We start from the raw sequence: 53,250 nt of genomic DNA on the forward strand, positions 1-53,250 counted from the left end.
TTATTGAAGGAATTATTAAATAGAACATACCTTCTCTGATAACACTATTTCTATACAAAGTGAATATAACTTCATCTTTAGCTATATCATTAGTCATATTGCCAACTAAGTTATTCACAGAAATAATATTAATTATTGATATAATAATTAATATTATTATATTTATTATCAATACTTTTTTCTTGATCATATCAAAATAATCTCCTATATTTCATTTTTAGATTTATACTTAATTGCTGTAAATACAAATGGTATAACTACTAATACAAATATCCAAGCTATAAAAACACCATTTCCAACACTATCTCCATCCAAATATGAATTTAAATGAAACTTTTCTAAGCCTTGAGTTATAAAAAATTCATACACTCCAAAATAAATTATAAATATAGATATTATAAATACTTTTGAGTTCTTTATAAAAAACGATGTTGATAAAGCAATAATTGCATATAATGCCCCCACCAAGCTATATATAAGCATGTATACTAAATTATATAAGCATGTATTTTGAACTCTTAGTAAGTCTAGGAATCTCGAATCAGAATAATTAAAATATCCAATATCAAATGCTGGTAAAGCCATTGCATTATCTAATCCCTTCAATGGGAATGTAATAATACACAAAACTTGATTAATAAAAAGGCTTATAAAAATGACTGAAAATGTTAAAGCAAAAACAACTATTATCTTAGATAAAATGTACTTTTTTTTACTACATCTTGTAATTATACTCTTATATATTCCATTATTATATTGAATACTATATATATCACTACATAACATCATTGATAATAATGGAAATATTAATATAAACCATAACTTTACATGTCTAGATACTGTACCATTTAAAAAATTTTCTTCTAAAGATGACCTAACAAACTGGATTGGCAACCCATAACTTATTTTACAATTAACCAAAAAACAAATTATTGGAATGCTTATCATTATTATACTAATTGCTCTGAAATTCATACTATTGATAATATTTTTAAAATCCATATGTAATAGTTTCTTCATATATTTCCTCCTAAGCTTTAAATATATATGAAGATACAACGTCTTCATATATCCTTTACACTACCTCAAATTAATTGAAATTAATCCATCCATCTACATATGCTTCAGTACTACTATTGTTAGAATTCTCCATTCCAACATAACCTGAACTTATAGAACGATTAGAATACATATTTTTTGAATCTCCAACTTGGAAGTAATAATCACCACTTATTTGACTCTTATTTACATCAGTAATCCAAAATGTTGCTCTATTAGTATTAGTTAAAAGGTCAACTTGATTATATACACAATTATTAGCTCCATGAGCTTTATGTCCTTCTCCCCAATAATTATTTCCTTGGTATATTGGTAGAGCATAACCACCATATCCTGCTGCAAATGCAGTGCAACCTAATGCTAGTACTCCAAATACTGTCATTCCAAGTATCATCTTAATGCTTTTTCTTTTCATATATACTCTCTCCCTTTTTAATATTTATTAATGTTCATTAACAAATATTATGTTACCATATTATGTATATTTTTTCAATTTTTCTTTATATTGTGGATAATTTGATTATATTTTTAGTAATTACATTTGTAATTTAGACATTTATTTCTAATTATTACCACTCGTGAATCTATTAATATTATCAAACAATCTAGTGTCACTCTCATAATCAAGATTACAATCAATCCATATAAAATCATTTTCATTAAAAAGTTTCCTTACCATCTTTTCAGCTTCTACCATTTCTACTAACATCCTTGCTTTTAATCAACTATATAAATGCTATACTTTCTACCTTGCCAATAGACTATATACTTTTTCTTTTAAGAATTCTAATAACTTGCAATATCAACCTTAAAGATAAGTGCATTTTCTAATTTAATATTTATAGCTTGATATTATTTATTTTAGTATCCATAAGTACCGTTCTTTTTTCTTTACCTAAAAAGGAATCCCCATTGCTGAGAATTCCTTTTTATCTTTTATTATTAAATTATCCATATCATTTTTTATTATTCTTTTCATAACTATATTTGCTATTAAATGAATCAATTATTAATCCAATCAACATACCTATAATTATGCCGTTACTTATATTATCAAATGTTGATCCAAAACACATCCCAAGTGCTAGACCTATTGGCATATACTTCATTATATATTTAGCATCTTTATCTTTTTTAAACTTTAAAGCACCTCTATCAATAAATAATACATTTAAAACACAATTTATATTATACCATTATATGCCACAACGTAGTATGAAAAACTTCACTCTATTAAACATAATTCATATTGTGTCTACTTTATATAGCAATGAAAAGATAATGCATATTCTCATTCGTATTTTAATAAGCAAAATAAAGTAGTGTATGACAACTACCTTTTTAGTTAAAAATCATACACTACTTCATTATTTTCAAATCGCTAAATTATCATTGTAATTTTTCAAAGGAAACTCGACTCGCATTCGCTCGCTTAGTAAGTTCGAATAACTAAATACAAAATTTGGATTCTCACTTTTTGGCTCTCACTTATTCCCATTCAATAGTAGCAGGTGGCTTAGAAGTTACATCATAAACAATTCTGTTTACTCCTGGAACTTCATTAACTATCCTTCTACTAACAAGATCAAGAACTTCATATGGGATTCTTGCCCATTCAGAAGTCATTGCATCACTTGATGTTACGGCTCTTAAAGCTACCGTATGACAGTAAGTTCTTTCATCTCCCATAACTCCAACTGACTTTATGTTTGGTAAACAAGCAAAGTATTGCCATATGCTTTCATCTAGTCCAGCATTAGCTATTTCATCTCTAAAGATAGCATCCGCTTCTCTTACTATTTCAAGCTTTTCTTCAGTTATTTCTCCAAGAACTCTTATTGCAAGACCTGGTCCTGGGAATGGCTGTCTCCATACTAACTTATGAGGTATTCCAAGTTCTTCTCCTACTGCTCTTACTTCATCTTTAAATAACTCTCTTAAAGGTTCTATAAGATCAAACTTCATGTCTTCAGGAAGTCCTCCAACATTGTGGTGAGACTTAATTGTAGCTGATGTGTTAGTTCCACTTTCAACTATGTCTGGATAAATTGTTCCTTGTACTAAGTAATCAATTTCCCCAACCTTATTAGCCTCTTCTTCAAATACTCTAATAAATTCTTCTCCTATAATCTTTCTCTTAGTTTCAGGATCTGAAACTCCAGCAAGCTTACCTAAGAATCTATCTTCAGCATTTACTCTTATTATGTTCATATCAAATTCTTTTTTGAATACTCTTTCAACTGTATCTCCTTCATCTTTTCTTAAAAGACCGTGATCTACGAAGATACATGTTAAGTTGTGACCTATTGCCTTATGTACTATCATAGCTGCAACTGATGAATCTACTCCACCTGATAAAGCACAAAGAACCTTTTTATCTCCAACTAAGTCCTTAATTTCCTTTATCTTTTCTTCAGCAAAGTGAGCCATAGTCCATTCATTTCCTAACTCACATATGTTATGAAGGAAGTTTTGAAGCATCTTTTGCCCAAATGGTGTATGTTCAACTTCTGGGTGGAATTGTACACCATATAATTTCTTTTCTTCATTTTCCATAGCAGCAACTGGACATACATCTGTGTTAGCTACTATTTTAAATCCTGCTGGAGCTTCTGATATATAATCAGTATGACTCATCCAGCATATACCTTCTTCTTCTATCCCTTGGAAGAGTCTTGAAGAAGAATCTAGCTTAATTGAAGTTTTTCCGTATTCTCTAACTGGTGCAGTTTCAACTTTTCCACCTAGTAAATAAGACATTAATTGATCTCCATAGCAGATACCAAGAACTGGCACTCCTAATTCAAAAATTCCTTTATCCACCCTTGGAGTATCTTCACCATAAACACTGTTTGGTCCGCCTGTAAATATTATTCCCTTAGGGTTTTTAGCTTTTATTTGATCTAGTGTATAAGTATATGGGATTATTTCACAATAAACTCCACATTCTCTTACTCTTCTAGCAATTAATTGATTATATTGACCGCCAAAGTCAACTACTAGGACTAATTCTTTCTTCATGTTACCCTCCAATAATCTTTCTATTAATTATTATATTTTACACTAAGTTATTGACTAACACTATAGTTTGGAGCTTCCTTAGTTATATTTATATCATGAGGATGACTTTCTCTAAGTCCAGCTGAAGTTTGAACAACAAATGTAGCTGTTTGATATAAAGTTTCAAAATTCTTTGATCCAAGGTAACCCATACCTGATCTTATTCCTCCAAGAAGTTGGAATATAGTATCAGCAACATATCCTTTATATGCTATTCTTCCTTCAACGCCTTCTGGTACAAGCTTTTTATTTCCTTCTTGGAAATATCTATCTTTAGAACCACAAGCCATAGCTGCTAATGAACCCATTCCTCTATATACTTTATAGCTTCTTCCTTGATATATTTCTATTTCACCTGGAGCTTCATCACAACCTGCAAGTAATGACCCCATCATAACTCCACAAGCCCCTGCAGCCATTGCCTTAACTATATCTCCTGAATATTTAATACCCCCATCTGCAATCACTGGAACTCCATATTTTCTTCCTACCTCTACACAATCCATAACAGCTGTTAATTGAGGAACTCCAACTCCAGCAACTACTCTTGTTGTACATATTGAACCAGGTCCTATACCTACCTTTACGCAGTCTGCTCCAGCTTTAATTAAATCTTCTGCCGCTTCTGCTGTTGCAATATTACCAGCTATAATTTGAAGTTCTGGATATGCAGATTTAATTTTAGAAACTGCCTCTAAAACTCCTTTAGAATGACCATGAGCAGTATCAAGTGTAATTACATCTACCTTAGCTTTTACTAAAGCCTCAACTCTTTCCATCATGTTATCTGTTACACCTACAGCAGCACCACAAAGTAATCTTCCTTGAGAATCTTTAGCTGCATTTGGGAATGTTCTAGTTTTCTCTATATCTTTAATAGTTATTAATCCTTTTAATACTCCATCTTTATCAACTAAAGGAAGCTTTTCAATTTTATGCTTCTTTAATAATTCTTTAGCTTGTTCAATTGTTGTGTTTTCAGGTGCAGTAACTAAATTTTCCTTAGTCATTACATCTCCAATTTTCTTTGTAAAATCTGTTTCAAATGTAGTATCTCTATTAGTTAAGATACCAACTAACTTACCATCAACAGTTATTGGAACTCCTGATATTCTATATTGAGCCATAAGATTTTCTGCATCTTGTAAAGTTTGTTCTGGAGAAAGGAATATAGGATCTGTAATTACTCCATTTTCTTGTCTCTTAACCCTATCTACTTCTCTAGCTTGTTCTTCTATTGTCATATTCTTATGTATAATTCCGATTCCGCCTTCTCTAGCTATTGCAATAGCCATTGTAGATTCCGTTACTGTATCCATTCCAGCACTTATTAGCGGTATATTTAACTTAATTTTCTTAGTTAGATTAGTTGCAAGTGTTACCTCTCTTGGTAATATCTCTGATTTATTTGGTACTAGTAATACGTCATCGAAAGTGTATGCTTGTTTTAATATTCTTGCCATTTTTAATATCCTCCCTCAATTTATGATTAATTTAATTCATTTCTAATTCAAAGTGCAAGATTTATTTCATTTTCTTGCCTAATTTTGAGTACAAAAAAAGCACATTAACTTACTATAAAGTGAAGTTAATATGCCTATATAACAAGAATATATAAGTATATCAAATTCACCCATAGTCGGAAATTTACGGCTTCCGGTAGATACTCCCTGCCATATTCAGGGGATATACGAGCTTAAAATGTGCCTGTTACTAAATTAAACTTATTATAATGTATCATATTGCTAAAGTCAATAGAATTGAAAGTAAAATTGCATTTTTATTTTATGAAATAACACCATTATCATCTAGCGTGAAATTATAGCCTCCTAATAATAATTCTTTCATCTTACCATATGTCGTAGTATTAGATATACTTTTAATTCTAGTAAAGTCAATAAGATCATTTTCATTTGAGGAACCATTAATTGTACTCTTAATTTTGCCAAAAGTATCATTTGTACTTATAGCAGAGCTTGCTTTTATATTATATGTATCTACAGCTAATACTACCTGCCTTACTTCTTCCAACGCCTTTGTTTTCTTTGCCTCTTTTATGTATCCTGCAACTTTGGGAGTAAATACACTAAATAATATTGCTATTATAGCTATAACCGCTATTGTTTCAACTAAAGTAAATCCATTAACATTTTTCTCTATGTATTTATGTTTATTTTTCACCAGTTCATCCTCCTTAAAGCTATAATCTTTCTTTATCTATAGATTCTAGCCAATTTACGAAGGATTTATAATTTTGTCTATAAAAAAATCCAAGATATATTTAATTAGTTTTATATCCTGGATCAAAGTAAATATTAAATTTTGAACTATTCATCAATCGATGGTATGATGATTTTAGCTTTAAAAAGATCTCCATCAATTTTTATACTAAGCTCTCCCCCCTGAATTTCCAGTATGCTTTTAGCAATAGAAAGCCCTAGACCTGTACCTTCAGTACTTCTCGATTTATCTCCTCTTTTAAATCTCTCAAATATCTCTTCACTCTCAAAATCCATTTCATAAGAAGATGTATTTTTCATAGTGATAACTATTTTACCATCCTCTTCTTTTAATGAAATATATACTCGAGTTCCTGGCTGAGAATATTTTAATATATTATTTATAAGATTTTCAAATACCCTCCAAGTCTTTTTTCCATCTAAATTAGCATAAACCTTTTCTTCAGGAAACTTTAGCCTAAATGTTAATTCTGAATTATTAATTGCTTCATCAAATTCTCCCAATGTCTGCTTTAAAAGTGAAGTCACCTCTAACTTTTCTATTTCAAGATCTACAGCACCGCTTGCCATCTTAGAAGCTTCAAATAAATCATCTATAATTACCTTAAGTCTCTGAGATTTCCTATCCAATACATTTATGTATCTATCCGCCTCTTCATTAGATATCCCCTCTTTTTTTAATAATCCTACATAGTTAATAATAGATGTTAATGGAGTTTTTAAATCGTGCGATACATTTGTTATAAGCTCAGATTTGAGCCTTTCGCTCTTCATCTCACTTTTAAGAGCTTCTTTAACTCCAGCCTTCATATTATTGATATTATTAGCTATCTTTAAAAGCTCGCCTCTTCCTTTTTCCTCTATAGTGTAATTAAGATTTCCTAACACTATTTCTTCTGTGCCCTTTGCAATTCCAATGACAAATCTACCTATCTTAAAAATATAGTAAATCATGAATATCATGTAAAATAATATATATGATATTGCTATGACTATTACAAACCCTTCTCTTGAATTTTTTATACATGCAAAAACACCTAATGTGATTAATCCAAGTAGCAAAGTAAGTGTAGTCATGATTTTAGTTTTAAACTTAATACTTTGGAACTTAGAATTTTCTCTAATTCTACTTAATAATTTATTAACTAAACATTTTTTAATCCCTATTCTAAATTCATTTCTATTTCCTTTAAAATATATTATCTGTTTTACATTAATAACTAAATATAATATATACACTGCTACAATAGTAAGTATATAAACTTGCCCAAACCTATAAGGCTTACTAAAGAACACCACTTTATTTATATATTTCATCATTATAAACATATAAATTATAAATATAATTAATTGTATATCTAGGGGTACTTTTCTATACCACTTTTCTATGTTTTTTAAGATTGCTACATATTCATTGTTTTTCTTCAATATCAATATTAGTAAAGGAAGTCCTATTAATAATGATACAATTCCGATTACAATTTCTTTATGCAGTCTTTCTTTTACAGAATTATAATAATTATAATTTTTATATATGAAACTATTTTTATCAATATCCTTAGATACAACAAAATAAATTTTTTTATTATTTGCTTCTGCCCACATATTTATATAGGTCATTTTATCAAACTCCTTAACTTCATAAGGAAATTTAATACTATACAAAGCCGTCTTTTCAATATACTCATCTATATCTGAAATATTTTCTATATTGGTATCTATGACATTATTTTTACTATCTGCAATATAATATTTTATTATACTCTTGTCTTCTACCGCTCTTTTAATATTCTCATAATCTCTATTTTTATAAGCTACTATCTCTTTTTTAAAATCCTCGATAGTTTTAGAATTTTCTAATTTTATTTCATTAAGTTCTTTATCTCTTGCCTCTGTTAGTCTTTTAACCTCATTCTTATTATCTTGCTGTGCAGCATTTATTATCTCATATTTATACTTGCCGTTTATTTCATCTTCCCTATTGCTTAAATCAGTATCATACAATGTTTTAGATAATGTTAATTCACTATTTGTGACCTTATCATCAGTTGATTTTAGTGAATAATCCTTATATATTTCATTAAGATTTTTTATATTATAAAAATAACTAACTAAATCATGTTGAAATTGTGAACTAGTAAAATAAACATCTGATTTTAAATACTCTTTATTTTTTATTAAATCATTTGCTGTCAGCAATGAAATACCAAGAATATAAATTAATATAACAAAAGCTATTCCAACTGTATATTTATTTTTCAATTTTATAGCCAATTCCCCACACCACCTTTAAATATTTTGGTTCTCTTGGGTTAATTTCAATCTTCTCTCTTATTCTCCTTATATGAACTGATACAGTATTTTCAGAATTATGAAATGGTTCATCCCACACCCTTTCATATATCTCTTCAATAGAAAATACTCTTCCCCTATTAGTCATTAAAAGCTCTAATATTTTATATTCTAATGATGTTAGGCTCTTTTCCTTTCCGTCCACTATTACCATCTTTGAACTTTTGTTTAATATAAGTCCTCTTACATTTACCTCATCATCAACCTGTTCATCGTATTGACCTAAGCTTGTATATCTTCTTAATTGGGATTTAACTCTAGCTACTAATTCCATTGGATTAAATGGTTTTGTAATATAATCATCGGCACCTATATTAAGACCTAATATTTTATCAGTATCCTCTGATTTTGCTGAAAGCATTATTATAGGAATGTTTTTGCTTTCTCTAATTTTAAATGTAGCTTTAATTCCATCCATCTTAGGCATCATTAAATCCATTAATATAAGGTGTATCTCTTCTAATTCAACCACCCTCAATGCTTCTATCCCATCTGCTGCATGAAATACTTTTATCCCCTCATTTTTCAAATATATTTCAACAGCTTCTCGTATTTCATATTCATCATCTACCATTAGAACATTAAATTTTGTCATAATACTCCCCCTCTTCCCCTATTATACATGCTGGTTAGAGAACCTTCCAATTAACTTTTCTTCATAAAAAATGCAAACGCCTCCTTCTTAAAACCATTTGTCTTTTCTACATTCCTTATATTTCTAATATGATAAAGCCTCCCATTATAATCCTTTGCTTGATTGTCACATACATAGGCAAAATCATAACTTCCTTCCTTTACCCATTTCATAAATACATAAGTATGTGTTGGAATTCCATCCTTATTCCCATCACTATCTGTGGTAAAGCATATATCTCCAGGCTTTAATTCTTCATAATTGCTATGTTTTTTCCACCCATCTTCCTTTAACATTTTTAAAACTTCTGATACCTTTTTTGTTTCATTTGGCACCATAAAGTTATTTTCCCTCAATAATTCTGCTAAAAAATAGACACAAGTATTAGAGGAATTACCTTTATTTCGTTTTACCGCCTTGGAATATATATACTTACGATTCTCATTACTTTGAAGAAAATTAAATATTTTTTCATCAAGGTTATAACTTCTGTCTTCTGTGCAAATTTTACTACCTATTATTGCTTTTATTACTAAAATTACAACTACAACACTTATTATAAAAATCATTATCTTTATCACATCCTTCTCCCCTCACTCCTCTTGCTACAACTAATTATACAAGTTACTTTTTACAAAAAACTTTCCATAATTCTTTCAAATTTATGAAGAAAAACAAAAAAATCTCGTAATGAAATTTTTCATTACGAGATTTTCAGTATTAAAAATTCTTTTTTAGTACATTCCTTCCATTCCTGGAGCTCCACCTGGCATTGGAGTTTCCTTTTGTGGAATATCAGCAACAGCTGCTTCTGTTGTTAAGAATGTTGATGCTACTGATGCTGCATTTTGAAGTGCTGATCTTGTTACCTTAGTTGGATCAACTATACCAGCTTTTATCATATTCTTATAATCTCCATATAATGCGTCGTATCCCATACCAGCTTCACTATTCTTAACTTTTTCTATTATAACAGAACCTTCAACTCCTGCATTTGCAGCTATTTGTCTCATTGGCTCTTCTAAAGCTCTAACGATTATATTTATACCAACTTGTGCATCTGGAACATCTGATGTTAATTTTGCAACTTCATTTATTACATTAACATATGCTGTTCCACCACCTGGTACAATACCTTCCTCTACTGCTGCTTTTGTTGCATTTAAAGCATCTTCAATTCTAAGTTTTCTTTCTTTAAGTTCAGTTTCTGTAGCTGCACCAACTTTGATTACTGCAACTCCACCAGAAAGCTTTGCTAATCTTTCTTGTAATTTTTCTTTATCAAATTCTGAAGTTGTTTCTTCAATTTGATTCTTAATTAAGCCAACTCTTTCTTTAATAGCTGCTGAACTTCCTTTACCATTTACGATAGTTGTATTATCCTTAGTAACCTTAACACTATCTGCTTGGCCTAACATCTCGATAGTTACTTCTTTAAGATCTCTTCCTAGTTCTTCAGATATTACTTCTCCACCAGTTAAAATAGCTATATCTTGAAGCATTTCTTTTCTTCTATCACCAAAGCCTGGAGCTTTTACAGCAACACAAGTAAATGTTCCTCTTAACTTATTAACTACAAGAGTAGCCATAGCTTCTCCTTCAATATCTTCAGCTATAATTAATAACTTCTTACCTGATTGAACTATTTGTTCTAGTATTGGTAGTATTTCTTGTATATTTGAAATTTTCTTATCAGTTATTAAAATGTATGGATTATCTAAAGAAGCTTCCATCTTTTCCATATCTGTTGACATATAAGGTGATACATATCCTCTATCAAATTGCATACCTTCAACTACGTCTAATTCAGTTCCCATTGATTTAGATTCTTCGATAGTAATTACACCTTCATTACCAACCTTCTCCATAGCATCAGCAATTAACTTACCAATTTCCTCATCTGCTGCTGAGATAGCTGCAACTCTAGCTATGTCTTCTTTACCTGCTACTGGTTTTGAAATTCCTTGAATTTCTTCAACTGCTTTTTCAACAGCCTTTCTTATACCATTTCTAATTAATATTGGATTAGCTCCTGCTGTTACATTTTTAAGACCTTCTCTTATAATAGCTTGTGCTAAAAGAGTAGCTGTTGTAGTTCCATCTCCAGCAACATCATTTGTCTTAGTAGCAACTTCTTTTACAAGTTGTGCTCCCATATTTTCATATGGATCTTCTAACTCTATTTCTCTAGCTATAGAAACACCGTCATTTGTTATTAGTGGTGCTCCAAACTTTTTATCTAATACTACATTTCTTCCCTTAGGTCCTAATGTAACTTTTACTGTATCAGCTAATTTATCTACCCCTATTTGCATAGATCTTCTTGCATCTTCACCAAATTTTAATGTTTTTGCCATCTCTATTACCTCCTATTCAACTATCGCTAAAATATCTTCTTGTTTTAAAATAGTATACTCTTCTCCAGAAACTTTAACTTCTGTACCTGCATACTTTGAATATAAAACTTTATCTCCAACTTTTACTTCCATTTCAACCCTCTTACCGTCTACAACAGCTCCGGGTCCTACTGCAACTACTTCTGCTTCTTGTGGTCTTTCCTTAGCTGTACCTGTTAGTACTATTCCGCTTTTAGTAGTTTCTTCTGCCTCTAATTTCTTAATTACTACTCTTTCTCCAAGTGGTTTGATATTCATTGAAAAACCTCCTTAATATTTATATAATTTTATTTTCTTCTGTCCTTTTCTTAATCTAATTAAATTAAGATTATAAAAATAGTTCTATAGAACTACTACATAAAAACTTGTATTAGCACTCACTCTTAATGAGTGCTAATACAATTATAATATATCCTGTATCCATATTATTCAAATATTCTTTTTTATATTATCTCGCCATTAATGGCCATTACGCAAAACTATTATTGTATTTCTTTGTTTTACTCATATTTTCTTTATTTTTCACATGTCCTATTTTTTATTAATTCTTTCTAAGTTAATATCTATATAATCATTAATAATATCATTTGATAAAACAGTCTTCTTTCTAGCATTGACATTTATCTTATTAAATATACCTTTCGCTTTCTGATACGGTACTACTGCCCCAGCGCCATTAATACACCCCCCCTCACACATCATTCCTTCAATAAAGTTTCCATTAAGTCTGCCTATATTAGTAAGCTTCATAACCTTTTTTATCTCTGCTCCGCCTGAAACTTTTATAGCATTAAATTCAACATCTATACCGCTTTCTTTCATATAATTTTCAATAGCTGCGGTCAATCCTCCTGATGCTCCAAAACCACGGCCAAATATAGAAGCATCATCAACCACTTCTTCACTACATTTCTCAACATCTATCTCAAAGGCATCAAAAAGAGCAACCAACTCCTCAAATGTTAACACATAATCCACCGCATCTTTAATATCCTCCTTAACAGCCTCCCCCTTTTTGGCTGTACATGGTCCTATAAATACAACTTTTCCATCCGGATGATTTTTTTTAATATATCTTCCTGTAGCTATCATTGGCGATACAGTACCTGATATATTACCTATTTCACTAGGAAATATTTTTTCAATATAATTCAGAAAAGCTGGACAACATGAATTAGTCATGTATGATTGTTCTTTTTCCATCCTATTTACAAACTCGACGCCTTCATGAACAGTAACAGCATCAGCACCGCAAGCTACTTCATACATATCCCTGAATCCTATCCTCTTAATTGCATTTTTAATTTGCCCATAGGATACCTTCATTCCAAATTGTCCTGTTATTGCTGGCGCAACTACTGCATATATCCTTTCCTTATTACTTAAAGCTTTTGCAACCGGAACGATTAAGCTTTTATCTGATATAGCACCAAATGGGCATGCTGACATACAAGCTCCACAATTAACACACTTTTCTTCCTTTATAATAGCCCTTCTATTTTCATGATTTACATCCAGTGCACCTGTAGGACATACCCTTTTACAAGGCCTCATAACTTCAGAAATAGCATCATAAGGACAAACTTTTTGACACATGCCACATTCCTTGCAAAGTTCCTGATTAATATAAGCCCTTCCTGCAACATAACTTATTGCTCCAAAGTTACAAGCTTTTTGACATCTATGCGCTATACAATTTCTACATGAATCAGTTACACTATATTTATTTATTGGACATTTATCACAAGCAGCTTCAATGACATATATTATCTGCTCATCTGGAGTTATATCTATAAAATCCTCATCAATCGTATCTCCATTGGCCAAGAAGCCAGAAGCCAATTTTGCCCTCTCCAGAACTATAGCTCTTTCTTTATAAACACAGCACCTATACATAGCTGTATCTCCCTTTATAACTTCGTAAGGAATTTTTTCAATCTCATCCTTTGTTAGCTTGTCCTCTTTTGCTAACTTAGCTACCTCTGTAAGCACCTCATGCTTCAACTTATCTAATTGAGTTTCAAATTGGAACATAACTTTCCCCCTATCTTTGATTTTTTCATACAAAAATGATATAATCTCTCCAATTATAATTCTATTATCTAGGGTGAGTATTTTATGAATAAAAAATATAGATGTGAGCTTTGTGGCAGGGAAATATCAGAAATAACTAAACATCATTTAATTCCAGTAGAAAAAGGGGGAAGGGACTCCCATATAGCTTTTTTATGCAGAACATGTCATTGTCAAATCCATGCTCTCTATACTAATAGTGAACTCTCTTATAGACTTTATACTATAGAAAGATTAAAGAATGAGGAGAAAATAAAACGTTATTTAAATTTTGTTAAAAATCATCCAGGAGATGTGTACATACCAATAAAAAAATCAAAATCTGCTAGACGAAAAGGATAAAAAAAGCAGCAATGAATTAACCTCTCCACCACTGCTTTTATACATATTCAATTTATTCCTCACAATCATCATGACTTCTCTTATAAATAGAACTTTTTTTAATTATTCTTTTTATTTTTGAAACAAATATAAGATTTATTAATATAAGAACTGTTGTAGTTACAGCTCCACTTATAAATCCCCCTCCAACAGCAATCCCTATACATGCCATTACCCATATAGATGATGCTGTAGTTAACCCTAATATAGTATTATTACGATCTTTTAATACACATAACGCTCCCAAAAAACCTATTCCAGATACTACTTGTGCAGAAATTCTTGTTGGGTCAATTAGGTTGTTTTCTTGAGACATATAAATACCAAATATCATGGTTAAAGCTGAACCTAATGATACCATCACGTGGGTTTTTATTCCTATAGTTTTATTTGTTAAATCTCGCTCCAATCCAATTGCTGCACCTAACAAGAATGCTACAACAAGTCTTATTACTACCGTTTTTTCATCCAAATATTACGCCCTCCATACCTTTTATATTATATCCTTTATTGTACATTCTCTATTGACTGCAATCAATATTATATTATTCTTACATATCTATTATAATGATGCTCTATTTTATAATACCAAGTTTCAAATACCTCAAACCTAATCTACCTTTATTTTGTTCTCTCTAGCATAATAAAAAAGATATTGTTGCGCAAAACCTGATACCTCACCAAATTTATTTCTTGCAAATATTCTAATTTTATTAAGAGAACCTTCTTCCGCATTGTAAAAATGCATCATAGCTCTTTTTACCCATACATCTACAGGGAAAGATGAATATTTTTTCATAGAAAATAACATAATACAGTCTGCCACCTTTGCCCCAACACCTTTGAATTTTTGCAATTCTTCATGACATTCATCTGCAGGCAAACTTGCTATGTAGTCTAAATCATAGTCTCCTAATCTTTTAGCACTATTTACATTATTTATTGTATCTAATATGTACTTACTTCTAAAAGATGCTCCTGTCTCTTGTATTTCTTCCAATGTAGCATCTTTCAATTCACCTGGAGTAGGAAATGTATAATATGTATTTCCTTTATATTCTATAGGCTTACCCCATTTTTCAGCTATCTTTTTTATTGTTTTCATTATTGATGGAATACTGTTTCTGGCAGAAATTATAAAGCTTATAAGAATTTCAAATGGTTCTTGCTTTAAAATTCTAATCCCATATCCATATTCAACACTTTTACTTAATATTTCATCATTAGCTAAAGATTCTTTTACCTTACTATAATCTCTTTCCAAATCAAAATAATCAAACCATATGTTTTTAAAATCCTCTTCGTTACTATTTAGTATTGTTACATTATCATCGCTTTGAATAACCTCTATAACTCTGCCATGAGCAACTCCTATATAATTTAACTCCTTAACTTTTTCCCATCTAAAACACTGGCCACATTCAACTACTTGCTTTATATTAAAGTTTTTAACACCTTCAAGTACTATTTTATCTTTTTCATAAATTACGTTAGTATAATCCATTTAATCACCTTTTTCTAAATTTATATGTATAATTATATCATACATTAAATATTATTTAACAATAAATATTAATTATACCATATAAAAAAAGTGGCCAAGCCACTTTTTCTATTATCAACCCAAACAAACTAAGCTCCTTTTGATAAGTAATCATGAATTCCTTTTGCTGCTTTCTTTCCTGCTCCCATAGCTAAAATTACTGTTGCAGCACCTGTTACTGCATCTCCTCCTGCAAATACTCCTTCTCTAGAAGTAATTCCAGTATCCTCGGACGCAATAATACATTGTCTCTTATTTATATCTAACCCCTTAGTAGTTGAAGATATTAACGGATTTGGAGATGTACCAAGTGACATTATTACAGTATCTACATCTAGTACAAATTCAGATCCATCAACTGCTACAGGTCTTCTTCTTCCTGATTCATCTGGTTCTCCAAGCTCCATCTTGACGCACTTCATTCCAGTAACCCATCCTTTTTCATCTTGAAGGATTTCCGTTGGATTTGTAAGAAGGTCGAATATTACCCCTTCCTCCTTAGCATGATGTACTTCCTCAATCCTTGCAGGGAGCTCTGATTCACTTCTTCTGTAAACTATATGAACCTCAGCACCTAATCTTAATGCTGTTCTTGCAGCATCCATAGCCACATTTCCTCCTCCGACTACAGCAACTTTTTTACCAACTCTAATTGGAGTTTTATATTCATCTTTAAATGCCTTCATTAAATTATTTCGAGTTAAAAATTCATTGGCCGAACAAACACCATTTGCATTCTCTCCTGGTATTCCCATAAACCTTGGAAGACCTGCTCCTGATCCTATAAACACAGCTTGAAAACCTTCATTTTCAAATAACTCGTCTATAGTTACAGTTCTACCAACTATAACGTTTGTCTCTATTTTTACTCCAAGTTTTTTAACATTTTCAACTGCACCTTTTACTACTGTTTCTTTAGGTAGTCTAAATTCCGGAATGCCATAAACTAAAACTCCTCCAACTTCGTGCAAAGCCTCAAATATCGTTACCTCATATCCTAACTTTGCTAGATCGCCAGCACAAGTAAGTCCAGCTGGTCCACTTCCTATAACTGCAACTTTTTTACCATTCTTAGGCAAAGTTTCTGATAAATCTATGTTATTTTCTCTAGCCCAATCTGCAACAAACCTTTCCAACTTCCCTATTGAAACGGCTTCGCCTTTTATTCCAAGCACACAATTTCCTTCACATTGCGATTCTTGAGGACATACTCTACCACATACAGATGGTAAAGCCGAAGATTTAGCTATAATTTTCGCTGCATCTTCAAAACTGCCTTCTTTAACCTTTGCAATAAACTTAGGAATTTCTATATTAACAGGACATTTTTTCACACAATTTGGATTTTTACAATTTAAACACCTATTAGCTTCCTCCACTGCCTCCTCTTTATTATATCCTAAGCAAACCTCTTTAAAATTTGCTGCTCTAACTTTAGGATCTTGTTCATGAACTGGAATTCTTTTCATTCTATCCATTTATCTATCACCTCCACAAACTCCACAACCACCATGATGAGTATCTCCTTCTTTTTCTTTTAAGATTGCTCGTCCTTCTTCTGTTTTATACATAGCTTGTCTTCTCATAGCTTCATCAAAATTTACTAAATGCCCATCAAATTCCGGTCCATCTACACAAGCAAATCTGATTTTTCCTCCCACAGATACTCTACAAGCTCCGCACATACCTGTTCCATCTACCATAATTGGATTTAAGCTAACTACAGTAGGTATATTTAATTCTTTAGTTAATAAAGTAACAAACTTCATCATTATCATAGGCCCAATTGCTATTACTAAGTCATATCTTTTTCCGTCTTTATTTACTAAATCTTTCAACTTGTCTGTAACTAATCCTTTGTATCCTGATGATCCATCATCAGTTGCTAAATAATAATTTCCTGCAACCTCTTTCATCTCTTTTTCTAAAATTACAATATCTTTGTTTCTTGCACCAACTATAACATCTGCCTTTATCCCTTTTGAAAATAACCATTTAACTTGAGGATAAACAGGGGCTGTACCTACTCCCCCTGCCACAAATATTATTTTTTTATTTTTAAGTTCTTCTAATTCTTTATCCATTAGTTCAGAAGGTTTTCCTAAAGGTCCAACAAAATCTTGAAAATATTCTCCAACCTCATATTCAGCCATCTCTTTAGTTGATTCTCCTATAACTTGAAATACAATAGTTACTATACCTTTCTCCTTATCATAATCGCATATAGTTAATGGAATACGTTCTCCTTCTTCATCCATCTTTACAATTATGAATTGCCCAGGTTTAGCCGATCTTGCAACCCTTGGAGCTTCAACATCCATCAAATAAGTATTTTCATTAAGCTTTTCTTTTTTAACTATCTTATACATATTTTCGCCTCCACGAATACATATTTAGTTCTTTATAGCTATTATACATTAATTTCCAACAATTATTCAACTATTTTTAACTAATTTGGTTGTTTATATATATTATGGTTTTTATTTGAATTCAATTTTTCGAAAGATAAAAGTCATAATCGCTTACACAATTATGACTTTATTCATCATTTATAATCTAAAAATCTACTTTTGTTCCATCATAGGCACATCGGAATATTTTTTTCATCTCATCTTTGTTTATTTTTCTTGGATTTGAACCAGTACATGCATCTGCTATAGCTCTCTCTGCAATCAAATCAATACTTGAATCAAATTTTTCCTTATCTATACCGTATTCTTTTAATGTTTGTGGTATTCCCATCTTCTTATTAAATTCATCTATCATATTTATTAATGAATCTACTAATTCTTCTTCAGTATTTCCAGCTAGTCCAATCTTTTTAGCTATTTCTGCATACCTACTTAAAGATTCTTTCTTGTTAAATTCAATTACATATGGCAAATAAATAGCATTTGCACATCCATGAGGAATATGGAATACCGCACCTGTCTTATGAGCCATACTATGACAAATTCCGAGTAGTGCATTAGAAAATGCCATTCCTGCCATACATTGAGCATAATGCATTTGTTCTCTGCCTACATTATCACCATCATAAGATTTAGCTAAATATTCTTTAACCATCTCAATAGCTTTTAGAGCTAATGGATCAGTAAATGGTGAATGTAATGTTGCAACATATGCTTCTATAGCATGAGTTAAAGCATCCATTCCTGTATGTGCTGTTAATCTTGGTGGCATTGTCTCAGCTAGTTCTGAGTCAACTATAGCCATATCAGGAGTTATATTAAAATCAGCTAATGGATATTTAATCTCTGTCTTATAATCTGTTATTACTGAAAATGCTGTTACTTCTGTAGCTGTTCCACTAGTTGATGGTATAGCTAAAAACTTAGCCTTACTTCTAAGTTCTGGTATTGTAAAAGGATCCTTTATATCATCAAAGGATAGTTTCGGATGTTCATAAAATACCCACATAGCCTTTGCTGCATCAATTGGAGATCCGCCACCCATTGCTATAATCCAATCTGGATTAAAGTCTCTCATAACTTCAGCACCTCTTAGCACTGTTTCTACGGATGGATCTGGCTCAACACCTTCAATAAGTTTTACTTCAATTCCTGCTGCTTTTAAATAATCCAGAGCTTTATCAACGAATCCAAACTTTCTCATTGATCCTCCTCCAAGAACAAGGACAGCTCTTTCTCCTTTTATAGATTTTAATTGTTCCATGGAACCTTTTCCATAATAAATGTCTCTTGGTAATGTAAATCTCATCATTCTTCTAAAACCTCCATAACTTAATACTTATATTTTACCATTTTGTAGTATATTTGTAAATGTACGGTCAATATCCATTTTCTAATTTTATTGCATAATAAAACAAATTTAAATGGATTAATTTAGCTCAATTTATTGCAAAAAAAGAGCTATCTCTTTTGAGATAACTCTTAAAATTACTATCTAGAATAATCGTAGAATCCTTTTCCAGTCTTTCTACCTAACCATCCTGCTCTTACATACTTTCTAAGTAAGCTATGAGCTCTATACTTAGAATCTCCTGTTTCATTGTATAAAACGTCCATAATAGCTAGAACGATATCTAATCCAACTAAATCTCCTAATGCTAAAGGTCCCATTGGGTGGTTAGCACCATATTTCATAGCTGTATCTATATCTTCAACTGAAGCAATACCTTCAGCATAAATTCCTATAGCTTCGTTTATCATAGGAATAAGAATTCTGTTAACTACAAATCCTGGAGCTTCTGCAACTTCTACAGGTTCTTTTCCAATTGCTAATGATAATTCCTTAACTGCATCAAAAGTTTCTTGTGATGTAGCTATTCCTTTTATGATTTCAACTAACTTCATTACTGGAGCTGGGTTAAAGAAGTGCATTCCTATAACCTTGTCTGGTCTCTTAGTAGCTGAAGCAACTTCTGTTATTGATAAAGAAGAAGTATTTGAAGCTAATATAGTTGATTCTTGACAGATTTCATCTAATTCAGCAAATATTTCTTTCTTAATCTTCATGTTTTCAACAGCAGCTTCTACAACTAAATCACAGTCAGCAGCTAACTTCATGTCAGTTGTTCCTGAAATTCTAGAAAGCACTGCTTCTCTATCTTCTTCAGTCATCTTTCCTTTAGCTACTTGCTTTTCTAATCCCTTAGCTATTCCAGCTATCCCTCTTTGTACGAATTCATCTTTAATATCTCTTACGATTACTTCACAACCCTTTTGTGCGAATGCTTGAACTATTCCAGCACCCATTGTTCCTGCACCAAGTACGAAAACCTTTTTCATAGATTATTCCTCCTAATCAATTCACAACTTACAATGCACAATTAATAAAATTATTACTCAATGTGCATTGTCTATTGTGTATATTATTTAAATTTTAACCTTATTATTTTTCACTAAATCAAACTACCTAATTCAAAAGTTATAATAACTGCAAATTATTCTGCACTCTTAACCTCTTTAAATTGAGCTATTAATTCTGGTACTACCTTTACAAGATCTCCAACTATTGCATAATCTGCAACCTTCATTATTGGAGCTGATTCATCCTTATTAACTGCTATAATAAGTTCTGAATCTTGCATACCAGCAACGTGTTGTATAGCTCCTGAAATACCACAAGCTATATATATTTTAGGTTTTACAGTCTTACCAGTTTGACCAACTTGATAAGCTCCATCAATCCATCCATTTTCAACAGCAGCTCTTGATCCTGCTACAGTTCCTTCTAGAACTTTTGCTAATTCTTCAAGTAGTGCGAAGTTTTCTTTATTTTGAACCCCTCTACCACCTGCTACTATAAATTCAGCTTCAGCTATATCAATGATATCTTTTTTAGACTTAATAGTTTCTAAAACTTTAGTTCTAAGATCACTATCAGTTAACTTAACTTCAACTTTTTCTATCTTACAGTTTGATGCGTCAGTCTTAACTGTTGCAAAAACACCTGGTCTTACTGTAGCCATTTGTGGTCTATGTTCTGGACAAGCAATTGTTGCCATTAAGTTACCACCAAATGCTGGTCTTGTAGCTAAAAGATCACCATTTTCAACTTCAACATCGATTGATGTACAGTCAGCTGTTAATCCTGTAGATAATCTAGCAGCTATTCTTGGACCTAAATCTCTTCCGATGAAAGTAGCTCCTACAAATAATATTCCTGGCTTTCTTTCTGTAGCTAAGTCACAAATTACCTTTGTGTAAGCATCTGTTGTATAGTGTTCTAAATCTTTATGATCTGCAACTAAAACTTCATCAGCTCCGTGTTCTGCTAAAGTCTTAGATAATCCTTCTATGTTATTTCCAAGTAATAAAGCTGTTAACTTTACTCCTAATTTATCAGCAACTCTTCTACCTTCACCAAGTAGTTCTAAAGATACTTTTTGTAATTCGCCTTCTCTTTGTTCAGCAAAGACCCAAACGCCTTTGTAATCTGCTATATTCATAATAAATTACCCTCCTATTATCCTAGATGTAGTGTTTTTCTTTTAATTTTCCTACAACATAATATGCTGCGTTTTTAGGTGATTCTTTAACTAATTCTCCTGATCCCTTAACTTCCTTAGTCATTGACTTCTTAACCTTTGTAGGTGAACCCTTAAGTCCTAGTTCAGCCTTATCTACATCTATGTCATCTGCTGACATAACCTTAATTTGGTCATCATTAGTTGCAAATATATTAGCAACATGCATGTATCTTGGTGCATTTAATTCTTCTATTGCAGTTAATAGACATGGAGTCTTAACTTCAACTACTTGGTATCCATCTTCTAAAGCTCTGTTTACTATTAAGCTATCGCCTTCAACCTTAACATCTTGAACATAAGTTACTTGAGGAATTCCTAAGTGTTCAGCTATTTCTGGTCCAACTTGTGCAGTATCTCCATCAATTGCTTGTCTTCCAGCAAGTACTACATCATAATCTAATTTTGCTATAACTCCTGCTAAAGACTTAGATGTTGCTAATGTATCAGCTCCACCAAGACATCTATCAGTTAATAATATAGCTTCATCAGCTCCCATACATAAAGCTTCTCTTAAAGTTGCTTTAGCCATTGGAAGACCCATGCTTACAACTGTTACTGTTCCGCCATGAATTTCTTTTAATTGAAGTGCAGCTTCTAAAGCGTGTTTATCTTCTGGATTCATTATTGATGGAACACCATCTCTAATTAATGTTCCTTTTACAGGATCTATTTTTACTGCTGTAGTATCTGGAACTTGTTTTACACAAACTACTATTTTCATTCTAAAAGTCCTCCTATCTTAATATGCTTCCTGCAATAACCATCTTTTGAACTTCTGAAGTTCCTTCATAGATTTCAGTTATCTTAGCATCTCTCATCATTCTTTCAACTGGATATTCTTTAGTGTAACCATATCCACCAAAGATTTGAACAGCCTTAGTTGTAACTTCCATTGCAACATCTGCAGCTAATAATTTAGCTCTTGCAGCATCTACTGAATATGGTTCTCCAGCTTGCTTCTTGCATGCTGCTTTGTATACTAAATGCTTAGCAGCTTCTATCTTAACGTCCATTTCAGCTATATACCATTGTAATCCTTGGAATGCTGATAATGGTCTACCAAATTGTTTTCTTTCTTTCATGTAATTAACAGCTTCTTCAAAAGCTCCTTCTGCAATACCTAAAGCTTGAGCAGCTATACCAATTCTTCCTCCATCAAGAGTCTTCATTGCTATACCAAATCCCTTACCTTCTTTACCTATTAGGTTTTCCTTTGGTACTACACAGTTCTCCATAACTAACTCAGTAGTTGAAGATGCTCTAATTCCCATCTTGTTTTCAAGCTTTCCTACTGAGAATCCTGGGAATGATTTTTCTACTATAAATGCAGATATTCCTCTAGTTCCTTGGCTCTTATCTGTCATAGCAAATATTATGAAAGTTTCAGCAACTCCACCATTTGTTATGAATATCTTTGAACCATTTAATATATAGTTATCTCCATCAAGTACTGCAGTTGTTTGTTGTCCTGCTGCATCTGTACCTGCTCCTGGTTCAGTTAATCCAAAAGCACCAACTTTCTTACCAGTGCAAAGATCAGCTAAATATTTTTCTTTTTGTGCTGGTGTACCATTTTCATTGATTACTGAAGCACATAAAGATGTATGAGCTGATAAAATAACTCCTGTAGTAGCGCAAACTTTTGATAATTCTTCTACAGCTATAATGTAAGAAAGAACATCTCCACCTGCTCCACCAAATTCTTTAGCAAATGGAATACCCATCATTCCAAGCTTGCCCATCTTTTCCACGTTTTCCATTGGGAATCTTTCAGTTTCATCGATTTCAGCAGCAATTGGTTTAACTTCATTTACTGCAAATTCTCTAACCATTTGTTGTACTAATTCTTGTTCTCTAGTTAATTGGAAATTCATTTAAATTACCCTCCTTAATATATCAAAAACAATTTTATTTGTTTTGGAAGTTTTTATCTCTTCTCTCTATAAATGCAGCCATTCCTTCTTTTTGATCTTCTGTGCTAAAACACTTTCCAAAATCTTCTGCTTCTATTTGAACTGCTTTGTCTATAGATACTTGCATTCCTCTATTTATTGCATCTTTGCATAACTTAACTGCTATTGGAGCATTAGCAATAATCTTTGCTGCCATAGTTCTTGCTTCTTCCATTAAGTTTTCTAAAGCAACTACTTTATTAACTAATCCTATTCTTGAAGCTTCATCAGCCTTAATCATATCGCAAGTATAAATTAATTCTTTAGCTTTACCCATTCCAACTATTCTTGCAAGTCTTTGAGTTCCACCAAAACCTGGAGTTATACCAAGTCCAGCTTCCGGTTGTGCAAATTTAGCCTTTTCTGAAGCTATTCTAATATCACATGACATAGCAAGTTCACAACCGCCACCTAATGCAAATCCTGAGATAGCAGCTATAACTGGCTTATCTAAATTTTCTAATCTTAAGAATACATTATTTCCTAATGTACCAAATTCTTTTCCTTGTTGTTCATTTAAATCTTTCATCTCTGCAATATCAGCACCAGCTACAAAAGATTTTTCTCCTGCACCTGTTAAAATAACTGCATAGATGTTGTTATCTTTTTCTAAATCATCAATTACAGTGTCAAGGTCCTTTAAAGTTTCTGAATTTAAAGCGTTTAATGCCTTTGGTCTATTGATAGTTACAATAGCTAAATGGTTTTCTTTTTCAAGAATTACATTCTTTAATTCCATGCCTTTTTGCCTCCTTAAATACTTTAATAATTAATTTCAAATATCTTATTACACCTTAAAGTACCAAGATACTTGCTTTTATTACTTACTTTTCTTGCTTATTTGTTAATATTATAACAATCTATAGCAAAAAAATAATCGAAGTTTTTCAACTTCAATTATAATTATAATACTTTGTTAAATTTTTTGCAATATATAAAATGTGATTTTGTGCTAATTTTAATAAGGTTTTACATGGTCCTTTTTCTACTGTTCCATTTCTTCTTTACTGTGTAATAAATATATTAACGTCAACATGCTTTCACTTAAATGAACATTTTCAACAGTAACACCTTCTGGTACATTCAAATCCACTGGAGCGAAGTTCCAAACACCCTTTACGCCGCCTTCAACTAGTACATCACATACCCTTTGAGCATTAATTCTAGGTACACATATTATTCCTATATCTATACTGTTCTCTTTCAAATGTTCCTTCAATGTATCTATTTCTCTAATTTCAATATCTTGAATTTTCATACCAACAAGCTTAGGATTTGCATCAAATATTCCTGTTAATTGAAATCCTAATTTATGAAAACCAGTATAATTTGCTATAGCTTGCCCTATATTTCCTGCACCGATTATAATAGTTTTATACTCTTTATCTAATCCAAGAATACTTCTAATTTGGTTAAATAATTCTCTAACATTATATCCATAGCCTTGTTGGCCAAAATCTCCAAAACAATTCAAATCTTGCCTTATCTGTGATGCTGTAAACCCTATTTTTTCACCTAATTCCTTTGATGATATTCTATCTACATCATTATCCATTAATTCTTTTAAATATCTATGATACTTAGGTAATCTCTTAATCACAGCCATAGAAATATTTTTTTTCTTTTCCATACTGTTTCTCCTCTTTTTTCTAATTATATTTTAACAATCTTTAAACATTTTATATAAACACTAAAACAACTTTTTCCTCATACTATATTAACATAAAATCAGCTTACTTATCTATTATTTTCTTTATATATATATATAAGTTATTATATATCAGTTATTTAAATAAATGCTCTAATAATATTTTTACTCCGATAAGTATTAGTATAATGCCTCCAAGCACTTCTGCTCTAGTCCTAAATATATCTCCTATTATCTTTCCTAAATAAACTGCAACTATACATAACACAAATGTTATAGCAGCAATAATAATTATGGCTGATAATATATTAACATTTAAAAATGCAAAACTAATACCAACTGCTAAAGCATCTATACTAGTTGCAATAGCCAAAATTAAAAATCTTTTATTGGTATAATCTCTACTATCCCCAGTATTCTCCTCTTCATCTCCGCCCCTTAAGGCTTCTATAAGCATTTTCCCACCAATAACTGATAGTAATATAAACGCTATCCAATGATCTACCTTTTCAATATATTCAGAAAACTTTATTCCCATTGCCCATCCTAATAAAGGCATTAATCCTTGAAAGATTCCAAAAAAAAGTCCTGACTTTAATGCTATTTTCCTTTTTTCATTATTACTAGTATTAATTCCAGCTGTTATTGATACTGCAAAAGCATCCATTGACAAGCCTATTCCAATCAATATTATAGATATTAAGCTCATTTTAGCTACCTCCAATAATTATAAAAATAATTTTATTTAAACTCTAAATAAAAAAGAGGCTTATGTATAACGCAACCCTAACCGTTATACATAAGTCTCACAATTCAGTACAAAGCCATTTAACTATTCACAAGTATCTTGGCTTTAGGGCAGAAAAAAATCATTCTGCCTGCTACTCCCTCATGCCTGAAAGTACAATTAACTACATTATTATACTTTTCTCGTCAAGATAAGTCAATGATTTCGCCTCAATTAAAATGCATTTTTCCAACATATTTTTTATAAGATTTTTAAATTCAATATATTATTAAAAATTGTTTGAAAATATAACGCAAAAAATATTTTTTTCTTACTATTATACCAATAAACTCCTCAAATTTCTATTGGTTTCTAATAGCCCTCATATGATTAGATACTAAGAGCCTTCTACACCATAAAAGACACATTCACACATGCTACACCTAGAAGCACTTAATTCCATATATAATTTTAAAAAGAAGAGTTATCCAACTCTTCTTTCTGCCTCTTCATTCTCTATTACCTGGTTAAGCACTGAATTAACTATACTGTTACATATAAATGCTGAATATAGCAAATCTTTTTCATATCCTTCTACTTCACTATACTCCTCCATATTATATTTAATAAACATCTCTATATCTTCTATCAATAAGTTCTCATCAATTAATTCAACAAAATTAAAATCCTTAGCTATTTTACTTAATTTCTGTTCATATGAAACATGTTTCTTTAAATCACTTTTTAATCTCCATCTTTCACTATGTGCATAGCAAAAGAAATCGCAAAGAAAGTGACATACAACTCCAAGTTCGGCACTAAACTTTTTAATTCCATAACTATAAAAAATTTCCTTTGATGTTAAACTGGACAAAAAATGAACTTTTTCTAAAATCATATTTATACTTTCATCATAAAAGTGTTTTTTTAATTTATATTTAGAAACATAATCTGGTTTCACATTTCCCCATATGAATTTCTTCTTATCTATTAAATTAAGTTTGTCTATGCTAGTTTGTCTTAAAATATTATTAGCTAATATCTTATGGGTATTCATTAGCAATGTTAACACATCCTCTTAATAATTAATAACTAATTTATATTATACACCAAATTCAAATTAATAATACTAGTAACTTTTTGTATATATATGCCTAACTTCCTAAACTACCTGCGGAATTATAGCTTTTCCATTGTACTTCATTAGATATTCATTAGGAAACAATGATATCATTCTAAACATAATAAAGTCACCATATTGCTATGATGACTTTAAACTATAAATATTTTTCATATTTTTCATCCTTACACAAGTCATTTAATAAATGTTTTATTTCTTGATCCTTATTTTTATCCATTACTAGTATTACATCTCCTGCATCAACAACCACCAAATCTTTTATTCCAAGTCCAATGATTAAATTTTTGGCCCCAAATATAGAACAGTTCTCACATTTCTCTAAATATACATTTTTAGATACACTATTACTACTATAACTTTCCAAAAATCTACTCAATGCAGTAAAGCTTCCTATATCGTCCCAAGAAAAATCACATTTGATTACATATGCCTTTCTAGTCTTTTGCATAACTCCGAAATCTATAGAAATACCATCAATTAATTTATATTGTTCTTCAATTATATCTTCTTCATCTTCTTCCCCAATATGCTTGTATATTTCCATTAAACATTTATGCATACTAGGAAGATATTTTTCTATTTCTCTAAGAATAACATCAGCTCTAAAAACAAACATTCCTGAATTCCATAGATAAGTTCCCTTCACCAAAAAATCCCTAGCTACTTCTACATTTGGCTTCTCTGTAAATCTAGTCACTTTATGAGTTGGGATATCTCCTGCAATTCTCTGTCCCATTTCAATATACCCATATCCTGTTTCAGCTCTTGTTGGATCTATCCCTAATGTAATTATCCCTCTTCTTTTATTTGCAAGATCAACTGCTTGCTCTATAGTCTGCAAATAATTATTCGATCCTTCTATATAATGATCTGATGGAAGTACCACCATCACTGCATCTCCATCTTTTTTTAATAGTTTAACTGCCGAAAGACCTATACACGTTGCAGTCCCGTTCTAGACGTTATAGGTCATTTTACCTATATTACGCCCTAAACTTATAGAAAATCTCTACCTTCTTTTCTTTTGTAACCTTATTTTCAGAGACAATAATTTTATCAATTAACGTTTCAACTGTCATTCTTTCAAACTCTTCAAAGTTGAGTATTCTATCTATTTTATCCCTATATGCATTGTATATACTATCTTTATCACTAATCTTTGCAATTATAGAAATTACTTCATCTTTACGTTCTACAAGTATCTGCTGTTTTTTTTGTATTCCTGTAATTAAGATATCCGTATTTCTTTCATTTATAACTTCATTTAGTTTGTCCTCATAAACCTGTTGAAATTGCATATCTAACTTCTTTAGATCCTTTTCAATATTTTTTAATTCTTTTTCATAATCATCTTGTTCATTATAAATTTTCCTTGCAGTATTGTATTCGTCTTCTTTATTAACATATTTATTAACATAGTTTTTTAAATCTTTAATAATTGTTCGCTTCAAAAATTCTTCTTTCACTGAATGACTAGTACAACGACCTCCACCCATCTGACTATTGGTACACTTATATCCTTCAAATTTCTTTCTATATGATACAGAACCTCCGCATTCATTACATTTAATCACAGTAGAAAATGGATGGATAACCCCTCCCTTATATCTGTGATTTTTTGCTCTTTTCTTCATTAGGCTTTGCACTTCCTCGAACATTTCTTTAGTTACTATCCCTTCAAAATCACAGCCATAAATCCAATCTTGTTCATCCGTAGTAACTATTTTTTTCACTTTATAACTTATCTTCTTCCATCTCTGCTGCACCATCATCCCTGCATACTTAGGATTAGTAAGTATATAATGAATTGAATTATTTGTCCAAATTCCAAACTTAGCCCTACCAAAATTCTTAACTCTTGCTGAAGGTGGTTCTATACCTTTTTTATTTAAATATGTTGCTATCTTTCCAAATCCCCAACCTTTGATATACAAAGAATATATCTCTTTAACAACATCAGTAGCTTCATCTTTTGATGGAATTAATTTTATTGTTTTAACATTACCTTCATAATATTCCTCGAACATGTACCCATAGGGTGGTTTACTAGCTATACTTGAACCTCGAATCATCCTTTGTTTTAAAGCATCTCTAACTCTTCTAGAGCAATCTCTAATGTACATCTCATTTAGAATGTTTTTAAAAGGTATTATATCATTATATTCTTGGTCAGTATCAACATTATCTAGAACTGATATAAATCTTACTCGATTTACTTTAAAGTAATCTTCCAAGTAATAACCTGCTGTAACATAATTTCTAGAAAACCTTGAAAGATCCCTAGTCAATACCATATTTATCTTACCCTTTTCAATATCTTCTTTCATTTTGATAAAACTTTCTCTATCAAAATTTGATCCTGAAAAACCTGCATCTTCATATGTTTCTACTAAATTATATATAACATCACTATCAGATTTACTTTTATCAAGCAACCATTTTCTTAGGCTCTGAACTTGTGCAGGTATTGACTCTTGTTGCTCTTTTTTATCAGTAGATACTCTTGCATATATAGCGACATTCCAAATCTTTCTCATGTCATTCACCTCATTTATCATTTGGTAAATGACGATTGTGGGTACAGCTATTATACATCATACAGTTAGCTTCTTCACTCGTTATTTTAAAATTTTTTAATTTTAATTCTATAATTTTTTTCATAAGTTTTTCAAACTCTTGCTCCCCGTTGTAGAAAACAACTACAGGATCCTTTTTAGACATTAAAATGCCTCCAGCATATATTGATAACTATATCATTATATGCTAGAGGCATTCATTTTGTGATTCATTAATATCCTCGGATTGCTTCCGAATATTCCATATTATTTCTATTGTACCCGATTCAAAAATGTTTATCTGCTTAATTAATAGTCGTAAAATACTATTATCTATATCATTAAGGCTACTTAACCAATTAATTAAAGTTTTAATCCTTTGATTTAAAACTTTTACATTATTCTTTTTAATTGAAAGTATTTTAATCTGCTGCTCTATTTTTTTTATATTTTCTTCACAGTCCTTAATCAATAATTTATATATTCTCTCATTTATTATTTCTTCCTTATACTCACCATAAGTTTCTACTATCTTTTTATCTAATTTCTTGATTTCATTGTTTAACCTATCAATGTGAGTATCAATTCTATCCATATAAAACATTTCGTTAGCAATTTGACCCACTTCATCTTTAACCATGTCCATATCCCACTTTAGTTTATGTATATGATCTAAAACCATTTGTTTCAACTCTTCTTCCTTTACAAAATGAGTAGAACATCCTCCATTACTTTGTGAAGAAGCACATTTATATCCTTTATCTCTTTTTTTATAAACTAAAGTCTTACCACAATCCCCACATCTTAATACTCCTGAGAATAAATGAATCTCTCCTTTATTTCTACTGCTAGTCCTACTTTTTATCAATTCCTGAACTTGTAAAAATAATTCTTGTGTTACTATGCCACTAAATCCTTCCCCTAAGATCCAACCTTCTTTATCTACTTTAGTTATTTTTTTGTCTTCCCCACTATTTATGTAACCATTCTTTTTATATCTACCTTGTGCAAAAATACCTCCATATAAAGGGTTTTGTAAAATAGATGCAATTGTACTTTTACTCCATATACCACCATTAGGAGAAATATATTTTTTTTCATTTAATATTTTAGCAATTTCACCGTAACCATTACCTTCTATATATAATCGAAATATTAACCTCACTATTTCTGGTTTATCATCATTATCAACAATATAAATTCTCTTATATTTTAGATATCCTTCACCAAGAATTTTTTCTATTCGATATCCGTACGGAGCTTTAGACGCTATACTGCTACCTTTCTTCATTTTTACTTTATTTGCTTTTCGTACCTTTTTAGATATATCCTTACAATACTCTTCTGCTAAAACTGCTTTTTTAATCAATTCCAATCTATCTTCATTGGTATTTACAATCATGTCATCAAGAGCAATAAATATTACATTCTTTGAAATAAATAAATTATATAATTTGTCCACAATTTCAACGCAATCACGTCCAAATCTATCCATATTTACTACTATAACTATATTCCTTTTTCCATTATTAATGTCTTCTAGCATTCTCTGATACGCTGGTCTTAATTTATTTGTTCCAGAGATTCCTTCATCAATATATGTTTCTATAACTTCCTTATCTATGTTTATATCACTTAAAAAATCATTTATATATTCCAATTGTCGCTGAACTGATGTATCCTTATCTCTCAAGTTTGATATTCTTGCATATACAGCAATTCTAACTTCTTGATTTATTATATTTGTAAATACTTTAGTATTTCTAAAGTCCCCAATTTTATAGTCTTCTTTTTCTATACTGTTAATAAATTCATTAATTTTCATAAGCTTTATCTCCTTTCATTTCTAATTCATTTTCTATCTCTTCATAACTATCACTTAATTTTATTGAAATAAAATTTATATAAATAGCTTCTATACTATTACTACCTTCGTACTTGTCTATAACTTTACAATTTGAAATATTTATCTTTGCCATTTGCATCACTTCCCATCAACTTTTTATAGCCCTAACCTTTTACACAAAATTAATGAGTATTGCAAATTTTCACTTCAAATAATTTTAATAAAATTTATTTTTAATTTTATTTCATCTAATGATTCCATAAAATTACGAGTTCCCCTTCAAAATTTATAGAAAAGATTGAATTAACTTCCTAGAAAAGTTATTCTAAAAAACTATTCTAATAAATTGCTTTTCATTACTAACTAGTTAAAATGTATAAAATTAAAAAGTTTAAAAAATGCTTATACAAATTTAAGGAGTGATTTAATATGGAACTAACACAGTCATTTATTAATACCAAATTAAAAGAAAATGGTGGTAAGTTACTAAATAATAGATGGAGAAAATATTGGACACCTAATACTCCAACAACAGGATATTGCTATATTATCTCTGAGGCAATATATCATTATTATGCTGACATTAATTATACGCCCATGTATATACCGCTTCCCCACAATAAAGGTACTCACTGGTTTTTAAAAAATAAACAAACTGGTACCATTCTCGATTTTACAGCTAACCAGTTTGATAAACCAATAGATTATACATTGGGAATAGGGTGTGGATTTATGAAAGGTTCTATTAGAACAAGTAAAGGATATATCTCTAAAAGAGGTCATGAAATCGCAAAACTCCTAGGTTTGATTAATTAATAATAAATACTTTTCGTTACAATAAAATGGGCTACCGTCAAATAGAACTCCATATCTATTTGGCAGTAGCCTTATAAAAGTGATTTACATGTTTATCAAAATATTATACACTTCATTAATACCTTCATTATGCAGAAATGGCTTCACCTGATTTATTACATTCTCTTTTAATGAATTTCTTTTGCTAATATGATCTTTTTCAGTAATTTTAATTCCCATAATGAACAATATAACATCTAATATAGCAACTGCAACTTCAATATCATTTGCTGTGAAAGTATACTTCAATAAATCTTGAACATCTTTGTATTGCTCTATAAGATTACTGATATCAAATGTTTCTTGTTCATTTTCTTTCCTAATACCAACTTTTAACCATACTCTCTGATCTATGAATTTCAAACGCCCTTTTGTTGTCCTCAAATTGCTATAAATATTTGAAATTCTGCCCTTTTCATTATTTAAAACGTCTAAATCAAATAAATACAAAGAATATAACTCCTGGGCATGTTTTAAAATTAATTGTGAAAGATCTGGATTTATGTTCCTGATATAGATATATATATTCCTACTTGTCCAATAGCTTCTAACTACTGATCCTTCATTAGATACTAATTCTTTATCCAGTTTTTTATAATCCAAATACTCTTCTTCTTTGTCAGATTGAATAACTGTAAATGTATCATACATGCATTTAACAACTATTTTTTCTATTTGAGTAAATCTTTTATTAATATAATCTTTAAAAAAGCCCTTATGCTTATCTAATATTGTCAAGCATGTGCTAGACCATGCATTTAAGATTACCATATCCTTAATTTCTAATAAGTCTGCTGTGCTTAATTTATTAATTACTTCTCTTACTTTAACACTATTCAAAATACGTTCTGTGATATTTTCATTTTGTGTTTTTCTATTTACTATAAATCCTTCATTAATACCATCTTCCTTTATAAATCCTTTTATTATATCTTTTATATTTTCCATTAAAATTCCTCCTTGATATTTATGTTGGAATTTTATTTAATCTATTAATGCAATTTCAAGTAATAATTAGACATCAAAATATAATTTTATTAAGCAACTAAAAGAATATTTCCTATAATTAAAAATGGTTTTTATAATTATCAATTTGTTTCTATATGCCCCAATAACTATGCCTCAAATTAATTTGTATAGCGTTCCATGTAAAAAACTTATATCCCGTAAAGAACTCTGATACCCCTTTAACAACTTATTAATTATATATTTTATTCACCTTTTCAGTGCGAATATAAATTATGCACTATTCTTGTTGTAAAATATCCTTTAACGTTTTTTCCCTTGTTCTATAGTCTTGATTAATTCTACTTTCCATTTCTTCTATTCTCATAGAATTACAAATGAATTCATATAAAAAATAATTCAATTCATTCTTTCCACCTTTTTCCCATACCTTTACAACCTCTTCATACTTCATCTGCCTATTTCTCTCTTTCAATAATTTATTTACTATCTTCTTTATCTAAACCACAGCTAATTTTAAATATTTCTAAAAAGTTATTAATATTTATTATACACCTAAATCAATTATATACTTTTATAATAAACATTAAGTGTATAAATACAACATAGATCAAATATGTTGTATTTATATACAATTATTTTTTGTCATTTTAAGATACAGAATATAATTAATTATATAAATCTTACTGGCTTCCCAGGTAATTTATTAAGCATCTGATTTGTTGTATATATATCTAATACTAATTTATTACTGCCAACTTCATCCGAAATGTAGTAATTTGTACTATATACCTTAGCATTTTTAAACCCACATAATAAGTCCTCCAATTCAATAATATTTGTATTGGTATCATCATAATTCTTACAATATTCAGAAATTCCTTTACTATTACAACCAGCTACGCATATGTGGTATCTTAAATTGCCCATATAATTTTTTATATCTGTAATGAATAAATTTGATTCATAGTTATCGTTTTTATTTTTGAAATAATTTTTTAACTTAGTCATAGGAAAATAGTACACAGTATTAGGCCACCATCCACCTGGTTCATCTTCATTTATATAGGCAAAAGAGTCCTTTTTTAGTATATTGCTTAATTCTTCATCTTCAAAACAATTATCAATACACATAAAAAAAAATTGAACTGGTTTAAACTTACTATTAATATATTCATTATTTTTTTCTTTAAATTCTTCTAATTCAAGCACTTGCATTTTTATTGGAATTGATATTCCATTTTTTAAATATTTATAATCTATAGGATACCCCATATATTCAAAATCATTTTCCCCAAATCCATCTTTATTTTGTTTAATTCCTACTTTATACGCTGTCCCTATACTTGTAATATACTTATCTGGTATATTCTCCTTAACAAAATTCTGAAGTTGATCAAAACTAATAAAATTTAAACTCATACTTATCATCCTTTCTTATGTTTTTTATGATATTCTTAATATTGCTTGTCATTTTTTCTATATATTACTTTAATTAATTATTATAGCTTTTCTAAATTCACTGCCACACCTTGTCCAAAAAAATATGGTGAAATTAGTAAATAATATTCCCCTTCTCCTGCCCAAAAATGTTCAACTTCTTCATATTGTTCTTGTATCAGTGTAATTGGTTCTTTTAAATATTGTGCTATAATACTGTACACTTGTTTCAATAAATCAGCTTGATTTACAACAACAATTTTTTTATAAAAACCATTTTGGGGATTATATTTAATAACCAAATTTTCATAGTAGGCTTCTTGTGTTATTATTGACTTTGAATTAATCATTAGCGATCATCCTTTCTTTTTTGCTCTACATATAATACATAACATACTTTTCATCACTTTCTGTCTCTTACCGAAAATTCTTCTAAAAATAATAACACTTGTCACCTACTAGGTAATATTCGTATATGTAATTTCCTTTTCATATAAAAAAAAGAAAAGCATACATATCAATTATGTTTGCTTTTCTTTTAAAATTTGTTTTATTGTTCTTGCTATCACTTCAGCCATTATTGGCGGTACTGCATTTCCAACTTGAACATATTGCCACGTTCTTGGCCCTTCAAATTTAAAGTTATCAGGAAAACTCTGTATTCTTGCAGCCTCTCTTACTGTGAGCGACCTACATTGATTAATATCTGGATGTATATTATAATGCCCATCTTTAGAGATATGAGCTACAATTGTATGTGGTGTATCTGTCCACCAATGAACTTTAAAACGATCTAGAAACCCATGAGTATTTTTATGATTTCTTGTGTCATCTGGGAAGTCACAATAATAAATTTGCTTTCCTTCCATTTTTCCTTCTATAGCCATTTTATAGTTTCTGCTATCGAAGTCTTTTATAGTTCTAGCTTTATGATTTAAAACCCCAATACTATCTTCCCTCATTAATTTTTGAAAATCAGATAACTTTCTCTTATCATTATAAGAATAGCTAACAACTTTAAAATCTTCTCCTTCTCCTGGTGATAAAGCAGGTAAGTCCCCAATAACATTTTTTGTATTCATATCTTCCTTAACTAACCCAGCATTACTTAAAAAATCTGGATACTCCATATTGAAGTCATCTTTAACTCCAATTAAAATCATTCTTTTTCTGTTTTCATATACACCAAAATCCTTTGAGTTTAATATATTTTCTTTATGATTCTTACTTTTTCCAGACATTAATTTATAGCCTATCTCTTTAAATTCGCTTTCAATTTCATTAAAAATAGCACCATTTTTAGCAGTTAAAATACCTGGAACATTTTCAAATACAAATAATTTAGGTGAAAAATGATTTACTATTTCTTTATAATATTTAAATAAGTAATTTCTTTTATCTTCAACTACTTTTTCTTTCATTCTAGATCTTCCTATAATTGAATATGCTTGGCAAGGTGGGCCACCAATAATTACGTCAACAGAAGATTTATTATTATATTTCATAGAGTCTTCAATCAATTCTATAATTTCTTCAATGCTTACTACTCCATCCTCTTCTTGTGGATTTCCAAATGCTTTATTTATTACTTCTTTTTCTAATTTCATCTTTAACTCTGGATACTTTTTAAAGATAATTTCTCTAGATTTTTCTATTGTTTTATAATCTATACTATTTTTCAGGTACTCATTATAAGTTGCTAAATCATTTCTATTTTTTAAATAATAAAAACAACTCCTTGTCTTTAAAGTTTCACATGCCCATTTCTCTTTTTCAACATGAGCTATAACCTCAAACCCTTGCGTATAAAACCCCTCAGTTAAGCCACCTGCACCTGAAAATAAGTCAATTACTACCAATCTGCTCACCTCACTTCTGTACAACCATTCTTAATTATACCAGGTACGCATCTATAACACAATTTTTTTAAGTTAAGATCTTCTTTATTCTCAATATAAAAAGAGTAATCACCGATTACTCTTTTAAACTATATCTTTTCAAAAACTTTTTTCTTTATAAGTTCATTAAATATTTTCTCAATTTGAATACATTTATCATTAGAATTGAAAACAACACCCATTTCAATATTTCCTAAAATTCCATGATATGATAAATTTGATGATGTTACAATTCCTTTCTGTTTGTCAGAAACTATTACCTTAGCATGTAATGCCGCCATTTTATCTTTACCATCTGCCTTATAGTTATATATACTCAAAAATTTACCTTTATACATAACTAGATTTTTGAACTGACTTTCTTTACTATAAAAATCATTTACAAACAATTTTACTATTACTCCTGATTTGACTTTGTCGATTATTTTTTCAATTTTATCATCCACATAATCAGAAACTGAATATCCTGTAATTAGTATGCTTTTGTTAGACTCATTGATTAGTTCATCAATAACAGTATGAGTCTTTCTCGATTTTATATTAAAAGAAACAGGTGCTGTAACTACAATGTCAAATTCATCATTCTTCTTGTTGTTATGCATATAATAAGCTATTTCTATAACTTTAATTTTTTCTTCAAAGGACAAATTAGGAAACATTTTATTAATCAACTGAATTGACTTAATATTATTGGTGCAAAATAGATGCTCTACTCCTTTTTCTTCTACTAGTTTATTAATTACTTCAAACTCACAAATAAGATTTTTATTTAATATATCAATGTTTATATTTCTATTCCACATTCAGTTCTCACCAATTCATCAAAATATCCATTAACCTGTCTGCCACTTAATGTAAGTAGAGTACATCTATCCAGCAATCTATTCCCACTTTCGCACGATGTCTCTGATATCATAGTGCAAGAATGACAAGCTGCACCATTTATTCTTTGTTGCTCTGGTTCTAAAGTCATGCATCTTGGGTCTGTTGTGCAAGTTATTGAATTCTTCAATGCATTTAAAAGTATTTCAGTAAAATTACATATACGGCCCATTTCTACTAATCCACCTAACGAACCTTCCTTATCAGAACTGCCAGTGTATAATAAAACACCACACATATTTTCACTAAAATATATTCTTTCTTTTATTGCAGCCGACGAATATCCACATTTCATTGACAACTCTTTTATTAATACATGGGCAAAAGTATGAAGCAATACATAAACTATATTTTTAGATTTAGCATTTTTCCATCCCTTTTCTTCAATATATTTATCATAATGCTCCGTATATTTTTTTGAAAGTTTATGTATATGTGGATCATCACTCCACTTATTTATACTTTCTTTATTGAATTCTATAAAAATCCCCTCACCATTAATATTTACAGCTGGAAGCCATCTATCATTCGGATTTACTGAAAGCTTAGTTATTCCTACTGGTTCATCCACTTCAGGTTCAGGTGAATCATTTCTCATAAAACCTAATAAAACTAATACTTCTCTAAGTCTGTGTACTTTTATTATTCTGCTAAAATACTTTTCTAAATATGAAGGCAAAACCTCTTCTTCAGCCTTAAAGTAATCTTCCCTTTTATAATCAAAATCTTCAAAATGAGTTATTGCTGAATATTCCATTTCTTTAATTTCAACGTATTCTTTTATTTTATCATCTCGCCTCTTTAAAGCATCCTTAAATTCCTGAAAACTGTATTTAGGTTTAAAATGTTTATCATAAACTTTTTCGTCCGCATCCTCACCCAAATACTCCCTCAGATCCTTTATTGATTTATAATGTTCATCTATTAAAGAATATAATGGATTTATCCAAGGTGGAATGGAAATAGCACTTCTTAATACTGGAAAATATACATTAGATGCACCTCTTTGAAGTGGCACAACACCTTTTTTACACTTATTATATTCTTTTTTTCCTGGTCTATGTGGATATCTACCAGTACACATAAATCCGCTAAAGTTCTTAATTTCTGTCGCACCAGTCATACTTCTTGAATCTCCACACTCACAGATTACCTTTAAATCACCTAGCGAAGATGTATTACCTGTTGATATAAGTTTCATTTTACCTGTGCAGTTTGTTTCTCCATGATGAACCCACCATTTCCAAGGAAAATCATCTAAATGTCCATCTTTACATGAAACTATAAACCTTGCTGGATATGCTGGTTTACCACAGTCTGGACATGTTGGCCCAAACTTAAGATATTTCTCTAGTTCAAAATCATCTCTTATATCAAATAATCTATTGCATTTTTTACTTGAGCATATATGATAGTTAGGAAAAGATACTACTGGTAGATCTTCTTTGAAAGAAGTTCTTGGTGATAAAAAATAATCCACACCTAAATACGATGCTAGTCTAGCATCTGTTATTCTCCTTCCTGTATTCTTCCAATAGTTAGTATCTAATATAACAACAGAATCTTTTACTGAGTCCAAAATTGCTCCTGGCCCAAAAGTTGTAATTAATTGTCCTGGTCTAATCTCACCTAGTTTATTTATCACAACTACACCCCCTCATAGTAATATAATGCAGAAGCTGTTTCAACTTCCCTCATTGAATTAAGTGTAGGCTTTTCTTTATCATTGATATACTTGTCATAATAATTTAATAGCCTATTACATTTGTCCGTATTAACAACATAATAAAATAAGTTTTTTTCTTCTTCATTTAGACGCTTCCAATCATCTAAGAATATATCAATTTCCTTTTCTGTATCAGTTAAATTTAATATCTCAACATTTTTCACCCTGTCTAATATTATCTGCTTAGCTTCATTAATAATCATATCATCAATAGTATCAATATTCCCCGCCCCCTTGTTAGGAGCCATATCTACATTCCTAAGTCTAAGTAAAGATACTATTATAGCATGTAAAACTCTATCTCTTGCTCTTGCTGCAAATGGCGTAGCCGTAGTTCCTTCAACATACCTATATAATTGAGAATGATAAGACACAAAATTCTCATAATGAGATAAATCTCTTGGTCTATACGGATTATATACTGTAATAACAAGGCCTGGATATTTTCTTCCTACTCTACTAGTAGCTTGGATATATTCAGAACTTAATTTAGGTTGCCCAGTAACAACCATTAGACCTAATCTATCAATGTCCATTCCAACCGCTATCATATTAGTTGCGATGGCAGCATCAATACATCCTTTTTCACCTAGACTTTTTTCAAGGTTTTCAAGCACTTGCGGTATTTTATAAGAAGGAGTTCTTGATGTTATTTCATCATGTATGTTTATATATCTTTCCTTATCATATCCATATTTTTTTACCAATCTATGAATTCTTGATGGTATGTCATCGTCTAAAAGCCTAACTGTACCACCAAGTTCCCTAACGCTGTTGAAATATCCAATTAAAGTTCTATATGGATCTAAATAATCTTTAAATTCATTATTTTTCAATAAATTTTCAGTTGATTGTAGTAAGACTGAATATATTCTCAATAATGTAGTTTTCATAGACTGTCCGTTAGCACAAACTGCTCCATATAACCTAAACGGCTTTTCATCCAAACTTACCTCTTTTGCAAAGAATGAATCTTCTACTGAAAAACCACTCGGTGGAAATTGAAAATATTCATTTCTTCCATATAGGCATCTTATTTGCTCCCCAGCATTTTTAATTGTTGCTGTTGATACAATGTATTTGGGCAAAATTATTTTTCCATCAATATTAGCTTTACACATTTCTTCTACTGCTGTTTCATATCCACCATAAATTGTTCCTAATGGCCCTGTTATTAAATGTAATTCATCTTGTATAATTAGCTCAGGTGGATAAAATGGTTTAATGCCCTTAATGGTTCTAGTTGCCTTATGACTTCCTGAACTTTGATGACTATTATGCCCTTCTTCACCTTCAGAAATAAATCCACATCTTGGACATAGTCTATTTGTCCTTCCAAATAGCAGTGCGGTCTTTTCATCCCATGCTAACCTTGCAAACTTATCTACAGTAGAAATTATTACAGTAGGACATTTCCTATAAATTTCTTCGTCTACAAGGAAAACGGGTATTTTGTGTTTATTAAAATAACACTTTTTATTACTACAATGTATCTCCACCTTATTCTCTACTAAGTCCACATTATAATCTTCATCTTTTATTTTGTTTCCACAACAAGGACACTGAATTATCTGTTTGGTTAATTTATTAAAAGTTGCCTTAACCTTCTGTGGATCTTCATCTTCAAATTCACTAAATTTATTAGGCGTAACAGTTCCACCTACCCAAAATCCAATAGAAATTTCACTATTTCCAAATTTACCTTGGCTCTTACACCTTATCATTTCAGCTGCACTAATCATTTTAAGTAATCTATCTCTTTGTTGTGTTGTAAGTAACCTAAGTGTATATCTTAAAAATACTGTAACCCCACCATCTTTTTCATATTCAACACATTCATTTGAGCTAATTCTTCTATAACCTATTATAAAAGCTGCAATTCCTAAATATGCCTCGGTCTTCCCTCCACCTGTAGGGAAAAATAATAAATCTACTATATCTCTTTCTTTAGAAGACGGCTCTACTATCCCTTCTATATTTAATAATACAAACGCTATTTGGAATGGTCTCCAACTTGAATGCTCCTTCTCAAGTTCATCCTTTAGTGAGCATACTACCCCTTTACTATTTTTCTTTGAAAACATATCCATACTTCTTTGGAGAAACATAACTTGGTTAGCAAAGCAAAATGATTGTAGAACTTTATCATTGTTTTCTATTAGTTCAATACCTTTTTTTATTCTGTCTAATGCCATCTCACATTGGTAAATTATAGACCTTGCATCTTCATTGAAATCTTTATCGTAAATTAACTCATTATTTTTTAGTCCATTAATCCATAACTCATATTTCTCTGGAATAATACTCAGAATTTCAATTATTTTAGATTTATTTTTAGGATTAGAAAAATATTTCATTGAAAATACTTTTTCATCAACACCTTCTAATATTGTACTTACAGAAGGGATCTCATAACTTGGTATAAATGATGATTTAACTTTTTTAGCAAGTTCATTATTTTCATTTTCCCAAACAACTGCACAGCCATATCCTCTTGAGAATACTGGTTTATTTCTATAAAGATAATCATCAATCTCATTTTTTGTGTTAATGCTGTTTAATTCTGAAATAAATACACTCTTACCATCTTCTCCATACACTTCTAATTCCACTTGAAACATCATGTTTTCAATCTTTTCGGAAGATGTACTTCTCATGTTTGATAAGAATACTGCAACCATTATAGTATTAGTATTCTTAAGCTTGTATTTCAATAAATTAATAAATACTCCTTCATCTATCTCAAATTTAGTTTCTTTACTAAATGGCGACAATTCTATTTCAAACGGTTTGTGTTTTCCTTCACGTTGCCATCCAGTACGTATAGATTTTTTTTTCTTCTTCTCTGTTTCACCTTCAGGAGTCTCTATTTCTTCTTGAACTTTATAATATTCACCCCATCTTGCAATTCCTAATACTCTTTCTTCTGAGCCATCTATATAAAAATTAAATCCTATAGAGGACTGTTGTTTAAATCCTTTTTTCTGTACTTTATTTTCTTCTTCTAAATCCTCGTCTGTTGCTTTCCTAAACATATTTTCATTAGCATATTTATCACTTCCTATAGCCTCTAACTCTTCATCATAATCGTCAATATCGCTATCCATAGGTTGTAATATTCCTGTAATGTAACTAGCAACTGGTGATTCACTTAATATCTCTTCTTTTTCATATGGCCCTATTAAGTCACTTCTTAGATCATTAATTAGTATCTTTCTAACCTCTCTATATTTTCTCAAATCATTATCCATTATTTTCATCTCCCATATTTTCAGCTAAACCTTTGGTAAATGCAAATGTATTATCTAATTTAATCTTATCATCTGCAATTAAACAATACTCCCATTCTTTTCCCCCATCAACTTTACTTGCATACTCACACCACTGTATAGCAGCAACTGCTTTCTCTTTAACATTCTTGCTATCGACTTCTATTCTATTTTTAATCTCTACTAAATATTTTCTATCATCAGTCTCTACAATAAAATCAGGATTATATTGTTTACCGCTTTTATAAAATATTCCAATTTGATTTAATGGTGGTTTTACCCACTTTAAAACTTCTTTGTCTTCTTCTAAAATAACAGCAAATTTTCTTTCAGCATCACTATCAAACGCCACTTTATCATAATAAGACTTCTTAAAACCAGTATATATATATTTTCTAATCTCATTTTTATTTTTAATTTCTTTCCTAAAATTGATTTCTCCATCGGTCTTTTTTATATGTTTTGTAAACCCACTAAATACAATAAAATCCTGCTCTACATTATATAAAACTTCTGTTTCATCAATGATATTTTCGTAAATTTGCTTTTTAATATCTTCTACTATTAAATAGCCGTATCTCCTAACAATCTGATTTATACTTTCTTCATCCCTATTTATATGTTTAATATATTGATTTACTATATTCATAATATATTCTGCATCTTCATAACTGAATTCAGGAATCGCATCTAAAAGCATACACGCTAATGTATTTTCTCCGTCTTCTACCGCAAGAGATATGGCTTCGACTTCTTCCAATAACTTATTATTTAATAGATCATATCTTTCAATTATAGATTTTTCATTTTCAAAGTTTTTAATATTGCATTTTATATTAAAATCTTTAAAGCTTACAGAAGTATTAAAACTTATACTTATTTTAGGAATATCTATATTTTTTTCAGCAAATTGTGCTATTTTATTCTTAAACTCTTCTTTTGATAAAATCTTATTTTGAATCTCCTCATTAGACATATCTTTTTGTATGCTCTTATTCAGTTGTTCATGTAATACTACTTGTGATTCTACTTGTTCATCTTCTATTCTTTCTGTTTTATCAATGAAATCAAATAGACTAACATTTTGAAAACCAGTGTTTACTTCTTTACTCTTTTTGGGTACAAAACCTTTTAAATAACTTGCATACAAGTTGTTTATATTATCTTCTTTTAATAATTCATTCGATTTCTTTATATTGTTCATCTTTATTGCATATTGAATTTCACTTTCTTTATTGTCAAATATAGACTCTATACTAACTTGCTGAATATCTTCGATATCCTTATCATCTAAATTTCTTGTCTTAAATATAGGATTTTCCCTAACGTCATCTATTATTTCTCTATAGTGTTCATGTGCTACAATCTCCAATGTATCTAACTGTTCGTTTCCTGTTATTTTACCAAAAGGTAGTCTTAATCCTCTACCTATTGTCTGAATTGCTAAAACATCACTCTTTGCAGCATTTAAAGGTATAATAGTAAATAAATTGTTGACATCCCAACCCTCTTTTAATTTGTATACATGTAAAACTATTTCTATTGGATTTGTGTTTTCTTCTATAGTTAATAACTTTTGTATATTTTCTTCTGTTTCTTCACTACCAGTCCCTGAATGTATCTCAATTACCTTTCCCCTGTACTTTCCTTCAAAAAATTCATCTGAGTCAATTAACTTTTTTACTTCTGAGGCATGGTTAGTATCTTTACACGAAACTAATACTATTGGTTTAACTAACGTCAATTGATTTACTGAACAATATTCGTAAATATTTTTTTTCCTTTCTTCATGCAGTTTAATTCCGTCTTTTAATTTCATCTCTTCTATATCTTTATCTGAATATCCACCAGTATTGGTTCTTCCTACGACTACTGGTATCTTTAAATACCTTCCCGCTGCTTTGGCAAGATCATAAGTAAAAATAATGTTCTTATTAGATAATTTAGGTGTAGCTGTAAATTCAAGTCCTAGTATTGGTTTTAAATCATCTATTGCCTTTTTAGATGCTGGAGCATAATATCTATGAGATTCATCCATACAAATTACTAGATCGTCAAAGCTTCTTAATATATTAGCAAATGAAGCACCAAGTAATTCATTATATTTATGGAACTTAAATTCCACATCTCCTCTATTGAAAATCTTACCAATATTAAAAATGAAAATTTCCACATTATTTTTCGATTTTTCATCTAAAGCAATTTGACTGTATTTAAGATAGTTTTCTCCATCATATACCCGTGGTTCACCAAAATCATCTAACCCTTTAAATATGTATTTAGGATGAAAAGCATGGAATTCTTTCTTTAACTTTTCATAAATAGTATTTCCAGGAGCTAATATAAAAAAGTGTTTATATCCTTTTGTTTTATATAAGTAATATATACTTGCACCCATTAATCTAGTTTTTCCTAGTCCAGTTGCCATTGAAAAACAAAATGATGGAAAATTAAACTCTTTATCAATTTTTATTGTTTCCTTATTCTCACAATTTATCGTAGCAGTTTCCTCAGCTTGTTCTTTAGAACAACTTTTGTAATCCAATTCTGCACTTATACTCTCCAAATAACTTAAAGCATCATATTGAGGTTCTCTCAAACTCATATACATTTTTATCTTATCTATTACTTTCATTGTATTATTCCTCACTCTCAAAATCACATTTCTGTAATAGATCCTTGGGAATTCGCTTTACTTCTATATTATCTGGTAAAACCATGTCTGATTGCATTCTTGTACAATATACAAGTAATGACTCTTCCTCAGAGATCTCATTTCTTAACATTTCAATATATTTTTGATTAAGAAAATTCGTTGTAATATGAATGAATCGTTTTTCAGATGAATACCCCTGAAAATGGCCACGTGGTAAAAAAGTAAAGTCCTCGATCTTGCAAATAGCCTTGCATATCATTTCTAGTGAATATTTAGGATTTATAATATAAGTTCCTAGTTTTTTATCTTTGACCATAAGACTCTCGCTAAGTTCATAGAACTTAAATCCGCCTCCACCACTCCAATTTACTACATCCGAAATTCCAGTTTTATCTCCATTTATAACATTTATTAATCGCTTTAAAGTATGTGTATAGCAATGCTCTCCTAATTCAATAGTAATCCAATTTCTGCTCATTTTGTGGGCTACTGCAGCTGTACTGCCACTTCCTGCAAATGAATCTAATATATAATCTCCCTTGTTGCTAAATAACTCTAGAAACATTTTAATTAATATTTCAGGTTTCTTCCCGCTTTTGAACTCAACTCCGCCTTCATGCCTACAGTTTCCAAAGTATGATGCTAAATCTATATAATTAGAAATAGGTAAGTTTTTTTGATTTTTTTCGCTACTTATATTATCTACTGGCACACCCTGATAATATTTCCCCCTAGAAGCACTCTCTTTTTTAGGGCCTGTAAAATATCTATAATCATTCATATCATCACCTATTCCATACACTTTATATAGAATTTTTAGTCCATCTTCTTCCTGTCTTCCACTTAAATAGTCCCTAAAAAATCTTCCTGATGAATTTCCATCTAAAATGCTTCCCGATGCCCATATCTCTTTTAAACCATTTATAGAACCAGATCCTTTTTTTATTTTATAATTTTTATCATTGTAAATCTCAACCTTTTTTCCACCTAAAGTAATTTCTTTAAAAGGTTCATTGGCCTCAATATACCACTCAAATTTGTCGTAATTATATTCAGCTTTAGGTAAATTAGGTTTAGATTTTTCAGACTTACTATATACATGAACTTGTTCAATTAATTTGTGATAATCCATATCTTGTTTTAAAGTCTTTTCTGGATATCTAACTTGAATATAAAAAGTAACCTTATAATTTTTTCTTCCAAAGACTTCATCGAGTAGAACCTTTAAATATTCTCCTTCTGAATTATCAATATGAACACATATAAAACCATCCTCTGCTAATAGGTCTTTTAGCAGTTCGAGACGATCTCGCATCATATTTAACCATATGGAATGCTCTAATTCATCATCATAATACTCAAATGCATTTCCAGTATTATATGGAGGATCTATATAAATACATTTTATTTTGCCTGAAAACTCCTGTTGTAAGGCTTTGAGAGCAAGAAGATTGTCCCCATGTATTAGCATATTACTTGCATTTGAATCTCCATAAGACTTTTCTCTGTCTTCTATTAATATTCTTGGTTCTATTTTCTTTCGATTATATTTATCTACCCACGTTAATTCTAATTTACCTCTATTCTCCATTCTTACTCCTCCGTAATGTATCTAATTTCGCAAATTATTTGGCATACAGGTTCTATTTGTAGGTTACTTTCAAAATCCTTTACCATTTTATTTGCTTCATTGTCAATTAGTTCAATATCTTTATGATAGTTTAATGTCATTGTAGTTTTTTCACTTTCTTTGTCTTTCATTTCCTTGCTTATTTTTAACTTTTCCTTAAAATCTTTTGAATCTCTAAAACTACTCTTTAAAACCTCTATTTCTTTATCAATTTCTTCAAAGTAATGTACTAAATAATCTTTCTTTAAAACTTTCCAATTCTCTATTTTACTTTTTTCGTAATTAAGAAGTTCATTATTTTCCTTATAATATTCTAACATAAAACTTTTTAAACTTTCTTCTTTTATTATGTTTAACTCTGTTAAACTAATTAAACTTTCGCCAACTTCTTGTATAATTTCCGCCTTACTTAAGGTATCTATAATAGTTTCTTCTTTAACTATAAATTTATTTTTTTCATCTTTACAAATTAGAACTGGTTTAACTAGCTGCCCTTTATTTAATATAGCACCAATACATATATACCCTTTTGTAAAAAACTCTAGATCATTTCCTTTGATATTTATTAGATAATTTTTATTTTTAATTGGAGAATTTGAGTCTAATTTACTATTACTTGTATATGTCAAACATTCATTATACTTGTACAGTTTATTATTTAAATCAGTGTAAATTTTGCTTTTCTTATTATCATCCCAAAATGTAAATAACTCTTTTAAATCTTTAAATCCTTTGTTTCTTTTCTTTTCAAATTCTTTTCCGAGTTTGTTGAATTCTTTATTAAATTCTCCAACCGTACTACATTTTTGATATATATCTAAAACTCTCTTTTCAAAACTTTCACCACTTTCTAGCAACCCAATAGCTTCATCAGAAGCCCCAAACATTCCATTAAATAAACTTAATTTTTCAGATAATATTTCGTATACCCTCTTATCAGCAACATTTTCTGTGTTCAACAAATTAATTACACTGACATCATTTTGCTGACCATATCTATGGCATCTTCCTATTCTTTGTTCAATCTTTTGTGGATTCCAAGGCAAGTCATAATTAATAACCGTATTGCAAAATTGTAAATTTAACCCCTCAGAACCTGCATCCGTTACAACAAGTATTTTGCTTTCATGCTTAAAATAGTCAACTATAGCATTTTTTATTTCAATACTTCTTGAATACATTGTATTTCCATAATTCTTAACACGCCATGCTCTATATATCTCCTTAGTTCGCCTGTCATTATTGGATCCATTAAATATCATAATTTCATCGTTATATCCGTTTTCCATTAGCAACTCAACTATGTATTTTTGAGTTCTAATAGACTCTGTGAATATTACTACTTTTTCATCTATACCTTGTTTTTTCTGATTCCTAAAAGCAATGTCTACAGCTTCAATTAAGGCTGTTCCTTTTGAATTTGTAGTTATGCTTTCTGCCGAAGTAATTATTTTATCAATTTCATTTATTTCATTTTGAATGAATTCATTTACTTTTTCTCGATCAAATAATTCGTATGTATTATCTCCATTATCATCTTCTGTCAAATTATCATCTTCATCAATAAAATTTAAAAAATAATCTAATCCTTCATTTACACTACTTACTGCTGTACTTTCTTTTAATAAGATTAATCTATTTTTTAAAACCTGAAAAGTCTCAGCAACTGCGTAACTTGAAGATGCCGTTAGTTTCCTTATCACCATAGTCATTAATGTTTTATTTGAAGTTGGTATAGCAAATGTTATTTCCCTTTTAAGATAATTATTTATCATCTGATATAATATTGCTTCCTTAGGCGTAAAAGCAAAATCAACCGTTATGCATGTCCTGCTTGAAAAATGAATTCTGTCCTTAACATCTTTTCTTAGTGTTCTTTTTATAATCTGCTTTAAGCTATTTTTCAGTTCTATGTAATTTCCATCATTTAAAAACTTTTTTGAAAAACTCTTTTTGCTATAAAATATTTTTTCGTCTATAAATTGCACTAACCCAAATATATCGTATAATGTATTCTGGATAGGCGTAGCCGTTAGCATTATCTTAGGTATTTTATTAGTTAGGAAATAAATTTTCTTTGCTAACTTAACATTTGACTTATGTACATTTCTTAATTTGTGAGCTTCATCAAAGATAACTAAATCCCATGCTATATTCTTTAACTTCTCTGCATATAGGGCAGCAAATTGATATGAACATATAATAATCCCTTCATTATTGTCACCCTTTATGACATCATCAAAATTGTACCCTTCCACTATTTTTGCTTCTAACTTAAACTTCTCTTCTAACTCAATCTGCCATTGTTTTCTTAAACTTGATGGAATAATTAACAATATATTTTTTCTATTACTTAAATAGTAGTATTTCATAATTAAACTAGCTTCGATAGTTTTTCCCAACCCAACTTCATCAGCTAATATTGCTCCACCATTATTTAAACTATTAATGCCAAACAAAAATGCTTCTACCTGGTGGGGATTGATATCTATATTGGAATTGTATAAACAAAACAATGGATTATTTTTAAGGTATTCATATTTTATTGAATTATACAACTGTATAAAGTAATTATCTTTCATCTTGTTGTTCCTCTTCGTAATATTTTCACAAAAATACAATATTTTCATAATAATTATATTTTACATGAAATACAGGAATATTTAAACTAACATAATAATATGGATCATATACAATTTGTACATGATCCATATTATTAATAAGATTTGATTAATGTTACCCAGTTATTAGTCAAACCATTCAAATCTAGTTTCGATATATTATTAACATTCCTATTACCTATATAATTTTTCCTACTTTTATTACAAACGGAATACTTTTATGACAATTGTTATAAAGGTATTCCATTTACCATATTCCTTAATAGCTTGTTCTTAATCAAAAACTTCCAAATTAATCTTAATTACTTTCTAAATACATACCCCAAACACTCTGATCCTAATAATACTTCATATATTCCTTCACTATATACATAAGATTCCCATTGGTAGTTTCCTGTAAAATAAGAGGATAATATTCTATCTCCAGGATTCAGATAATATACTGGTTTTACTAATACTTTTGTTTTATTATTAATTCTATAATAATAGTGTAAATCATAATCGTTTGTAATCCATTCTAAAAAATTAGAATTTTGTAAGTTGACGAATTGCTCCTTTACCTCACCTACAGTAAATGATTCTCTTCTTTTTATAATCATATCGCCTTTGCTATCAAATACGATATCTTTTTCTGGAACTGTTATCTTTACAGAGTCCTTATTTATCTGTATATACTCCATATGTTCCATGCTTTTGAAAACATACCTATTCCCGAATAATCCATTCTTCTCAAAATCACAGATGATTCTTTTATGAATTTCCAACTTTATTTCATCTTCTCCAAAATAAAAACCATTTTTTTGATTTCTTTTGGAATATTCACAGGCCCATAATGCCCTTTTATATTCTCCTAATTCAACCAATGCCTTAGCATGTTGAGTATAAGCATTTATGTTTATATTATCTAAATTCATCTCATACACCCTATCAAAACAGTCACTAGATTCCTTATATCTTTTTAGTTTATATAATATTTTGCCTTTTTGATAATATGCATCTTGATTTTTAGGATTATTTTCAATAATTCTATCAGCTACAAGTAATGCATCTTCAAATTTTGAAAGTTTTAATAGTGAAGTAAACTTAAATTTCAATGCTTCACCATTAAGGCTATCTATCATCAAAATCTTATCAGTTATTTTATCTAGTTTATCGTATTCATCAGAATAATAATATTCACCTGCTTTATTTATATATTCTATTAATAATTGTTGAGTACAATTTTTATTATTCATAGTTTCTTCCCCCATATTATATTTTTATACTTACATTTATATTGTGACATATATCATATTTATTTAATGAACCAAATAAAAAATAAATAACACTTGTCACCTACTACTTCCTATTAAAATTATTAGTTAATTTAAAACTTTTGTAATTACTACCTAAATTTAAAACATAGGAACAATAAGAACCACCCCTAGCACTACGGTTTTTATTGTTCCTATCATTTCATAAAAAAACCTTTATAAACTTGACTTAAATCGCTTTATCAATATGATGTAAAAAACATTAGAGTTACTAATATCACGTTAATATCCACTTCTTCGTAAATTGAACATATTAAGGAAACTGACAAATAACAATTCGTTAAATATAACGTTAGTAGCTCTTCCAAAAGGAGGAGTTATAATGAATATTAATATTAACGAAAGGCCTAATGTACATATTTCAGATTTTGAATTTTTATCCTTATTAAAAGACAAAGGTGAATCTGTGTACTTTAAACTTTTAAAGGAAACAAACAAAAGCACATCCATACCTATTAACTGTAAACTTACTTTGGACGATGAATGTGAATATCCTTTGTTTCAAAAACTATTTAAAAAATATCAAAATGAAGGATTTGGAGTCTTTTTCACAGTAAATAATGGGGGTTCTAAACAAGAAAGTATAAAATCTCTATCTTCGCACTTTATAGACATGGATTTTGGTAAAGTACCTGTAATAAAAGATGGTAAAAATATTATCAATTTCGATAATAAGCCTGTATTCCAATATAGAACTGATGAAGAAATTGAACATTACAAAAGAACATTCTTATCCAAATTAAATAATTTCAAATTATGCCCAAACATTATTATAGAAACAAAAAATGGTTTTCATATTTATTGGTTACTCGATAGAAGTAAACCTTGCGACAAAACATTATTTACACCACTACAGATAGAATTAATTAATTACTTTGGTAGTTTAGAAATAAGAAAGGAACATGCTGACTTGAGTTCAAAAACTATTGAGAGATTATTAAGAATACCTAATTATTTGCACCTAAAGGATCCTGATAATCCTTTTTTAGTAAAATGTATATATCTAAATACTGACATTAGATATACACAGGAAGATATCTCAAATGCATTGAATATAAATATATCTTATTTAAAAACTATAAACAATAAAAAAAGTAAGTCAGATAAAAAATCTACTTCTATGCCAATTACTAATATCTCTAATCTAGATATTAAATTAAAAAACAGTATTACTAAAATTGATTTTAATGATGTGTTTAAATATTTTAGAACCGAAATAGATTTGAGGGATTTCCTAACGATTAACTGCCCCATCAATGAAAATTTCTCATGTATTTTTCACGATGATAAACACCCATCAGCACAAATTTCTAAAGCTTCTGATGGAAGTTATAGATATTTTTGCAACTCTTCTAACTGCAATTTTAGTAATAATAGAGGCTTAGATATTATAGATATAATTAAGTTGCAAAAAAACTTATCTACCTCTGAAGCATTACACTATTTGTGTAATCTTTATGAAATTAAGATAATAGATTACACTTGGATACAAAAAGAGACTAAAAAATTAGAAAATAATTATAATCTATTAGTCAACTATAATGAATTTAAATCTATGTTTCCAAATATCCATAAATTACTTAGATATGGTTATCCAGTAATTTTTCAACTTCTATTTGTAGCTAGAAACAGTCTACAAAACACATTTTTACAAAGTGAGGGAAGCAGCATCTTCTTTATATCTAATCGCTATTTGGCAAAAGAGATAGGTAAAAATTTAACTCGTACAAATCAATATCTCAATTTGCTATGCGTATTAGGTTTAATTAATAAAATAAATGATAAAAAAATTCCCCATGATATGTTGCATAGAGCAAAAGAAATTGCTAAAAAAAATGGACATAATAGAATATCATTTTATACCATACCTGATTTTTTATTGGTACTTTCTAATGCCGAAGCGATTGCTACACGACTGAATGAAAACAGGTTTTCTATTAATGCTATGAGTAAAAAGTATATTGAAAATATTTTAGGAACAGATTTTGCTAATAAAATTTATCTTGTTCCAATAAAAGACTTGACGGTAAGGCAACAAATTAGAGACCATTTAGAATGCATAGTTATAAATAACATTGTTGAGTTTGGATACACTACCAAGGATATGGTAGTAAATGAAAAAATATTAATTAATAATAAATATATTGACTTTTCAACAAGACAATATGAATTTAGCAGAGTTATTCCTGATTTACTGCAAAAATATGACTTAGTTTATGTTAAAGCGAACCATAAAATCAATTCTATACTTGGAATAGATACTAAAAAATATATTATCATAAAAAGAGATTTATTAAGTTAAAAACATAGGAACAAGAGGATGTAGAATAACTTGTGTAAATTGAATATTGGATATGTTTTATAACTGGAAATTTCATTTCCAGTTATATTT

Annotated in this window: 46 protein-coding genes, 1 pseudogene and 1 riboswitch; of the genes and pseudogenes, 3 read left to right on the forward strand and 44 right to left on the reverse strand. The window is 29.7% G+C overall.

Features of this window, described 5'->3' with window-relative positions; translation table 11 throughout:
• From H9661_RS16210 to H9661_RS16270, 14 genes are all read right to left on the reverse strand, one after another.
• A partial coding sequence (locus H9661_RS16210; protein WP_191769815.1) for a hypothetical protein occupies positions 1–190 on the reverse strand: 190 nt, incomplete at its 3' end.
• A gap of 14 nt (positions 191–204) precedes the next feature.
• Positions 205–1,020, reverse strand: coding sequence for a hypothetical protein (locus H9661_RS16215; protein ID WP_191769817.1), 816 nt, complete (start codon positions 1,018–1,020; stop codon positions 205–207).
• Between the two features lie 70 nt (positions 1,021–1,090).
• Complete coding sequence (locus tag H9661_RS16220) at positions 1,091–1,474, reverse strand: hypothetical protein (RefSeq protein WP_191769819.1); 384 nt, start codon at positions 1,472–1,474, stop codon at positions 1,091–1,093.
• Positions 1,475–1,621: 147 nt separating this feature from the next.
• The gene (locus tag H9661_RS19925) at positions 1,622–1,756 is read right to left on the reverse strand and encodes a hypothetical protein (protein WP_279290180.1); all 135 of its coding nucleotides are present in this window, start codon (positions 1,754–1,756) and stop codon (positions 1,622–1,624) included.
• 259 nt (positions 1,757–2,015) lie between these two features.
• Positions 2,016–2,168 carry a hypothetical protein gene (locus H9661_RS16225; RefSeq protein ID WP_191769870.1) on the reverse strand — a complete coding sequence of 51 codons (153 nt, stop codon included), beginning with the start codon at positions 2,166–2,168 and terminating at the stop codon, positions 2,016–2,018.
• Between the two features lie 379 nt (positions 2,169–2,547).
• Positions 2,548–4,080, reverse strand: a complete 1,533-nt coding sequence (guaA, locus tag H9661_RS16230; protein WP_143316834.1) for a glutamine-hydrolyzing GMP synthase — start codon at positions 4,078–4,080, stop codon at positions 2,548–2,550.
• A 47-nt stretch (positions 4,081–4,127) separates the two neighbouring features.
• Entirely contained in the window at positions 4,128–5,582 is a 1,455-nt protein-coding gene (guaB, locus tag H9661_RS16235) for an IMP dehydrogenase (RefSeq protein WP_143316835.1), read from the reverse strand.
• 153 nt (positions 5,583–5,735) lie between these two features.
• Positions 5,736–5,833, reverse strand: a riboswitch (purine riboswitch).
• A gap of 71 nt (positions 5,834–5,904) precedes the next feature.
• Entirely contained in the window at positions 5,905–6,300 is a 396-nt protein-coding gene (locus H9661_RS16240; RefSeq protein ID WP_243129606.1) for a prepilin-type N-terminal cleavage/methylation domain-containing protein, read from the reverse strand.
• A 146-nt stretch (positions 6,301–6,446) separates the two neighbouring features.
• A complete protein-coding gene (locus H9661_RS16245) occupies positions 6,447–8,633 on the reverse strand; it encodes a HAMP domain-containing sensor histidine kinase (protein ID WP_143316837.1) in 2,187 nt (728 codons plus the stop codon).
• Complete coding sequence (locus H9661_RS16250; RefSeq protein ID WP_143316838.1) at positions 8,611–9,306, reverse strand: response regulator transcription factor; 696 nt, start codon at positions 9,304–9,306, stop codon at positions 8,611–8,613. Before H9661_RS16250 ends, H9661_RS16245 begins: the two co-directional genes overlap by 23 nt.
• A gap of 50 nt (positions 9,307–9,356) precedes the next feature.
• Positions 9,357–9,926, reverse strand: a complete 570-nt coding sequence (locus H9661_RS16255) for a hypothetical protein (RefSeq protein ID WP_191769822.1) — start codon at positions 9,924–9,926, stop codon at positions 9,357–9,359.
• 153 nt (positions 9,927–10,079) lie between these two features.
• Positions 10,080–11,702: a chaperonin GroEL gene (groL, locus tag H9661_RS16260; protein ID WP_143316840.1), complete on the reverse strand. Its 1,623-nt coding sequence runs from the start codon at positions 11,700–11,702 to the stop codon at positions 10,080–10,082.
• A gap of 12 nt (positions 11,703–11,714) precedes the next feature.
• Entirely contained in the window at positions 11,715–11,999 is a 285-nt protein-coding gene (groES, locus tag H9661_RS16265) for a co-chaperone GroES (protein WP_143316841.1), read from the reverse strand.
• A gap of 273 nt (positions 12,000–12,272) precedes the next feature.
• Positions 12,273–13,775 (reverse strand): 4Fe-4S dicluster domain-containing protein, encoded by a 1,503-nt coding sequence (locus H9661_RS16270; protein ID WP_191769824.1) that lies wholly within the window; start codon positions 13,773–13,775, stop codon positions 12,273–12,275.
• An 84-nt stretch (positions 13,776–13,859) separates the two neighbouring features.
• Between H9661_RS16270 and H9661_RS16275 the strand changes: the two genes are divergently transcribed.
• A complete protein-coding gene (locus H9661_RS16275; protein WP_143316843.1) occupies positions 13,860–14,156 on the forward strand; it encodes an HNH endonuclease in 297 nt (98 codons plus the stop codon).
• Between the two features lie 52 nt (positions 14,157–14,208).
• Here H9661_RS16275 and H9661_RS16280 read toward each other — a convergent pair whose 3' ends face one another.
• The 18 genes and pseudogenes from H9661_RS16280 to H9661_RS16365 form a co-directional block, all read right to left on the reverse strand.
• Positions 14,209–14,667, reverse strand: a complete 459-nt coding sequence (locus tag H9661_RS16280; protein ID WP_143316844.1) for an MgtC/SapB family protein — start codon at positions 14,665–14,667, stop codon at positions 14,209–14,211.
• 138 nt (positions 14,668–14,805) lie between these two features.
• Positions 14,806–15,699: a DNA-3-methyladenine glycosylase family protein gene (locus H9661_RS16285; protein WP_143316890.1), complete on the reverse strand. Its 894-nt coding sequence runs from the start codon at positions 15,697–15,699 to the stop codon at positions 14,806–14,808.
• Between the two features lie 128 nt (positions 15,700–15,827).
• Positions 15,828–17,216 (reverse strand): NADPH-dependent glutamate synthase, encoded by a 1,389-nt coding sequence (gene gltA / locus H9661_RS16290; protein WP_191769826.1) that lies wholly within the window; start codon positions 17,214–17,216, stop codon positions 15,828–15,830.
• Positions 17,217–18,107, reverse strand: a complete 891-nt coding sequence (locus H9661_RS16295; protein ID WP_143316892.1) for a sulfide/dihydroorotate dehydrogenase-like FAD/NAD-binding protein — start codon at positions 18,105–18,107, stop codon at positions 17,217–17,219. It abuts the gene before it with no gap.
• A gap of 187 nt (positions 18,108–18,294) precedes the next feature.
• Positions 18,295–19,461: an NADPH-dependent butanol dehydrogenase gene (locus H9661_RS16300; protein ID WP_143316893.1), complete on the reverse strand. Its 1,167-nt coding sequence runs from the start codon at positions 19,459–19,461 to the stop codon at positions 18,295–18,297.
• Positions 19,462–19,640: 179 nt separating this feature from the next.
• Positions 19,641–20,489 carry a 3-hydroxybutyryl-CoA dehydrogenase gene (locus H9661_RS16305; RefSeq protein ID WP_143316894.1) on the reverse strand — a complete coding sequence of 283 codons (849 nt, stop codon included), beginning with the start codon at positions 20,487–20,489 and terminating at the stop codon, positions 19,641–19,643.
• Positions 20,490–20,644: 155 nt separating this feature from the next.
• Positions 20,645–21,652 carry an electron transfer flavoprotein subunit alpha/FixB family protein gene (locus tag H9661_RS16310; protein ID WP_143316895.1) on the reverse strand — a complete coding sequence of 336 codons (1,008 nt, stop codon included), beginning with the start codon at positions 21,650–21,652 and terminating at the stop codon, positions 20,645–20,647.
• A gap of 22 nt (positions 21,653–21,674) precedes the next feature.
• Positions 21,675–22,454, reverse strand: coding sequence for an electron transfer flavoprotein subunit beta/FixA family protein (locus H9661_RS16315; RefSeq protein WP_143316896.1), 780 nt, complete (start codon positions 22,452–22,454; stop codon positions 21,675–21,677).
• A gap of 13 nt (positions 22,455–22,467) precedes the next feature.
• Positions 22,468–23,607 carry an acyl-CoA dehydrogenase gene (locus H9661_RS16320; protein ID WP_143316897.1) on the reverse strand — a complete coding sequence of 380 codons (1,140 nt, stop codon included), beginning with the start codon at positions 23,605–23,607 and terminating at the stop codon, positions 22,468–22,470.
• 34 nt (positions 23,608–23,641) lie between these two features.
• A complete protein-coding gene (locus H9661_RS16325) occupies positions 23,642–24,424 on the reverse strand; it encodes a short-chain-enoyl-CoA hydratase (protein WP_191769828.1) in 783 nt (260 codons plus the stop codon).
• A 246-nt stretch (positions 24,425–24,670) separates the two neighbouring features.
• A complete protein-coding gene (locus H9661_RS16330; protein ID WP_143316899.1) occupies positions 24,671–25,315 on the reverse strand; it encodes a redox-sensing transcriptional repressor Rex in 645 nt (214 codons plus the stop codon).
• 154 nt (positions 25,316–25,469) lie between these two features.
• Positions 25,470–26,042 (reverse strand): manganese efflux pump MntP, encoded by a 573-nt coding sequence (locus H9661_RS16335; RefSeq protein ID WP_143316900.1) that lies wholly within the window; start codon positions 26,040–26,042, stop codon positions 25,470–25,472.
• A gap of 502 nt (positions 26,043–26,544) precedes the next feature.
• Positions 26,545–27,117 carry a zinc dependent phospholipase C family protein gene (locus H9661_RS16340; protein WP_143316901.1) on the reverse strand — a complete coding sequence of 191 codons (573 nt, stop codon included), beginning with the start codon at positions 27,115–27,117 and terminating at the stop codon, positions 26,545–26,547.
• A gap of 220 nt (positions 27,118–27,337) precedes the next feature.
• Positions 27,338–28,150: pseudogene (locus H9661_RS16345) on the reverse strand (mannose-1-phosphate guanylyltransferase); the annotation flags it as partial.
• Positions 28,151–28,184: 34 nt separating this feature from the next.
• A complete protein-coding gene (locus tag H9661_RS16350) occupies positions 28,185–29,738 on the reverse strand; it encodes a recombinase family protein (protein ID WP_191769830.1) in 1,554 nt (517 codons plus the stop codon).
• A 10-nt stretch (positions 29,739–29,748) separates the two neighbouring features.
• On the reverse strand, positions 29,749–29,922 hold the full coding sequence (locus H9661_RS16355; RefSeq protein ID WP_191769832.1) for a hypothetical protein: 174 nt from the start codon (positions 29,920–29,922) through the stop codon (positions 29,749–29,751).
• Between the two features lie 42 nt (positions 29,923–29,964).
• Positions 29,965–31,581 (reverse strand): recombinase family protein, encoded by a 1,617-nt coding sequence (locus H9661_RS16360; protein ID WP_191769834.1) that lies wholly within the window; start codon positions 31,579–31,581, stop codon positions 29,965–29,967.
• Positions 31,571–31,735 (reverse strand): hypothetical protein, encoded by a 165-nt coding sequence (locus H9661_RS16365; protein WP_191769837.1) that lies wholly within the window; start codon positions 31,733–31,735, stop codon positions 31,571–31,573. The genes H9661_RS16360 and H9661_RS16365 overlap by 11 nt, the downstream gene beginning before the upstream one ends.
• 296 nt (positions 31,736–32,031) lie before the next feature.
• On the opposite strand from H9661_RS16365, the gene H9661_RS16370 reads away from it, so the two are divergent.
• Positions 32,032–32,418, forward strand: coding sequence for a hypothetical protein (locus H9661_RS16370; protein WP_191769839.1), 387 nt, complete (start codon positions 32,032–32,034; stop codon positions 32,416–32,418).
• 84 nt (positions 32,419–32,502) lie between these two features.
• Here H9661_RS16370 and H9661_RS16375 read toward each other — a convergent pair whose 3' ends face one another.
• From H9661_RS16375 to H9661_RS16430, 12 genes are all read right to left on the reverse strand, one after another.
• Positions 32,503–33,405: a hypothetical protein gene (locus H9661_RS16375; RefSeq protein ID WP_191769841.1), complete on the reverse strand. Its 903-nt coding sequence runs from the start codon at positions 33,403–33,405 to the stop codon at positions 32,503–32,505.
• A gap of 298 nt (positions 33,406–33,703) precedes the next feature.
• A complete protein-coding gene (locus tag H9661_RS16380) occupies positions 33,704–33,877 on the reverse strand; it encodes a hypothetical protein (RefSeq protein ID WP_191769843.1) in 174 nt (57 codons plus the stop codon).
• A gap of 218 nt (positions 33,878–34,095) precedes the next feature.
• Positions 34,096–34,845, reverse strand: a complete 750-nt coding sequence (locus tag H9661_RS16385; RefSeq protein WP_191769845.1) for a hypothetical protein — start codon at positions 34,843–34,845, stop codon at positions 34,096–34,098.
• Positions 34,846–34,925: 80 nt separating this feature from the next.
• The gene (locus H9661_RS16390) at positions 34,926–35,213 is read right to left on the reverse strand and encodes a hypothetical protein (RefSeq protein ID WP_191769847.1); all 288 of its coding nucleotides are present in this window, start codon (positions 35,211–35,213) and stop codon (positions 34,926–34,928) included.
• 171 nt (positions 35,214–35,384) lie between these two features.
• Positions 35,385–36,722 carry a DNA cytosine methyltransferase gene (locus tag H9661_RS16395; protein ID WP_191769849.1) on the reverse strand — a complete coding sequence of 446 codons (1,338 nt, stop codon included), beginning with the start codon at positions 36,720–36,722 and terminating at the stop codon, positions 35,385–35,387.
• Between the two features lie 128 nt (positions 36,723–36,850).
• Positions 36,851–37,564 carry a phospholipase D-like domain-containing protein gene (locus H9661_RS16400; protein ID WP_191769851.1) on the reverse strand — a complete coding sequence of 238 codons (714 nt, stop codon included), beginning with the start codon at positions 37,562–37,564 and terminating at the stop codon, positions 36,851–36,853.
• A complete protein-coding gene (gene drmB, locus H9661_RS16405) occupies positions 37,546–39,288 on the reverse strand; it encodes a DrmB family protein (protein ID WP_191769853.1) in 1,743 nt (580 codons plus the stop codon). The genes H9661_RS16400 and drmB overlap by 19 nt, the downstream gene beginning before the upstream one ends.
• Before the next feature lie 2 nt (positions 39,289–39,290).
• Positions 39,291–42,620, reverse strand: coding sequence for a DISARM system helicase DrmA (gene drmA, locus H9661_RS16410; protein WP_191769856.1), 3,330 nt, complete (start codon positions 42,618–42,620; stop codon positions 39,291–39,293).
• Positions 42,613–45,273 carry a DEAD/DEAH box helicase family protein gene (locus H9661_RS16415; protein WP_191769858.1) on the reverse strand — a complete coding sequence of 887 codons (2,661 nt, stop codon included), beginning with the start codon at positions 45,271–45,273 and terminating at the stop codon, positions 42,613–42,615. The genes drmA and H9661_RS16415 overlap by 8 nt, the downstream gene beginning before the upstream one ends.
• Before the next feature lie 4 nt (positions 45,274–45,277).
• A complete protein-coding gene (locus H9661_RS16420; RefSeq protein ID WP_191769860.1) occupies positions 45,278–46,885 on the reverse strand; it encodes a site-specific DNA-methyltransferase in 1,608 nt (535 codons plus the stop codon).
• A 2-nt stretch (positions 46,886–46,887) separates the two neighbouring features.
• Complete coding sequence (drmD, locus tag H9661_RS16425) at positions 46,888–49,506, reverse strand: DISARM system SNF2-like helicase DrmD (RefSeq protein WP_191769862.1); 2,619 nt, start codon at positions 49,504–49,506, stop codon at positions 46,888–46,890.
• 341 nt (positions 49,507–49,847) lie between these two features.
• Entirely contained in the window at positions 49,848–50,780 is a 933-nt protein-coding gene (locus H9661_RS16430) for a tetratricopeptide repeat protein (protein ID WP_191769864.1), read from the reverse strand.
• A gap of 400 nt (positions 50,781–51,180) precedes the next feature.
• On the opposite strand from H9661_RS16430, the gene H9661_RS16435 reads away from it, so the two are divergent.
• Entirely contained in the window at positions 51,181–53,160 is a 1,980-nt protein-coding gene (locus tag H9661_RS16435) for a hypothetical protein (RefSeq protein ID WP_191769866.1), read from the forward strand.
• Positions 53,161–53,250 lie beyond the last annotated feature (90 nt).

It is taken from the genome of Clostridium cibarium (genome assembly GCF_014836335.1).
GTDB lineage: Bacteria > Bacillota > Clostridia > Clostridiales > Clostridiaceae > Clostridium > Clostridium cibarium.

Excerpts from the sequence above, each read along its gene's own strand:
- H9661_RS16215 (WP_191769817.1), bottom strand. The coding sequence starts at position 1,020 with ATGAAGAAACTATTACATATGGATTTTAAAAATATTATCAATAGTATG.
- H9661_RS16220 (WP_191769819.1), bottom strand. The coding sequence starts at position 1,474 with ATGAAAAGAAAAAGCATTAAGATGATACTTGGAATGACAGTATTTGGA.
- H9661_RS19925 (WP_279290180.1), bottom strand. The coding sequence starts at position 1,756 with ATGGTAGAAGCTGAAAAGATGGTAAGGAAACTTTTTAATGAAAATGAT.
- H9661_RS16225 (WP_191769870.1), bottom strand. The coding sequence starts at position 2,168 with ATGAAGTATATGCCAATAGGTCTAGCACTTGGGATGTGTTTTGGATCA.
- guaA (WP_143316834.1), bottom strand. The coding sequence starts at position 4,080 with ATGAAGAAAGAATTAGTCCTAGTAGTTGACTTTGGCGGTCAATATAAT.
- guaB (WP_143316835.1), bottom strand. The coding sequence starts at position 5,582 with ATGGCAAGAATATTAAAACAAGCATACACTTTCGATGACGTATTACTA.
- H9661_RS16250 (WP_143316838.1), bottom strand. The coding sequence starts at position 9,306 with ATGACAAAATTTAATGTTCTAATGGTAGATGATGAATATGAAATACGA.
- groL (WP_143316840.1), bottom strand. The coding sequence starts at position 11,702 with ATGGCAAAAACATTAAAATTTGGTGAAGATGCAAGAAGATCTATGCAA.
- groES (WP_143316841.1), bottom strand. The coding sequence starts at position 11,999 with ATGAATATCAAACCACTTGGAGAAAGAGTAGTAATTAAGAAATTAGAG.
- H9661_RS16270 (WP_191769824.1), bottom strand. The coding sequence starts at position 13,775 with ATGTTCCAATTTGAAACTCAATTAGATAAGTTGAAGCATGAGGTGCTT.
- H9661_RS16275 (WP_143316843.1), top strand. The coding sequence starts at position 13,860 with ATGAATAAAAAATATAGATGTGAGCTTTGTGGCAGGGAAATATCAGAA.
- H9661_RS16285 (WP_143316890.1), bottom strand. The coding sequence starts at position 15,699 with ATGGATTATACTAACGTAATTTATGAAAAAGATAAAATAGTACTTGAA.
- gltA (WP_191769826.1), bottom strand. The coding sequence starts at position 17,216 with ATGGATAGAATGAAAAGAATTCCAGTTCATGAACAAGATCCTAAAGTT.
- H9661_RS16295 (WP_143316892.1), bottom strand. The coding sequence starts at position 18,107 with ATGTATAAGATAGTTAAAAAAGAAAAGCTTAATGAAAATACTTATTTG.
- H9661_RS16300 (WP_143316893.1), bottom strand. The coding sequence starts at position 19,461 with ATGATGAGATTTACATTACCAAGAGACATTTATTATGGAAAAGGTTCC.
- H9661_RS16305 (WP_143316894.1), bottom strand. The coding sequence starts at position 20,489 with ATGAAAAAGGTTTTCGTACTTGGTGCAGGAACAATGGGTGCTGGAATA.
- H9661_RS16310 (WP_143316895.1), bottom strand. The coding sequence starts at position 21,652 with ATGAATATAGCAGATTACAAAGGCGTTTGGGTCTTTGCTGAACAAAGA.
- H9661_RS16315 (WP_143316896.1), bottom strand. The coding sequence starts at position 22,454 with ATGAAAATAGTAGTTTGTGTAAAACAAGTTCCAGATACTACAGCAGTA.
- H9661_RS16320 (WP_143316897.1), bottom strand. The coding sequence starts at position 23,607 with ATGAATTTCCAATTAACTAGAGAACAAGAATTAGTACAACAAATGGTT.
- H9661_RS16325 (WP_191769828.1), bottom strand. The coding sequence starts at position 24,424 with ATGGAATTAAAGAATGTAATTCTTGAAAAAGAAAACCATTTAGCTATT.
- H9661_RS16330 (WP_143316899.1), bottom strand. The coding sequence starts at position 25,315 with ATGGAAAAGAAAAAAAATATTTCTATGGCTGTGATTAAGAGATTACCT.
- H9661_RS16335 (WP_143316900.1), bottom strand. The coding sequence starts at position 26,042 with ATGAGCTTAATATCTATAATATTGATTGGAATAGGCTTGTCAATGGAT.
- H9661_RS16340 (WP_143316901.1), bottom strand. The coding sequence starts at position 27,117 with ATGAATACCCATAAGATATTAGCTAATAATATTTTAAGACAAACTAGC.
- H9661_RS16350 (WP_191769830.1), bottom strand. The coding sequence starts at position 29,738 with ATGAGAAAGATTTGGAATGTCGCTATATATGCAAGAGTATCTACTGAT.
- H9661_RS16355 (WP_191769832.1), bottom strand. The coding sequence starts at position 29,922 with ATGTCTAAAAAGGATCCTGTAGTTGTTTTCTACAACGGGGAGCAAGAG.
- H9661_RS16360 (WP_191769834.1), bottom strand. The coding sequence starts at position 31,581 with ATGAAAATTAATGAATTTATTAACAGTATAGAAAAAGAAGACTATAAA.
- H9661_RS16365 (WP_191769837.1), bottom strand. The coding sequence starts at position 31,735 with ATGGCAAAGATAAATATTTCAAATTGTAAAGTTATAGACAAGTACGAA.
- H9661_RS16370 (WP_191769839.1), top strand. The coding sequence starts at position 32,032 with ATGGAACTAACACAGTCATTTATTAATACCAAATTAAAAGAAAATGGT.
- H9661_RS16375 (WP_191769841.1), bottom strand. The coding sequence starts at position 33,405 with ATGGAAAATATAAAAGATATAATAAAAGGATTTATAAAGGAAGATGGT.
- H9661_RS16380 (WP_191769843.1), bottom strand. The coding sequence starts at position 33,877 with ATGAAGTATGAAGAGGTTGTAAAGGTATGGGAAAAAGGTGGAAAGAAT.
- H9661_RS16385 (WP_191769845.1), bottom strand. The coding sequence starts at position 34,845 with ATGAGTTTAAATTTTATTAGTTTTGATCAACTTCAGAATTTTGTTAAG.
- H9661_RS16390 (WP_191769847.1), bottom strand. The coding sequence starts at position 35,213 with ATGATTAATTCAAAGTCAATAATAACACAAGAAGCCTACTATGAAAAT.
- H9661_RS16400 (WP_191769851.1), bottom strand. The coding sequence starts at position 37,564 with ATGTGGAATAGAAATATAAACATTGATATATTAAATAAAAATCTTATT.
- drmA (WP_191769856.1), bottom strand. The coding sequence starts at position 42,620 with ATGGATAATGATTTGAGAAAATATAGAGAGGTTAGAAAGATACTAATT.
- H9661_RS16415 (WP_191769858.1), bottom strand. The coding sequence starts at position 45,273 with ATGAAAGTAATAGATAAGATAAAAATGTATATGAGTTTGAGAGAACCT.
- H9661_RS16420 (WP_191769860.1), bottom strand. The coding sequence starts at position 46,885 with ATGGAGAATAGAGGTAAATTAGAATTAACGTGGGTAGATAAATATAAT.
- drmD (WP_191769862.1), bottom strand. The coding sequence starts at position 49,506 with ATGAAAGATAATTACTTTATACAGTTGTATAATTCAATAAAATATGAA.
- H9661_RS16430 (WP_191769864.1), bottom strand. The coding sequence starts at position 50,780 with ATGAATAATAAAAATTGTACTCAACAATTATTAATAGAATATATAAAT.
- H9661_RS16435 (WP_191769866.1), top strand. The coding sequence starts at position 51,181 with ATGAATATTAATATTAACGAAAGGCCTAATGTACATATTTCAGATTTT.